This window comes from Rathayibacter sp. AC182 (genome assembly GCF_979253875.1).
The window spans coordinates 1221103-1276776 of sequence record NZ_CEEDEK010000005.1 but is presented as its reverse complement, the minus strand read 5'-3'; the positions used below and the strand labels follow the sequence as shown (position 1 = coordinate 1276776).

Genomic DNA, 55674 nt, shown 5'->3' with positions numbered 1-55674 from the left:
CGCGAGCGGGAGCAGGTGGGAGGCGTAGTCCGGACTCACGATCAGCAGGGTCACGACGCTCCCCAGCACGAGATCCGAGCGCAGCGGCCGCTCCTGGTCGGCCGTCGCGTGCGCGTAGACGCCCGAGAGGGCACGCGCCATGGCCTCGATCGTGTACCGCTCGGCGACCATCGCGCGGCCGCGCTCGGAGGCGTCCTCGGCCAGCGGACCGCCCGCCAGATCGAGGGCGTCCGCGGCGGCACGGCCCAGTGCGGCGCAGTCGGCGGTGTCGATCAGGAAGCCGGTGACGCCGTCCTCGACGTAGGTGACCGGACCGCCGGTCGCGGGAGCGACGACGACGAGGCCCGCGGCGAGCGCCTCGAGCAGGGCGATGCCGAACTCCTCCTTCACACTGGCGCAGACGTACGCGCCTCCCGGGGCGGCGAGACCCGGCCTGCCGTGCCGGACCGCGCCCAGCCACCGGGCGACCGTGCCGTTGGGCCGGTGACCGGCGAGCAGGAGACCCGCCGAGGAGCCGCCCGCGGCGCCGATGCGGTCGAGCTGCTCGCGCTCGTCCGGGCTGGGGTGGGCGAGATCGCCGCCCACCAGCACGAGGTTGGCGCGCCGGCGCAGCGACGGATCGCCGGCCCACGCCTCGGCCAGGGCGGCCATGCCCTTGACCCGGTGCAGGCGACCGACGCTGAGCAGCAGGGCAGGCCGCGCCGCTCCTCCGGGAGCTCGCGGAGGAGCTCGTCGAGGGCCGAGAGGTCGTCGCCCGCGTCGAGCGCGACGGGCTCGCCCGCGGCGGCACTCCGCGCGGCCCGCTCGCCCCGCTCGACCAGGCGCACGTCGATCCCCTCGGGGACGATCGTGTGCCGCTCCGGGTGCGCGGTGATGTCGATGCCGATCAGCTCGCGCATGCTCCGCTCCAGCTCCGCCCGCGGGAACAGGACGGTGTGGGCGGCATCGGCGGCGAGTCGCTGCACGAGGCGCACGCGGAACCAGAAGTGGTCCGCGGCGTCGCGGTCGCCGAAGTCGGCCCGCGACAGAGCGCCGGAGGCGTCCAGGCCCGCGATGAGCGCGTGCGGATCCGGGGCGACGGTGAACACGACGGGGATCTCGAGCTCGCGGGCGACCGCGGCGGCGGCCAGCGACCCCACGTCGGCCATCCGCAGGTGCAGCACGTCGACCCGTCCCGCGGCGCGCAGGATCCGGCGGATCCCCCGCTCGGCCGCGACCCGGCGCGGCCAGGCCTCGGGCATGGGCACCGCGGGTCCCGCGAAGGGCACGGGCGCGAAGCCGTGGCCGGAGGAGGGCAGCTCGGCGAGAGCGCGCTCCGCCTCGGCCGGTGTCCCGCGCGAGAGCGTGAGGACGCGCTCGATGCCGTCCTCGCCCTCGAGCGCGTCGCCGAGCCGGACCAGCAGCGTCGCGATGCCGCCGTTGTCCCCGGCGCCCACTCGCGTGAGCGTGCCGTCGATGTCGGCGTGCACGAAGAGCTGCGCGATGGTCGGTCCCGCGTCAGAGACCGGAGCCGGAGCGTGGTCGAGGAGCGCGGTGCGCGCGATCGAGCCCAGCGCGCCGTCCAGTGCGGTCAGGCGCGACAGCAGCAGCTCGGCGTCGTCGGAGCGGCGCTCCTCGAGCGCGTCGATGGCCGCGGCCCGGGCGTCGAAGCCCTCGGCCTCGTCGGCGGCCACTTCGAGCAGGGTCCGCTCGGCGATTGCACCGGGCACGAGGCCCAGGGTCTCGACGACGCGCGAGCGGGCGCCCGGATCGCGCTCGCCGATCAGCACGCCCTCCAGGGCGAGCGAGATCGGATCGGGCGTCGAGGGCGCCCACAGCAGCAGGGTGCGCTGGGCGAGCATGCCGGCGAAACCGCCCGCGCCGATCATCCGGAGCAGAGGGCCGACGGCGCTGGGGCGGGGGAGGCGTCCGCCGAACGCCCATGCCGCGTGCTCGCGGACGAAGGGCCGCTCATCGGCGAGCAGGCGCAGCAGCGCCAGATCGGCCTCCTCGTCGAAGACCTGGGCGAGCGAGTGCACCGCGGCGATGGCCGTCAGCTGGTCGGAGGGGTCGAGAGCGGCGCGGGTCAGCAGTCGCACCGCGCGACCGCCTCCATCGCTGACCGCGGCGATGGTGAGCTCGTCGGCGGCCCGGATCGCCTCGAGCAGGGTGGCGCGCCGCGCACGGCATCGAGAACGGTCTGGGTGGCCACGGTTCACCTGGTCTCGTCGGGGCGGATGGGGCGGCACATCCGCACCGCTCGTCCTTCGGAGCCCTCGGGCTCGACGGATCGCGGTGTCGGCGGACCGAGTACGAGCATGGCCCGGTCGAAGCTGGGATGTCACCACTTGCGGAGCACCCCGGACTGTGCGCACTGTCAGGGGGTACCGCCTCCGATCTCGATCCTCCACGCGCGCGGGCGGGCGCTCGCGCGGCGCGGAGCAGCCGTCAGGAGCGCCCGAGCCACTCCAGCAGCCGGTCGACGGGCCACGTCGTGACGATCCGCTCCTCGGGCACGCCGAGCCGCTCGGCGCGCTCGGCCCCGTAGTCCAGCAGGCCGAGCTGGCCCGGAGCGTGGGCGTCGCTGTCGATCGAGAAGAGGCAGCCCGCGTCCAGAGCCAGGGCGATCAGCTCGTCCGGCGGATCCTCCCGCTCGGGCCGGGAGTTGATCTCGACGGCCGTCCCGTGATCGGCGCACGCGCGGAAGACGGCGACGGCGTCGAACTCCGACGGCGGACGAGTGCCCCGCTCCCCGCCGACGAGCCTGCCGGTGACGTGCCCGAGCACGTCCGTCCGCGGATCGGACGCCGCCGCGACCAGGCGCGCCGTCATCTCGCGCCGCGGGGTCCGCAGCTTCGAGTGCGCGCTCGCCACGACGACGTCCAGGCGGTCGAGCAGCTCCGGCGTCTGATCGAGCGAGCCGTCCTCGAGCACGTCGACCTCGATCCCGCTCAGCAGACGGAGCGGCCCGGTGTCGAGGGTCGCGAGGTGGGCCGAGCTGCTCCTCGAGGCGCTCTGCGCTGAGGCCGTGCGCGACGCGCAGACGAGGGGAGTGATCGGTCAGCGCCAGGTACTCGTGCCCGAGCGCGCGGGCCGCGTCCGCCATCGCGAGGATCGGAGTCGCGCCGTCCGACCACTCGCTGTGGCTGTGCAGATCGCCCCGCAGTCTGCCGCGCAGGGCGCTCGTCGGCAGCGGGTCGCTCCCGCGCAGGTCGGCGAGGTAGTCCGGCACCCGGCCCTCCCGCGCCTGGCTGATCACGGCGAAGGTCGTGTCCCCGATCCCGGCCGCGCGGCGGACGGCACCGAGATCCTCGCGCTCGGCCTCCGTCATGCCCTCGAGCACTGCGATCGCCGTGCGGAACGCCTTGGCGCGGTACTTCGAGGCGCGCTCCCGCTCGAGCAGTGTCGCGATCTCGTGCAGTGCGTCGAGGGGATCCATGTCCCCGGTCTAGCAGACGCGGTCGCCCGTGCGGGGGATCACCCTCGGCGCTCGACCAGCGCCCGCAGCGCGTCCTGCACGAACCGTGCGCCCGCGACCCCGCCGTAGGCCGCGGCGAAGCGCTCGTCCTCGACGTACATCGCGCCGAGTCCGAGCAGGTACTCGTCACTCGGCCCGCCCGTCGCGTCCCGAGGCGTGCTCGGCACCTCGGCGAGCCATGCGCGGTGCCCGCTCGGCGAGTGCGAGCGCCTCCTCCCCCTCCGGATCCGCTCCGCTCGCCGCCGCGGCGGTCCACGCGCCGGCCAGGTCCGCCTGCCTCCGGCGCCACTGCTCCCGCTGCCTCGCTCATCGAGCGCCACCAGCGGTCGCCGTCGGCGTAGGCCGGCGCACCCCAGCGGCGCTCCACCTCCTCGCGGTGCTCCGCGTGGTCGAACCCGTCGAACATCTCCTCGGCCATGGGCCCTGTCCCCTCCTTCATCGTCCCGACGGTCCCGGCGACCGCTCGGATGCGGCGGTCCAGCCGCCGCCGCTCCTCCTGCAGCACGTTGAGGTGCCGCTCGAGGGCGGCCACCGGCTCGGTGTCGCGCCGCAGGATCCGCCCGATCTCGGAGAGCCCGAGACCGAGGTCGCGCAGCAGCAGGATCCGCTGCAGCGTCACGAGCGCGGCGGCGTCGTAGTAGCGGTACCCGTTCGCCCCCACGCGGCTCGGCGGCAGGAGCCCCTCGGCTCCGTAGTACCGCAGCGTCCGGCTGGTCGTTCCCGCCAGGCGCGCCACCTCGTGCACCGACCACTCCCGATCCACCGCACGCTCCCTCCTCCGCCCGCCGACCGGATCCGGCGGCGGTGGGAGCGACGGTACGGGTTGACGCGGCGTCAGAGTCAAGACGGCCGGAACTGCGGACTCGCTGAGCGGGCTTGCCCCGCCGACGAGTCGAGATATATCGTGACTTCCACCACTCGCGATATATCGCGTTACAAGCAAGGGCTCCTCACCGGGGCCGGAAGAAGGAGGAGCTCATGTCGCTCGAGAAATGGCTCGTGCAGGCGGGCGAGTCGAAGGTCATCGACCTCGACGTCGTCCGCTCGGTCAAGATCGCCCTCGTGGGCGGCCAGATCGACGTCATCGCGCACGACGAGCCGACGGCCCGCGTCGAGGTGCACAGCGTCGGCGGCCGTGCGCTCAAGGTCTCGATGGAGGGCGACCGCCTCGAGATCGACCACGTGCAGCCGCGCTGGGACTCGATCGTCGAGGTCGTGAAGGGACTGGGCCGTCGCGGCGACCGCGCCGACATCAGCCTGCTCGTCCCCCGCGGCGTGGCTCCAAGTTCGACACCGTCTCGGCCGACGGGCTCGTCTCGGGCCTGCACAGCGACGCCCGCATCTCGACCGTCGGCGGCGACGTCGTGGTCGACGGACTGCACGGCGACATCGACGTGAACACCGTCCACGGCGAGCTCTCTGTGCGCAACCGCACCGGACGCGTCACGGCGCACACCGTCTCGGGCGACGTCACCGCGGCCGGAGAGCTCACGCGCTTCTCGGTCGACGGGGTCTCGGGAAGCGTCTTCGTCGACGCCGAGGGCACGCCCGACCAGATCCAGGCCAACACCGTCAGCGGCGACCTCACCGTCCGCGTCGACGAGGGCCTGGGCGCCGCCTACCGCATCAACACCGTCTCGGGCACTCTCCAGCTCGACGGCTCGGTCGTGCGCGGCACCTTCGGCCGCGGCTACACCTCGACCACCGGCTCGCTCGACTCGAAGTGGGTCGACATCGCCGCCAACTCGGTCACGGGAGACGTGACCGTCGTGCGCCGCAGCCCCGTCACCGCCTCCGCTCCGAGCGGCGGAGAGCGCGGCTGGGGCTCGCCCGACGCCGGCACCTCGACCGACGACCAGCGCCCCGTCGACGGAGTGCGCCCGCGTGAGCCCCGTCTTCGCGCACGGACGCCTGCGCCTCTACCTGCTCAGCCTCCTCGCCGAAGGCCCCCAAGCACGGCTACGAGCTGATCCAGGCTCTGAGCGACCGCTTCGGCGGCACCTACGCGCGCCGAGCGCCGGCACGGTGTACCCGCGCCTCGCGAAGCTCGAGGAGGAGGGCCTCGTGACGAAGGAGGCCGACGGCCGCAAGACCGTCTACTCCATCACCGACGACGGCCGCGCCGAGCTCGCGAACCGGGCGACGGACCTGGGCGACATCGAGGACGAGCTGACGGACTCGGTCCGCCGTCTCGCCGACGAGGTCCGCCTGGGCGTCGCGGAGGCGATGAAGAGCCTCCGCGCCGACCTCGCCAGCGCCGCCCGCGACGCGCGGGGCGACCGGGGCGACCGCGGTGAGTCCCGCACTCCCGAGCACTCGTCGGAGCAGCCGCCGCGCACGCAGGACGAGGTCGGCCGCCGAGCCCGCCCGCGAGCCGATGCCCGCCCCGACCGATGCGCGCACGGCGTCGCGTCTCGCGCTCCGCGACGCGGAGGTGCTGCTCACCGAGTTCCGCGACGAGCTGCGCGCCGAGCTGCGGACGGCCGCCTCGCGCGGCGACGTCACTCCCGAGAGCGTCGACGCCCTGCGCACCGCGCCCGAGCAGCGCGCACCGCGGTCCGCTCGACCCTGGACTGACCCGCACCACCACCGCTGATGGCGGGGATCCCTCCTGGGTCCCCGCCATCAGCGCGTCCGCTACCGAGTCCTCCCAGACCCGCCCGCACACCCTCGAGAACACCCCTCGAGGACGCCACCCCGGTCTGCGCTACGCCGCGCGGGGCGCACCGAGCGGGCATCCCGCACAAAGGTTTCCCGCCACCACCCTTGCGCTCCCCTCGATCCGGACTATATTTCCTATGGGATCTTTTGTGCGTCCAGGGCCGGGCGCAACGAGTGCGAGGGAGCACGGATGACCGACGTCACGACCGGCGCAGCAGACGCCGAAGCCCCGACCGGAGCCCAGACCTGGGACGCCGTCGACTGGGACCCCGACACCTGGACCGCCGAGACCTGGCCCATCGCCACCTGCCTCCACGGCATCCCCCCGGTCTCGCGCGACGGAGTCGCCCTGCACGACGCGGCCCCCGAGGTGTGGGACGACCTGTTCGCCCAGGTCGAGGGCGTCGGATTCACGCTCGCCGAGCTGGCCGACAGCCACGTCCGCCCCGCCGACCTCGAGCCCTCGCGCCGCGACGAGTTCCTCGACATCGCGCGCTCGCACGGCGTCGGCATCCCCTCCGTGCACCTGCAGCGCCAGAGCGTGATCATGCCGGGGCCGCGAGGAGGAGAACCTCGCCTACGCGCACCGCACCATCGACGCCGCGGCCGAGTGGGGCATGAAGGTCTTCCCGACCGGGCTGCACCAGCCCTTCAGCGAGGCGCTGAAGCGCGCGCTGTGGTTCTGGACCGCCGAGGGACCGAAGGACCCCGACGACCCGGACGTCTGGAACGCCGCGGTCAGCCGCATCCGCGAGCTCGGGAAGCACGCCGCCGACGTCGGACTGCCGCTCGCCCTCGAGCTCTACGAGGACACCTACCTCGGCACCGCCGACAAGCGCCGTGTGCTTCGTCGAGGACGTGGGACTGGACAACGTGGGCCTCAACCCCGACGTCGCCAACCTCATCCGCCTGCACCGCCCGGTCGAGGACTGGCGCGAGCTCTTCGCCAAGACCCTCCCCTACGCCAACTACATGCACGTCAAGAACTACACGCGCGACGAGTCGGCCGACGGCAGCTGGGCGACCTCGGTCCCCTCGAGCATGGAGGCAGGGCTCATCAACTACCGGCAGGTGATGCGCGACGCCGTCGAGGGCGGATTCCGCGGGATCCTCCTCGCCGAGCACTACGGCGGCGACAGCCTCGGCATGTGCTCCACCAACCAGACCTACCTCCGCACCCTGCTCCCGCGGGCAGCCCGGACCTCGAAGTAAGGACGCAGCACCATGACCGCATCGCAGAATCGCCGTCGTCGGCTCCGGCTACATGGGCGGGGGCATGGCCCAGGTGCTCGCCCTCTCGGGCGCCACCGTCGTCATCGCCGACATCTCGGAGGAGATCGCCCGCAGCAACTACGAGCGCCTGCTCACCGAGACCGCGCAGTTCGTCGCCGACGGCGCTCTTCCCCGAGGACGCCGTGGAGCGCATCCGCGAGAACCTCTCCCCGCCGCCTCGATCGAGGAGGCCGTCGCCGACGCCGACTTCATCGAAGAGGCGGTGCCCGAGAAGATCGAGATCAAGCACGAGACCCTGCGGCGGATCAGCGCGGCCGCACGTCCGGACGCGGTCATCGGATCCAACACCTCCACGATCCTGATCGGCTCGCTCGCCGAGGCGGTCACCGGCCCCGAGCGCTTCCTCGGCGTGCACTTCTCGAACCCGGCGCCGTTCATCCCCGGTGTCGAGCTGATCCCGCACGCCGCGACTTCCGAGAGCGCGATCGCCCTCGCCGAGGAGATCGTCGCGGCGACCGGCAAGGAGACGGCGCGGGTGAAGGACTCGACCGGCTTCGTGCTCAACCGCCTGCAGTACGCGCTGTTCCACGAGGCGACGCAGATCGTCGAGGAGGGCATCGCGACCCCCGAGGACATCGACACGATCGTGCGGACCACCTTCGGCTTCCGGCTGCCCGTGTTCGGCCCGTTCGCGATCGCCGACATGGCCGGGCTCGACGTCTACGCCTTCTGCTACGCGTCGCTGCAGACCCGCTGGCCCGAGCGCTTCGCGACCCCGGAGTCGCTCGCGCAACTGGTCGAGGCCGGCAAGTTCGGCACGAAGTCGGGCGCCGGCTACCTCGACGCGCCCGCCGAGCGGACCGCCGAGCTCATCGCCTACCTGCAACCGCGCCTACGTCGCGATCAAGAAGCTGATGGACGAGCTGGGCCCCGCCCCGATCGCCTGACCCGCGACGCGGCGCTGATCCGCGCGATCGCCCTCCGCGGGCCGTCGCGCACCCGCCGGCGCGCACGCGCCACCGCGCGCACCACCCCCGACAGAGTCGTCAGAAAGGCCACCGCATGCCCGCGTTCCCCGAATCCCGCACCGTCCGTCCTCACCGGCGCCGCCTCTCCCGCGGCATCGGCCGCTACACCGCCCACCACCTCGCCGAGCAGGGCTGGAACGTCGGCGTCATCGACCTCGCCGACGACGCCGCCCGCGAGGTCGCCGCCGAGATCGCCGAGCAGCACGGCGTGCAGGCGGCCGGCGCCGGCGCCGACGTCTCGAAGGACGCGCAGGTCCGCGCCGCCTTCGACTCCCTCGAGGCCGCCCTGCCCCCGGTCGTCGCCCTCGTGAACCTGGCGGGAGTCGCCTCGCCCGTCTCCTACCTCGACGTCACCCCCGAGGAGTGGCAGCGCGTGATCGACATCAACCTGAACGGCGTGCATTTCAGCACGCGTCGCGCCGTCGAGTCGATGACGGCGCGCGGAGTCGGCCGCGTCGTCAACCTCCTCCGTCTCGGCCCAGCGCGGCGGCGGCACCTTCAGCAAGACCGCCTACTCGGCCGCCAAGGCCGGCGTCATCGGCTTCACCCGGAGCGTCGCCCGCGAGCTCGGCCACCAGGGGATCACGGTCAACGCGATCTCGCCCGGCCCGATCGACACCGACATCATGGGCGGCACCCTCACCGAGGAGCGCAAGAGCGGCCATGGCGGCCGACGGCGTGCTCCCCGCATCGGGACCCCGCGCGACATCGCCGCGGCCGTCTCCTACCTCATCAGCGAGGACGCCGGATTCGTGACGGGTCAGACCCTGAACGTCGACGGCGGCCTCTACATGCACTGATCGGAGCCCTCATGAACAAGACCTTCGGCACCTGGTCGATCGGCCGCGTGCTCTTCCTCGCCGTCGGCGTCCTGCTGGTCGGCGTCGGCGCCGCCCAGATCCTGCCCGCCCTCGGCGGCTGACCTCCCCGTCCTCGCGGCGGCTCCGGCCGTCCGGCGCGGCAGCGCCTCCCCTCGCACCGGTCATCTCAAAGGAGAGTGCCTTGTCCAACCCTCGCCGTCCGCGGCCGTCGGATCCACGCGGGATCCCGCGCTGAAGTCCGCGATCACCAAGGCGGGCCGGCATCTCATGCCGATGCTCGTCATCCTCTACTTCGTCGCGTTCCTCGACCGCACCAACGTCGGATTCGCGGAGGAGGCGCTCCGCGTCGACCGCGGCATCTCGGACGGCGCGTTCGCCCTCGGCGCCGGCATCTTCTTCATCGGCTACGCGATCTTCGAGATCCCGAGCAACCTGCTCCTCAAGCGCTTCGGCGCCCGCTTCTGGCTCGCCCGCATCGCGGTGACCTGGGGCATCGTCGCGGCGCTGTTCGCCTTCACGACGAACGACACGATGTTCATCATCCTGCGCTTCCTCCTCGGCGTGACCGAGGCGGGCCTGTTCCCGGGCGTCATCATGTTCCTGTCGGAGTGGTTCCCGAACAAGGTGCGCGTGCAGATGTTCTCGATCTTCTACCTGGCGCAGCCGTTCTCGCAGATGCTCGGCGCCCCGCTCAGCGGCGGCCTGATCAGCATCGGCAACCAGATCACCCCCTGGGAGGGCTGGCAGGTGATGTTCTTCGCCGAGGGCATGCTCGCGGTGATCGCCGGATTCGCGGCGCTGAAGTTCCTGACGAACCATCCGCAGAAGGCGAAGTGGCTGACCCAGGAGGAGAAGGACTCGCTGACGGCCGCGATGGAGCGCGAGGACACCGTGCGGCAGGCCGACGGCCTGACCGGCATCTGGCGCGCCATGGGCAGCTGGAAGGTCTGGTACTTCACGATCATCTACTTCTGCCTGCAGATCGCGGTCTACGGCACCACCTTCTACCTCCCGCAGCAGGTCGCGAACCTGATCGGGCAGGACGTCGGCTTCCAGGTCGGACTCGTGTCGGCCATCCCGTGGCTCGTGGGCCTCTTCGCCTGCTACTACGTGGGCCGGCACGCGAACACCATCCGCCGCCGCCGCTCCTGGGGCTCGCTGTTCTACATCTTCACCGGCCTGTCGATCTTCGGATCGGCGTGGGCGGAGCGAACGGCCAGCCGATCCTGGGCCTGCTGTTCATCACCCTCGCGGTGTCGAGCTTCCTCTCGGTCGGACCGATCACCTGGGCCTACCCGACCGCGTTCCTCACGGAGTGCGGCCGCGGCGGCGGGAATCGGCCTCATCAACTCGCTCGGAAACCTCGGCGGCTTCGTCGCGCCCCTCATGCGCAACGGCTTCAACGAGGCGATCCCGACCGAGAGCGGGGTGTGGGGAGTCGTCTCGCTGGGCGTCTTCGCGTTCCTGGCGGCCGCGATGATGTTCAGCACCAAGTTCTTCCGCGGCGCGAAGGCGGACGAGCTGCTCGAGACCACGAGCATCAACACCGGGCACTGAGCGCGGCGTCGAGGGGCTCGGTCGCTGCGGCGGCCGGGCCCTTCCCGTTCCTCGCAAATCATAATTAATTAACGTAATGGTTGACGGAGGCGTGCGCGCACGCGAGGGTGGCCGTGCGGTTGCTCATCGAGGAGCATCCGCAGAGAGGAAGACCCATGACTCGACGAAGAGCCCGCACTCGCCGCCTCCTCCCGGCCACAGCCCTCACCGCCGCACTGCTCACTCCCCTCCTCACCCCGTCGCCCGAGACCGCGCAGGCGTTCCCGGCGAAGCCGAAGGCCGCCGTTCTGCAGTATCTGCAGTCGATCACCGGGACGAGCATCGTCTCAGGGCAGCACAACAAGGAGCCCGCGAGTGCGCCGGCTCAGTACACCCAGCAGGTGAAGGACGTCACGGGGCAGTACCCGGGGCTCTGGGGCGGCGACCTGTTCTTCACCGCGTCCGACGCCGCGAACAGGCAGCGGGTGGTCGACCAGGCCGAAGACGGATGGGCGAACGGCTCCTCGTGACGCTGGCCTGGCACGTCTGCCCGCCGACCGGGCCGAGCACCTGCGCCTTCGACGGGGTGTGAAGAGCCTGATCACCGACGCGCAGTTCCAGCAGATCGTCACCGGGGGCACCGCGCTGAACACCACGTGGCGGCAGCGGATGAGCGAGGTCGTGCCGTACCTCCGCCAGCTCAAGGACGCCGGCGTCCCCGTTCTGTTCCGCCCGTTCCATGAGATGAACGAGACCTGGAACTGGTGGGGCGGACGCCCAGGAGCGAACGGCGGGGCGAAGATCTACCAGCAGATGCGCGACTACTTCGACTCCCAGGGCCTGACGAACCTGATCTGGGTGTGGAACGTCCAGGACAACCCGCAGGGCGGCTGGTCCACCTACTATCCGGGGGCCTCGTACGTCGACGTCGTCTCGCTCGATGTCTGGTACAAGAGCTTCCCGAGTGCTTCGGACTACCAGCAGATGCAGTCCATCGCCGGACCGAAGCCGATCGCCCTCGCCGAGATGGGGAAGGTCCCCGATGCGACGCTCCTGCAGGGTCAGCCGCGGTGGTCGTACTTCATGATCTGGTCGGAGCAGCTGCGCGGCGGCAACACCAGCGCCGCGATCCAGAGCGCCTACTTCCATCCGCGCGTGCTCAACCAGGGCGAGCTGACGCTGCCCTGAGGAGCGGCGGTGCCGGGGATCCGCTCCCCGGCACCGTCGAGACGGCTCCGCTCATCTCGGCGTAACGCTCCTCGCGCAGAGAGCAGCTGCTCGTGGGTCCCCTCCTCGATCACGCGCCCGCCGTCGAGGACGACGATCCGATCGGCCGTTCTGACCGTGCTCAGCCGATGCGCCACGATCAGAGTCGTCCGGCCTTCCCGGAGACGCTCGAGGGCCTCGCGCACCTCGGCTTCCGCTCGCGGATCGAGCGCGGCGGTCGCCTCGTCGAGGATCAGCAGTCGCGGATCGCGGATGAGCGCGCGAGCGATCGCGAGTCGCTGCCTCTGCCCTCCGGAGAGTTGCCCACCCCGCTCACCCACGGTGGTGTTCCAGCCGTCGGGGAGCGAGAGGACGAAGTCGGCGTTCGCGGCATGCGAGTGCCGCCACGAGCTGCTCGTCGCTCGTGTCCGGAGAGCCGTACAGGATGTTGTCGCGGATGCTCCCGCGGAACAGGACCGATTCCTGCGGCACCACCGAGACGAAGCGCCGCACACTGCGCATGTCGAGCTCGCCGACGTCGCGACCATCGAGCAGCACCTGCCCGCGGGTCGGCCGCAGGAAGCCGAGAACGAGCCTGGTCAGGGTCGACTTGCCCGATCCGGACGCGCCGACGAAGGCGACCGTCTGTCCCGGCGCGATGTGCAGGGTCACCTCCGAGAGGACCTCCTCCTCCCGGTACGAGAACGAGACGGACTCGAAGTCGATCGCGCCATCGAGCGCCTCGACGACAGCGCCTCCCTCGTTCCTCTCGACATCAGGATCGGTGAGGACCTCGGCGATGGAGCGTCGCGACGCCAGTCCCGCGGGTGATCAGCGGCGCGGTCTGGAACGCGCCCGGTGATCGCGCCGGTGAGCAGGGCGAAGTACGAGCTCAGCAGCACTACCTCGCCGACCGAGATCGGGAGAGCGCCCGTCATCGTCACCAGCGCGGCGCCGAACAGGATCCGAGCGTGATCACCTGATAGCTGCTCCACGACAGTGCGCCGAAGCGGCCGTTGAGGCGGTCGAGCCGCAAGCCGGCGCGCTCGACGCGATGCGCCGCCTCGACCACTCTCCGCGCCGAGACCTGCTCCAGCCCGTGGGCCCGGGTGACCTCCTGGAGAGACGACATCCGCCGACGGCCGACGACATGGTCTCGACGTCGAGGCGGAAGGTCTCGCTGCTCGCCGCGGTGCGGGAGCGGCGAGCCAGAGGATGAGCCCCGCAGCGAGCGGGAGGGTGAGCGCGAGGACCGGGAGGAACTGGGGCACTCGGAGCGCGGTCGCCACGCCGGCCCCGACGAGGATCACCACAGCGTTGAGCAGCGGCCCGAACGCCTGCTGGAGCATGAGCTCCAGGTTCTCCACATCGCGCACGATCTTGGTCTGCAGCACCGACGCGCTGCCCCGAGCGTGGTAGCCGAAGGACAACAGCTGGAGGCGCTCTGCGAGCGCCTCACGGAGACGTGCGCCCATGGAACGGACGGACGACGAGAAGAGCCGTACGAAGACGCCGTTCGCGGCCACGCTGACCACGATGGTGGCCGCCCCCGCGGCGGCCGGGAGCAGCAGCGCCTCGGGGGATCCCCGGCCACCAGTGGCGTCGACGACGGCCGCCGTCACCAGCGGCAGGATCCACAGCGGGCTGTCCTTGACGGCGAAGGCGATCGCGGCCGACACGAGTCGCCACCTCGGAGGGCCGTAGAGCGGAGCGCAGCGGATGGTCCGCGTCGATCGCGGTCCTGGTGCGGCGCTCGCTCCGATCGCGCGCTCACGGCAGGTCGGCCGAGGGGCGCGGGCCTGAGCCGAGGCGTCCCGCGGCGGCAGCGCGCCGGGCAGCGAGGGGGACCGCGCCCGCCGGCGAACAGGCGTCGCCGGAGGGCGCAGCGACGCCAGAGGTGAGCAGGGAAGCGCATCGGTTCTCCTCGAGAAGCGGCAGGGGGCTGAGCAGCGGGTCGAAGCGACGCCACCGCTCAGCCCCGGTGGGCGTCAGCTCAGTCGGCGACGAGCTGGTTCGCGGTCCGCAGCACGCTCGACGAGACCAGGGCGTCCGCGTCCAGCGGCGACTGCGCTCTGACCCGGAACGTCACGGCCTCGCCCGGCAGCAGGGTGACGAGCTGGTCGTCGACCGTCGCGGCCTGGTCGAGCTTGTCGACGAGGAGGGTGAGGTCGCGCACGAGGTTCTCGGCCGTGACCGTCACCTCCGCGACGCCGTCGAGCTGCCGCACCGACGTCGTGACCACGGCCGCCTCGAGCGCAGAGGCGCGGTACTCGGCGAAGAACCAGAAGGCGCGTTCCCCGGCGAGGTCGACCACGAGGAGCTCGGAGGTGGCGTCACCCGCCGCGCCGATGCCGACCGCGAGCGTCGCGGTCGAGCGCGCAGCCAGAGCCACCTCGTGCCGCTCCTCCGCCAGCACTCGTCCTCGAAGCTCATGCGGCGGACGATGCACTCCCCCGACCACTCGAGAGCACTGTCGTTCACCGCGACCACCGCGAGGCCCTCGTCCCGGGGCTGCACGGTGAGCAGGCGGTCCTCGTAGACGTGCTTGAGCGCGTAGAGCAGCGGCTTGGCGACGCCGTAGCCGTCCACCGCCGCCCAGGAGGTGACGGGCCAGCAGTCGTTCAGCTGCCAGACGATCGAGCCCATGCAGCGCGGGCTCTCGGAGCGCTGGTGCTCGATCGCCAGGGTGACCGCGAGCGCCTGATTCAGGGACATGGCCCAGTGCCAGTCCTCGGTGTCGTCCGGCAGCGGCAGGTGCGCGACGAGTCCGTCCGTGAGCTTGTCGTTGCCGTCGGTCGCCTTCTGGTGGTGGATCATCCCGGGCGACTCCGGGGTCAGCGGAGAATCCGAGATCGAGCGCTGGATCGTGGACCAGCTCGCCGGCCCCTGCCAGCCGAACTCGGCGACGAATCGGGCGTGCACGTCGCGGTACGCGGGGTAGTCCACGCGGTTCCACAGCTCCCAGAGGTGCACGGAGCCGTGATCGACGTCGTTCGCGAAGATCTGCGGGTCACCGGACCACGGCTGCCCGGGGTGTAGGCGCGCTCGGGGTCGAGCTCCGCGACCAGGCGCGGCAGGAGGTCGAGGTAGTACCCGAGCCCCCAGGTGCGGCCCTGGAGACGCTTCTCCCAGCCCCACTCCTCGAAGCCCCAGATGTTCTCGTTGTTGCCGTTCCAGAGCGCGAGGCTCGGGTGCGGCATGATGCGGGTCACGTTGTCGCGCACCTCGGCCTCGACCTCGCTGCGCAGCGGCTCCTCCTCGGCGTAGGCGGCGCAGGCGAAGAGGAAGTCCTGCCAGACGAGGATCCCGCGCTCGTCGCAGAGCTCGTAGAAGTCGTCGGACTCGAAGTAGCCGCCGCCCCAGATGCGCAGCAGGTTCATGTTGGCGAACTCAGCCTGGTCCATCCGTCGGGCGAGACGGGCGCGGTCGACGCGGGTGGCGAAGGCGTCGTCGGGGATCCAGTTCGCACCGCGGATCCAGACGGGCTCGCCGTTCACGACGAAGCGGAACGAGGTCCCCTCCGCGTCCTGGTCGAGCTGGACGTCGATGGTGCGGAAGCCGATGCGGTGCGAGCGGGAGTCGATCGACTCGCCGTCGATGCTCAGGACGACCTCGAGGTCGAAGAGGGGCTGCTCGCCGAAGCCGCGCGGCCACCACACAGCGACGTCCTCGACCGAGAGCTCGAGCACCGCCGAGCTCTCGTCGGCGGGGACAGCGGTGGTCGCCGTCACTCCGGCGACGGTGGCGTCCAGCTCGACCTCGACGTCGGAGGTGCGGTCGAGGTCGATGTGCACGGCCACTCGGCCCGTGCTTCCGTCGACGGTGACGACGGGTCGCACGGAAGCGAGCCGCGCGGTGGTCCAGGCCGCCAGGGTGAGCGGCTTCCAGATACCGACGGAGGCGGCGTCCAGGCCCCAGTCCCAGCCGAAGTTGCAGGCGGCCTTGCGGAGCGCGTTGAAGGGGTGGGAGTAGGTGTGCGGACGGTAGCCGATCTCGAGGCTGGCCCGGTCCGCCTCCGCGACGGGAGACGCGAAGCGCACGACGAGTTCGTTCGCGCCTTCGTGCAGCACGCCGTCGACGCGCACGCGGTAGGTGCGGTGCTGGTTGCGGGTGCTCGCGATCTCGTGACCGTTGAGGGACACGGTGGCGACGGTGTCGAGGCCTTCGAAGACGAGCTCGTGCACGTCGTGGTCGTCGGGCGTCCAGTCGAAGGAGGTGGAGTACTCCCAGTCGGTCTCGCCGATCCAGGTCACCTTCTTCTCGTTCTGGTCGAGGTACGGGTCGGGGATGAGCCCGGCCGCGAGCAGGTCGGTGTGGACGAGGCCGGGGACGACCGCGGGGACGACGGCCGAGACCAGCTCGGCGGGAATCGGCCCGCGGGTCGCGCGGACGCTCCAGCCGTCGTGCAGCGGACGGCTGGTGGCCGCCGCGGTGCGAGGGGTGGTGTCGAGGGTGTGGGTCACTTCGTAGCTCCTGATGTCAGTCCGTTGTAGATGAAGCGCTGGAGGAAGAGGAACGCGATCAGCGTCGGGACGATCACGAGGATCGTGCCGGCGGCGATGACCTCCGCACTGCGCCCCGAAGGGCCCCATGAAGCGGAAGAGGGAGGTCGAGATCACGCCGAGATCGCGCGAGGGCATGTAGAGGAAGGGGATGTAGAACTCGTTGTAGACCGCGATGCCCTTGATGATCACGACGGTCGCGATCGCGGGCTTGAGCAGCGGCAGGATGATCCGCCAGTACACGGTGAAGCGGCTCGCGCCGTCGAGCATCGCGGCCTCGTCGAGGGAGACGGGGATCGACTGCACGAACTGCAGGAAGATGTAGATCGCGACGATGTCGGTGCCGGTGAAGAGCAGGATCGCCGACCAGCGGGTGTTGAAGAGGTCGAGCGCGTTGATCACCTGGAAGGTCGCGACCTGCGTCGTGACTCCCGGCACGAGGGTCGCCAGCAGGAAGAGCCCGGTCACGAGGCGCCGTCCGCGGAAGCGGAAGCGGTCGATCGCGTACGCCGCCATCGTCCCGATGAAGACGGTGCCGGCGATCGACACCACCAGGAGTGATCCCGGTGTCGAGGAAGCCCGCGACCGATCCCGCCCTGGGTGAAGGCGATCGCGAAGTTCTCGAAGTTGAACCAGTTGCTCGGGGGCACGGAGGGGCCGGTGCTGCGGTATTCCGCCGACGTCTTGAACGCGAGCATGAAGATGGTGACGATCGGGAGCAGCGCGAACACGCAGGCGATCACGAGCGAGCCGTACTTGCCGAGGCCGGCGAGGGTGGAGCGGGATCGGCCGCGTCGACGCCGAGCCGGCGCGGGCGAGGTGATCGCGGGCCGCTGTCCTCGACGGGCAGACCGGTGACGTCGGCCTGTCGCGGCTGAGTGTCGGTCATTCCTGGCCGCCTTTCTCGTCGGGGAAGACGCGGCGCTGGACCGCGGTGATGATGAGGACGATCGCGAGCAGGACGACGGCCATGGCCGAGGCGAGGCCGACCTTCGAGTAGCGGAAGGCGGTGTCGACGGTCTGGATGACAAAGGTCTCGGACCTGTTGGCGCCGCCGGTCATGATGTACGGCATCTCGAACGCCGACAGGGCTCCGGCGATCGCGAGGATGAACGAGAGCTCGAGGATGCGCCGGATGCTCGGCACGATGATGAAGCGGAACTTGTCGAAGGCGGTCGCGCCGTCGATGTCGGGCGGCCTCGTACTGCTCTTCGGGCACCGACTGGATGGCGCCGAGGAACAGCACGAAGTTCAGTCCCATGTACCGCCAGACCGAGGTGGCGGCGAGGGAGACGTTCACCACCGAGGGGTCGCCGAGCCACTGCGGAGTGTCCTGCACCCGAGAGCGCCGAGGACCGCGTCGAGGGTGCCGTCGGGTCGGAAGAAGTAGAGGAACATCAGCCCGATGGCGACGCCGTTGATCAGGTAGGGGAAGAAGATGACGCCCTTGAAGAAGTTGCGGAACCGGGTGTTGAAGCTCAGCAGCGTCGCGAAGAACAGTGCGAGTCCGAGCTGCGCGACGGCGCCCGCGAGGTAGAAGAGGCTGACGAAGAAGACGCGGAAGATCTCGGGCCGGGTGAAGATCTCGACGTAGTCTCGAGGCCGACGAAGGTCTTGTCCGGGTCGAGGCTGTCCCAGTCGGTGACGCTGTACCAGAACATGTTCGCGACCGGGATGTAGGTCAGAACGACGAGGAAGGCGAGCGGCACCGCCAGGAAGAGCCACGGAGTGATCCGGCGCCTCGGTGAGCCGCTGCCCGCGTCGGGTGCGGATCCTTCTTGCTCGCTCCGACCTCGAGAGGCGGAGCATCGGTGATCGCCATGTCGATCTCGGCATCTCTCGGATGCGGTCGAGGGTGGCACCCGCCGTGGTCGGCGGGCCACCCCCGGGGTCTTACTCCGCGACGACGGCGCGGGCGGTGGCCCAGCGCTCGTTGAGGTCGGCGAAGAGGGCCCTTGTCGCCGTCGCCGGCGCCACGTGCGGCGTCGATGAGTTCTGGCGGTAGGCGTTGCCGAAGAGGTCGATCTCGGCCTCGTTGGCGATGTCGTTGATGACCGCCTCCTTGCCGACCGGGTCGGGGGCGAGCTCGAGGTACTGCACGCCGAGTGCGTCGAAGTCGGCGAGGGTGTCGAGCGGGTCGGTGATGACCGGGTTGATCGCGCCCTGGCTCGCCGCGTAGCCGGACTCGTTCGTGAACCAGTCGATCCAGGCGCGAGCGGTGGCCTTGTTCTCGGAGTTCTTGTTGATCGCGAGGAACTTGTCCGAGGCGGTCACCGAGGAAGACACCGTCCTGTGCCCAGGGCATCGGCCAGAAGCCGATGGTGTCGCGCGGCTTGCCGGCCTTCTCGGCAGCGTCCTGCATCTGCGAGACGGCCCAGGAGCCGAGCACCATCGAGCCGATGTCGCCGCTGGCGAGCAGGTCCTTCGACTCCTCCCAGTTGGTGGTGGTCGGGTCGTCCTCGCTGAGGCCGGCGGCGACCGTGTCGTAGAGCAGACCGTCGATGTTGTACTGGTCGTTGCCCTCGGTCCACGGAGCGTCGTCGGCGATCATCTCGGTGCGCACGTCCTCGCCCTGCACCGTGCCGAGGTTGCCCTCGATGGTGGCGAGGGCCATCCGTCCTTGTAGTTCGTGTAGTACGGAGTGACGCCGTTCGCCTTGATCTTCTCGAGAGCGGCGAGGTACTCCTCCTCCGTCGTCGGCGGCGCCGTGACACCGGCGGCGGTCCACACGTCGCGGTTGAAGACGTAGCCCATGGCGGAGCTGAAGGTCGAGATGCCGTAGGCGGTGCCGTCGAACGAACCCTCATTGGTGAAGCGGTACTGCGACGACAGCTCCTCGGTGCTGCCGAGCGGCTCGAAGTAGTTCGCGTAGTCGTCCTGGTGACGTTCGAGCTCGATGAGCAGTACGTCGCCGTAGTCCTTCGAGTTCAGGCGGATCTTGGTGTCGCCCTCGTAGTCGGTCAGCGCCTCGAACTTCACGGTCGTGCCGGGGTACTTTCCTCGAACGCCTTCGCGTAGTCGGCGAAGGTCGTGTCGACGATGTCGGTGCGGTTGGTGAGGACGGTGATCTCGCCCGAGGGCTCTCCCGGAGTCGTTGCCCGCGCCGGCGGAGCATCCGGAGAGGGCAGGGATGCCGAGATGGCGACGGCGGCGATGCCGATCAGCGCCGTTCGGCGGGTGGGGTGGTATCGGTGCACGGTTGCTCTCCTTGGGGCCGTCGCCGCCATCGGCGACGGGGTGGTGCTGGTGAGGAAGGGAGGAGGTGGGCTAGTGGCGGCCGTGCCACCACTGCCAGACGGCGGGCAGGTACCGCTTGACCAGCCACTCCAGCCACGAAGGCACCGAGGGAGTGGACGGCCCCCAGGTGCGGGCGTCAGTCGGCGTGGGGTCGCAGTCGGCGTCGGTGACGCGGTCGGCGTCGGCGTTGCGGTCGGCGTCCCGGTCGGGGTCGGCGTCGGCGTCGGCTGGGCGTCACCCGGCGGGTACTGCCTGCACGTCGTCGACGGTGAGGGCGCCGGTTCCGCTTCCGTTGATGTAGAGGGCGTACTGGCTGACCGACGTCAGGTCGAGGTCCGCCTCCGGGGCCCACGCCGGCGGGGCGAAGTCCTCGAACGGGATCCGATGGTCGCGGTCCGTCGGCGTCGGGCGTGACCGAGGCCTCCGCAGTAGGCGCCGTTCGCGACGAACTGCACCGCGAGGGATCGTCCGCGTCGGTGTCGACCTGGAAAGAGAGACCGGTGCGGCCCCACCAGTCCTGGGCGGTGTCGAAGGTCTTCACGACCTCGGCGTATCCGCGGTGGCGAGGTCGTAGTCGAGTGCGGCAGTGGAGCCGGTGACGGCGTCCGGTACGAGCGTCGGTGTGATGGTGCCGCCGCCCGTGTTGCGGACGTAGGCGGCCTGCAGGGCCGCGTCGTCGGCGTAGCTCTCGAAGTCGTCGATGATGACGGGTTCGTGGGCAGGGCGGCCGCCTCGAACGAGCGGACCTCGGAGGTGGTAGCGCCGACCTCGTTCACCGCCGTGACCTGCCAGTAGTAGCGGGTGCCGGGGGTCAGGTCGGTCGCCGGGCGGTAGATAGTCGCGGACAGCCCGGTGGTTGAGACGAGCGGATCCGAGAGGTCGCTCGAGGTCGACAGTTCGAATCGGTAGTACGCGGCGTCGACGGCGGGCTGCCACGTGAAGGTCGGTGTCGCCCGGATCGCGGTGGCGTCGTCCTCGGGGTTCCGAGCGCAGCGGCGCCGGGAGCTCCGGGCTCTGCCGCGTTCGGCGAGAAGAGGCGCGACGGAGCCGATCTGGGGCGTCCACACCTCGCCCGGAGCCTGAGGCCAGGAGATCCGAGGCGATCGACGCCCGAGAGAGCCGCGGGCGCTGTACGTAGGCCTTCCAGTTTCCGGTTCCGCCGCGTGCGTCCACGGTGAGGGACGTCCAGGTGGTCCCGTCCGCGGAGCCCTCGATCATCAACGGCGCGACCGGCTGGTCGGGCCAGTAGTAGGCGGTGATGTCGGCGCCGCTGATGTCGTCGAGGGAGTAGGTCAGGCTCGCCGGGTCGGCGCTGTCGCGCTTCACGCGGAGCCGTCACCGCCGAACAGCGCGGGGTTCCCGCTGTCGAAGGAGAGGCTGCCGTCGCGCAGGTCGTCTTCGAGAAGTCGTCCAGCGGGTCGAATAGAGCCACCTTCGCGCGGCGCTCGTGATCGTGGCGCGCTCGACGGAGCCGGCACCCGTCCAGCCTGAGTCGCACAGCGCTGCCTGCGAGGTCGGCGGCGGTGATCGTCGTGCGTCCGTCGAGTTCGGTGGCCGTGGTCCGTACGGGCGTCCAGGTCGATCCGTCCGCGGTGGTCTCGACGAGTGGCGTCCACGTCGGAGACGAGGAAGGAGGCCTCGCTGATTCCGTCGCGCTGCCACGTGATGCTGGCGGCGCGTCGGCGGCCGCCGGGACGACTCCACCGTCCACGGTGGCGGTGATCCGGGCGCCCTCGTGTGCGGACGTGAGCGACCAGCTCTGCAGCGGGTCGACGAGCACGGCTCCTCCGGTCGGTGCGGCAAGGACGTCGGACGCGGGTCCGCGCTCGTCGCCCGCACCCACCGGGATGACGCGGTGGGCGCCGGCCGGTGATTCGAGATCGGTGACGGGCGAGGCGGAGGCGGACACGGTCCCCTCCGTCAGATCGGTCCACTCTCCGTCCTCGACGGAGCGCTGGACCACGTAGCCCTCAGCCTCCGGCGGTGCCGCGCCAGGAGACGACGTTGATGCCGTAGTTCTGATCGATGGCTGTGATCAGCGGCGAACCGAGCTCGAGCTCCCCGGCGTGCTGCCGGTCTCTACGCCGTACGCCTCGGATGGCGGCGACGCTCTCCTTCTCGAGCGAGTCGCCCGGGTAGTGGAGCGTGAAGCCATCGTCGTGCGGCACGAATCCGCCGCGGTCGTTGTTGCCGAAGAGCGACCAGAAGAACATCCCCGAGACGTTCTCGTCCGCTGCAACGGCTCCGAGGAGCTCCTGGCTGGCAGCGGTCGAAGCGTACTCACCGGCGATGTAGACCTTGCCTGCGCCGGCGACGGTCGCGGCGTCCGCCGAAACGCGCTCCGCGGTCGGCGGGTAGTAGTGGACGTCGACGATGTCGAGGTCCTCGGCCGCGAGGGTGTCGGGGTCGATGTCGAAGCGACGGCCTGCAGCGACGAGCTGCTCGGGCGCCTGCTCCTTGATGTGGGCGACCTGCTCGTCGATCCAGTCGAGGGTCATCCCCTCGAGCTCGTTGCCGAGCTCCCAGGCCATGATCGTGGGGTCGTCGACGAACGGGATCCCCAGTGATCGAGTTGGTGTGCCCGAGGATGTGGTCGACGTAGTCCTGGTAGCTGTCGATCGCGGCGGGGTCGGCGTAGAAGTCGGCCGGCTCCAAGCCGAGCGGTGTCGGAAGTCGCGGTGACCGCCGTGGTAGTACTGCCACTCGTCGGTCAGCGGCAGCACGAGCCGGATGCCGAGCGTGCCCGCGTAGGCGACGGCGAAATCGATCGTGCGGAACGCCTCCTCGTTGTACTCGCCGAGGCGGGGCATCAGCGCGAGGGGGTTCTGATCGTTCTGGCCCGTCGAGGTCATCATGTGCGATCGGACGACGGTGACACCCATCTGCGCGGCGGTATCGAGTGCGTCCTTGATCCGGAAGTACGTCGGGTAGTCCACTTCGACGTTCTCGTCGAGGCCGAGCCAGTAGATGTTGGTGCCGCTCGCGCGGAAGCGCTCCCCGTCGAGCATCAGCGAGCTGCCCTCGCGCTGGACGAAATCGGTGTTCTCACTGGTCCAGTCGAGCGGCGGGTCGGCAGAGGCGGGGGCAGCGACGACGAGAGTCGACGCGGTCACAGCGATGAGAGCGGCACCGGCGAGGCAGGTACGCACAGGCGTCCTCAGGGAGGCGGGCAGGGCTGATCGGGTCATGTGTTCTCCAGGGCTCCTTCGACCGGGCGGGACGCACCGGCGGCAAGGGGCGCTCTTTCGCGGTGCCCCCACAGACTCGTCGACGCAGCGGGGCCCTCGTCAATACAAAAGTAAATAATTTATGGAACGATCGACGAGTGCTTCCTCCCGCTTGCTCCCGCCGCCGGCCCGAGCTAAGTCGTCGGAGCCCCCGTGGAACCGCGAGGGACGATGACCACGGCCGGGCTGCTGATCGGGTCGCCCCCTCGCCCGGCGATCTCCTCGAGCAGCTCGCGACCGGCCAGCATCCCGATCACCTGCACGTCGTGCGAGACCGCGGACAGCGGCGGCTCGCTCAGCTGGCACTGCGCGGAGTCGTCCCACGCGAGGAGGGACAGCTCGCTGGGGACCTGCCTCCCGCCGTCGCGGGCCTCGTCGAGCCCGCCGAGCGCCATCAGGTCGCTGTCGAAGATGACTGCAGTGGGCTTCTCGGCGCCCTCCAGCAGCGACCGCAGGGCGCGGGCGCCCGAGGCCCTCGAGTAGTCGCCGGAGGCATGCGTCACGGCGATTCCCCTCCGCCCGCACTCGTGCTCGAACGTCTCCCGTCGGATCCGCGTGTGGAGGAGCTCCGCCGGGCCGGCGACGTGAGCGATCCGCCGATGCCCGAGGCCCTCGAGGAACTCCACGGCGCTGCGCATCGCGTTGTCGTCGTCCGTCCACACGGCCCGGAAGCCGTCCGCCGCGCTGGGGGGGCCGACGACGACGGCCGGCAGCCCCAGGCTCCGGACGTACTCGGGCCGGCGATCGTCGACCTCGAGGTCGACCACGATGACCGCGCTCACCTCGCCGTCCTCGCTCCAGCGCCGGTAGGTCTCGAACTCGGCCGCCTCGTCGGGCAGGACGTTCAGGAGCACCGAGTACCCCGCGGGCCGCACCGTCCGCTCCACTCCGGCGATGAACTCGTGGAAGTAGGGCTCCGCACCCATGATCTCGGTCGCACGGACGAGCGCGAGGCCGATCGGTCGGGGAAGTGCCGTCCGAGTCATCGACGTAGTCCTCTCTGCACAGACCCTCAGCGTAGGGCGCTCCGTCACGGCTCCCCTTCTTCGCGGAAGCCGGCCGTCGGCCGTCCCGTACGCTGTCGAACGTGATGAGAGGAGCCCCCCATGGCTCGTCGTGAAGCGACTCCCGCCGCACCCGGCAGCCGTGCCCTCGTGGTCGACCTCATCCGCTCGTCCGGTCCGATCAGCCGGGTCGAGCTGACGGCCGCGACCGGCCTCACGCAGCCGGCGATCTCGATGATCGTCCGCAAGCTGCTCACGGACGGGATCATCCGGCAGACCGGCTCGACCTCGACGGGCGGCAAGCCCCGTCAGCTCCTCGAGATCAACGCCCGTGCCCGGATCGGCATCGGCGTGCAGCTCGGCTTCGAGTCGATCACGCTCGTGGCCACCGACACCGGAGGCGGCGTCATCGCGCGCCAGCAGATCGATGGAGCCGCGCTCGCCTCACCAGAGGAGGTCACCGAGCGCATCGTGGGCGCCTACGAGGACTTCGTGCGTGGGACCGCGATCGACCGGCGCTCGATCGCTGGGGTCGCCGCTGTGGCGCCCGGTCCGATCGACCAGCAGGCCGGCCGCGTCCTGGGCCCTCCGACACTGCACCACTGGCGGGACTTCCCGCTCCGGCGAGCACTCGGCGCCGGCATCGGCGCTCCGATCCTCCTCGACAACGATGCCGCGGCGGCCGGCATCGGCGAGTACTGGAGCCGCGGCGTCTCGCGACACCGCACGTTCGGCACCATCTACGTCGGCACCGGCATCGGCGCGGGAGTCGTCCTCGACGGGGCTCTCCTCCGCGGCGCGAGCTCCAATGCGGTCGAGGTCGGCCACATCTCGATCGTCCCCGGCGGTCGCGAGTGCTTCTGCGGCAATCGCGGCTGCCTCGAGCGCTACGCGGCCCCCGCCGTCATCGTCGAGGGCGCCCGCGACGATCCCGAGTCGTTCATCGACCTCGAGCTGGCGTTCCGGCCGGAGGAGCAGGGTCGCGACCTCGACGTGCTGAGCCTCGCCGCCATCAACGGTCACCCCGCAGCGCTCGCGCTCATCGGGAAGGCCGCCGACCACCTCGCGGAGGGCGCTCTCACCCTCGTCAACCTCTTCGACCTGGACGAGCTCGTGCTCACCGGGCCGGGGGTCGCCATCGCCGGCTCGATCTACACCCGGGCGATCCGCTCGAAGCTCGACGAGCGCCGCTTCGCTCGTCGCGCCCACCCCCTCGACGTCTCGCTCTCGAGCAACCCCCGCGACGCCGCCGCCGTCGGCGCCTCGTCGCTCGTGCTGCAGAGCACGCTCTCCCAGGGCACGGGCCGATCCTGCAGCGGCACGAGGACGACCGTGCCGGAGCGTGATACTCCCGCCGGCCGCGTCCGCGGACTGACGGCACGGACTCCCGACGGGGACGCTCACGCCTTCCTCGGCGTCCCGTTCGCCCGGGCGACCCGCCGCTTCCGCCCTGCCGCTCCCGTCGCACGGTGGGGCGGGGTGCGGGCCGCGACCCGGATCGGGCCGTCGGCGCCGCAGAGCGCACAGGGCTCCGGCGACCCGCTCGGCGACGAGGACGCCTGCCTCACCCTGAACATCTGGGCACCGTCGAGGCGGGACGGCGCGGCGCCCGGTGCTCGTCTGGATCCACGGCGGGCTGCACGTGGCGGGATCGAACTCCGACCCCCTGTGCGACGGTGCTCGCCTCGCCACCCGCACGGGCACCGTCGTCGTCGCAGTCAACCACAGACTCGGCGCCCTCGGATTCCTCACCCTCGACCACCTCCTCGGCGAGGAGTACCGCGACTCGGGGAACGCCGCACTCCACGACGTGATCGCCGCGCTCGAGTGGGTGCGGGAGAACATCGGCGCGTTCGGAGGCGATCCTCGGCTGTGACCCTCGCGGGCCAATCGGCCGGCGCGACGACGGTCGCGATGCTCCTCGCCGCCGATGCCGCCGCGGGGCTCTTCCACCGGGCGATCCTGCACAGCGCCGATCCCGAGCGGATCGGCGACCGGGACTACGGCGAAGCCGTCACGGACGATCTCCTCGGCCTCCTCGACCTCCACGCAGCACCCCGCCGACTCCTCGACCTGCCGGTACCGCTGATCCTCGAGGCTGCAGAACCGGCTCCTCGCCCAGCGGTCCCTCGCGCAGCCCGACGACCGTCGCGGTGTTCCGCGCCGCTCTCGACGGGCGTCTGCTGACCCGCCCGCCCGTAGCCGCCCTCCGACAGGGTGCCTCGACGAACGTCGACCTCATCGTGGGCACGAACGTCAACGATGCGTCCGGCGCTGTCGACCTCGAGGCCGGTGACGACGAGGCGTGGCGTCGCCGACCGGACGAGCGGCTGCAGGCGCTGCTCCCCCGGCTGCAGGGCGATCGCTCCTCCGCCTACCGCGACGCGCTCGCCCTCGTCCTCGGTCGTCCCCCGTCGGATGCGGAGGCGCTCGAAGCATGCCTGGCCGACGAGATCTACCGGCAGCCGAGCCACCGGCTCCTCGATGCGCGCGCGGGCGCAGAGGCGTCGACGCGCGCGTTCCTGTTCGCCCATCGCGTCGATGATGGCGCGGTGCGGCGCACTCGCTCGAGCTTCCGTTCCTCTTCCGGAACCTCGACAGGGCCGATGCCGCCCTCCTCGAGGAGGAGGACGGGGACGCGCTCGCGCTGAGCGATGCGATCACCGACCGATGGGCAGCCTTCATCGCGGGACGGGCGCCGGACGGCTGGCCCGAGTACTCGGCGGCCCGCCGGTCCACACTCGTCCTGGCGCATCCTCCCGTCGTCGAGAGCGCTCCTCGAGAAGCCGTCCGTCGACTCGTGGCGCAGGCGCGCCCGTGACCCCGTGAGGAGCGCGAGCGGATCCTGATGCGCAGCGGCGCCGAGCAGGACCGACCGGCGGATCGGGATCCCGGCCGGGCCCGACCCGCGTCAGTCGTCGAGCCGCGCCCGCACCCGCGGATCCGGGGAGAACCGGCCGCGCGGGATCCGCGAGCGCACCAGCATGCCGACTCCGATCAGCGTCGCCGCGGCGCCGAGCACGATGCCGCTCACCGCGTCGATCCGGCCCTGCGACTCGGCGTTCACGAGGCTGAGCAGCGCCGTCTGCGCGAGCACGAGCAGCACGAGGGCCGCCGCGATGTTGGCCAGGCGCGCCGCCTCGAGCAGGAGCGCCCGCTGCCGCCGGGCGGTGATCGTGCCGACGATCGCGAAGACCAGCTCGGTCAGGGCGATGACGGCGAGGGCGAGCGCGATCGGCTGCGGGAACGCCGCCTCCGGGGAGTCGTCGACGAACTCCCAGGCCGACGCCGCCGTAGGAGAGCCGTCCCGGCGATCAGGCGCCCGATCACGCGGTAGAGCCGGCGCTGCACGGGGAAGTCGGCGCGCACGCCGATCGCGCGCTTGGAGCGGTGCGCGCGGAAGACGAGCACGCGCGACCGGCGACGGCCGCGGTGACGAGCACGTTCGCGAAGAGGAAGACCGACGGCGAGGCGGCCGTCAGGGCGATCTTGCCGAGCACGACGAGGACGCTGACGGGCACGCCGAGTCCGACGAGCAGCACTCCGCGCTCGTAGGTGTCGGCGAGGGTCCTCGCGGAGCCGGTCGGCCGGGCTCGGCACGACGATCGCCGTCGTCTCGGGCAGCACCTCGGGCCCCGTCATGCCGCTCCTCCCCCCGCCCGCGCGCGCAGGACACCCCATTCTCCGCCCTCGTCGGCGCGTTCCGACCCGCGGAGCGGCGCGACGGAGCCGCGCGTCGGCGCCGCGATCCGCCACGAACAGTCGTCCGCACCCCCGGGACCCCGCCGTTCGCGACGGACCGACGCCTCCGCGCCCCGACCGAGCGGCAGAGGCCGCGATCCGTCGCAGACGGTCCCCGGCGCCCCCGGAACCCCGCCGTTCGCGACGGATCGACGCGGCACCGGCGCCGCGAAACGCCCGCCCGGCGCTCAGCGCACCGAGTCCCGTCGCGAGCGCTCGCGCACCCGCTCGATGTGCGACCGCATCGCCGCGGCCGCCGCCTCCGGCCCCTCGGCGAACGCGTCGACGATCGCGCGGTGCTCGACGACCGCGTCGTCGGCGTCGCTCACCCCGGTCTGCACCGTCTGGCGCATGCGGTGCACGCGGGTCGAGATGGCCTCGGACATGTCGATGAGGAACGGGTTGTGCGTGCCCTCGAAGATGAGGTGGTGGAAGTTCCAGTCCACCTCGAAGTACTCGCGCAGCAGGTCGACGGGCAGGTCGCCGGTCGACGACGCGGCCCGCACCACCGCCGTCATCGCCTCGTGCTCGGCGAGCGCGCGCTCGAGGCGCGGCACCGAGTGCGGCCTCGTGCGCCGAGGCGAGTGCCGCGGCTCCGCCCTCGAGCACCACCCGGGCGTCGAAGAGCGCGTCGAGCTGGTCGTCGGCGAGCGGAGGAGCGACGCGGTAGCCCTTGTTGGCCACCCGGGTCACCAGGCCGGTCCGCTCGAGCTGCACGAGCGCCTCGCGCACGGGGGTCGGCGAGACGCCGAGCTCGCGGGCGACCGCGTCGATGGAGAGCCGCATGCCGGGCTCGACGCCGGGGCCGAGCAGCACGTCGAGGACGCGGTCGTAGACGTGGTCGCGCAGTCCCCGCCGCTCGATCGACTCCGAGCCGGTGAGTCGGAACACGGGGTCGGTCATGAGGCCCTCGCGGGGTGAGTGCTGCAGGAGGGGCGACGGCTGCCGGGGCCCGGGAGAAGCACGCATCCGCGGCCCGGCAGCCGCCCGATCACTCCCCGCCGGACGTCCCGCGCTCGTACTCGCGGATCTCGTCGACCTTCGCCGCCGAGGCGCTCGAGGTGTCGAAGACGTAGCCCAGCCACTCCTTCACGTTCCGGCGCGCGAGCTCCAGTCCCACGACGCGCTGGCCCATGCAGAGCACCTGCGCGTCGTTCGAGCACGCTGCGCTCCACCGAGTAGGAGTCCTGGGCGGTCACCGCGCGGATGCCCGGCACCTTGTTCGCGGCGATCGCGACTCGAGGCCCGTGCCGCAGATGAGCAGGGCGCGGTCGGCGTCGCCGCGCGCCACGATCTCGGCGGCGGTGGTCGCGACGGTCGGGTACGCCGTGTGCCCGTCGGCGTCCACTCCACGTCGACCACCGAGACGACGCGGTCGTCGGCCTCCGAGGTCGCGCTTCAGGGCCTCCTTGTAGTCGTAGCCGGCGTCGTCCGAGCCGATCACGAGTCTCCAGGTGGTGCTCACGGGGTCTCCTCCTCCATCGGGGTGGCGAGCCGTCGTCCGACGGTCTCGACGATCAGGGCCAGCGACACCGCTCCGGGGTCGGGGTGCCGAGGGACTTGCTGCCGTGCGAGCGCGCGCGGCCGAGGCCGGGCATCAGCTCGCTCGTCGCATCGGCCGCGGTGCGCGCGGCGACGGCCGCGGCCGCCCAGGCTCACGGAGCGGCGAGCCGGCCGCGACCCGCTCGGCGAGCGTCTCGGCGAACGGCACGAGCGCGTCGACCATGGTCTTGTCGCCGGGCGCCGCCTTGCCGTAGGCGCGCACGGCGTCGGAGGCGGCGGTCGCGCCCGCGCTCACCTCGGCAGCGCTGACGGGCCGGTCGTCGCCCAGCGCGTCGCCGAGGCTGCGCAGGATCACGCCCCAGAGCGCTCCCGAGGTGCCTCCCGCACGGTCCGACCAGGCGTCGCCGGCGCGTCGCGAGCAGCGAGCCGGCTCCGGCGCCCCGAGCCAGCACGGACCTCGGCCTCCTCGGCCGCCGCGCGGGCTCCGCGCTGCATGCCGATGCCGTGGTGCCAGTCGCCGTCGCCCGCGATCGAGTCGAGGCGCCCGAGCTCGTCGGCGTTCTCGTCGATGACCGTGCGGATCGCGCCGAGCGCGTCGGCCGCACGGGCCGCCGCCTCGCGCGACTCATCGCTCGCCTCGCCGAGCGCGGCCTCGGCGACGTCCTCGTCCGAGGCCGTGACGGCGGTCAGCGAGCCGGAGTCGACCGCGCCCGTGCGGTACGGGGGTGTCGGCCGGAGCCGACCACAGGGTCCTCGACTCGTCGTCGATCCAGAGCAGCGTCAGCGAGACGCCGGCCATGTCGAAGCTCGTGCAGAACTCGCCCACCTGCGGATCGACGAGGACCGCCCCGCGCGCCTCGAGCAGATCGGCGACGGTGCTGAACACGACGAACAGCTCCTCGCTCTTCACCGAGCCCAGGCCGTTGAGGATCGGCACGACGGGCGCCCTCGACGGCGACCTCCTCCGGATCTCGGCGTCGTCGAGCAGGTGCGCGACGAGCAGCTCGGCGAGCCCGGCCGCGCTGGGCACGTCGACCTCGTCGATCCCGGGCTCGCCGTGGATGCCGAGGCCGACGGCCATCCGCCCCTCGGGCACCGAGAACAGCGGCTCGTCGGCGCCCGGCAGCGTGCAGCCGCTGAAGGCGACACCCAGCGAGCGGGTGCGCGCGTTCGCGGCGGCGGCGACCCGCTCGACTCCGTCGAGGTCGTAGCCCGCGGCGGCCGCTGCTCCGGCGACCTTGAAGACGGTGAGGTCGCCGGCGATGCCCCGGCGTCGGTGCGCCTCGGCGGGAGGCGCTGAAGACGTCGTCCGTGACCGTGATGGTCCGGCAGTCGATGCCGTCGGCGCGCACCGCGTCCTGCGCCGCGTGCAGAAGTGCGGCACGTCGCTCCGCGTAGCTGCCGTAGCTGAGCAGCACTCTCGCGGCCCTGCTCGCTGGCGCGGATGACGGATTCGACCCGGTGCGCGGAGGGCGAGGCGAACAGGTTGCCCATCGCCGCTCCGTGCGCGAGACCGGGCCCCACCAGCCCGGCGAAGGCCGGGTAGTGGCCCGAGCCGCCGCCGATCACCACGGCGACCTCGGGCGCTCGGCGGAGCGGGTCGAGCAGCGAGACGCCGCCGTGCACCTTCCGCACCCAGCGGCCGTTGGCGCGGACGAAGCCGTCCACCATGTCGTCGGCGAAATCCGCCGGTTCGTTCCAGAGACGGGCCGCGTGCGCGTCGGCTCCTCATCATCGAGTTCTCCGGCCCGGAGGCCTGACAGACTCGATCCTATAGGATTTTTCCCCGACGAGACCAGGCAGTCGGTTACTCGCGCCCCACCGCGAGCGCTTCCTCCTCGACGTCGAGGAACGCGAGCGCGCTGACCACCGCCGGCTCCCGGTGCCGCCCCTCGGCGCGGGCCCGCAGCACCGCCTCCCGCTCGGCCGCGATCATCACCCGCCGCAACCGGTTGTACGAGTGCGTCAGCGCTCCGAGTCCTCGGCGGCCGGAGGGTTCTCGAGCGCGTCCGCGAGGAAGGTGGCGCCGCGCCGCAGCCGGTCGAGCACCCGCTCCTCCACCCCGTCCTGCGGCTTCTCGTCCAGCCGCGCGAGACCGGCGGTCTGCGCCTCCGCGAGCAGCATCTGCTTCTCGACGTGCTCCTGCATGTCGTTGGGCGGCGGCAGCTTCAGCACCCGGATCAGGCTCGGCAGCGCGAGACCCTCCACGATGCCCGCCACCACCACGAACGCGAGGAACTGCGGGAACTCCCGGCCAGCGGCGTCTCCTCGGGCAGGAGGAACGCGGCGGCCAGCAGCGTGACCACGCCGCGGATGCCCGCGAACGAGACCCCGATCGCCGTCGGCCAGGTCCGCCCGCGCTGCTGCAGCCGCGACGGACCGCGCCGGTAGAGCACGGTCGTCATGACCATCCAGCAGCACCCGGCTTGCCGATCAGCGCCCCGAGCAGGGCCGCGCTGATGCCCACGGTCTGCCAGAGGCCGATCCCGGAGAGTTCGGCGGTCGCCTCGACGACCGACGCGAGTGCTCAGCCCGATGAAGAGGAACGCCGCGTTCTCGAGCAGGAACTGGATCGTCCGCCAGTTCGGCGACTCCGCGATCCGCGCCTGCGCCGAGCTGGATCACCGGCGCCCGGAAGCCGAGGTACAGCCCCGCCACCGCGTGACCGCGCGAGCGCCTGGAGCCGTGCAGCAGCTGCGCGGGGATGAAGGCGAGGTGCGGGTCACGAGCGAGCAGGCTCGTGTCGAGCACCGAGGACCGCACCTGCTTGCGCACCGCCCCCAGCACCACGGCGACGACGATGCCGACTCCGCCGACGACCACGGCGAGCACGAAGTCGAGCGCGACCCCGCCCGGCGTGACCGTGCTCCACCAGGGCCAGGATCGACGCGTTCAGCGCCACGACGAGCGCGGTCGCGTCGTTGAGCAGGCTCGCGCCCTCGAGCACCGTGAGCATGCGCCGCGGCAGTCGGAGCCGCCCGGCGATCGCGGTCACGACGCCACCGCGTTCGTCGGAGCGACGATGGCGCCGAACGCGAGGGCCGCCGCGATCGAGATCGCCGGCACCACCGCCAGGCCACCGATCCGACCACGAGCATCGTGAAGACGACGAGGACCGACCGAGAGCAGGAGGATGCTGTCGCCGCGGGCGCGGCACGTCGAGCACCGAGGTCCGGATCGCCGCCGCGTAGAGCAGCGGCGGCAGGATCCCGAACAGCACCACGTCGGGCTCGACGACCACCTCGGGGATCCCGGGCACGAAACGAGGCCAGCGCGCCGACCGCGACGAGCGCGACCGGCGCCGACCAGTTCACCCGGCCCGAGAAGGCCGGTGACCAGGCCGGTGACGACGACGAGCGAGACGATCCAGACGATCGCGACGACCGGTTCCTCCACGGGGCCCTCTCCGCAGGCGCGTGCGGCGCGCCTCCGGGCACCATCATGGCGCTCGCGGCGGCCGCGTGGAGAGGGTCGCCCAGGCGGGTCAGCGGCGGGAGTCGTGCACGTCGCGCGCCTTCATCACCCGGGCCGAGTCGACGGGGTTCATGCCGAGCACGATCTTGCCGCGGGAGTGCCGCTTCTCCGAGGTCGTCGAACGCGTCCTGCACGAGGCCGTACGGGTAGAAGCCGGACACGAGCACGCGCAGCTTCTGCGCGGCGACGAGTCTCGACCAGCTCGCCGAGGATCTCGGTGTCCTGCGCCGCCGTCTCGGCATCGGGCCGAGACCGCTCGGAGCTCGATCTCCTTGCGGTCGTCGCTCGAGTCGGTACCGAAGCCGCCCTCGATGCCCAGCGACGCGGCGAGCCCGTCGTTGCCGCCGAAGTTGTCCAGGAACGCCGTGACGCCGCCCGGAGCGACCTCGCGGATGCGATCGGCGATGCCGTCGCCGTAGACGATCGGCTTCACTCCGATCTGGCGGAGGTAGTCGAAGTTGCGCCGCGCCGCAGGTGCCGATGACAGTCGCCCCGCGCAGCTTCGCGAGTTGGATCTCGGAGACTGCCGACCCCGCCCGCCGCGGCCGAGACGACCACCGTGTCGCCCGCTGCGACGTGCACCGCCTCGAGCGCGCGCCAGGCGGTCACTCCGGCGAGGAACAGCGCGCCGCCGACCTCCCAGCTGACCGAGGCGGGCTTGGGCACGAGGTTCTCCCGCGGCACGACCACGTGCGTGGCGTGCAGCCGACGAGGGCGTGGCCGACCACGTCGCTCTTGAGCTTGAGGTCCGTGACCCCCTCGCCGAGACCGACGACGACGCCGGCCAGATCGGTGCCCTGGCGCATGGGGAAGACGGCGGAGTGATCGGAGTCGAAGCGCCCCTCGCGGATGAACGCCTCCATGTGGTTCACGCCGGCCGAGAGCACCTCGACGAGCACCTCGCCCTCCCCGGGACCGGCCGGGGGGACCTCGGCCACCCGAGCACCTCGACCCCGCCGAAGCGGGAGTACTGGACCACACGGGCGGAGTCGGAGCGCAGACGGTTCATGGGCTCATCCTGTTCCTCCTCGGGCGAGAACCGGTGACCCCCGAACGGGGACGTGCGCCTCGCGGACAGCCGATCGGGCCGGACTAGAGGCAGAGGGACCCCGGATCGTGAGGGCACGAATGATTCGTGCGGCGACGAGTGGCAGGATGAACGGGTGGAACCGGACCCGCTCGCCCTGCAGAACCAGGTGTGCTTCTCGCTCGCCGTCGCTGCGCGCACCGCGATCGGCCTCTACCGCCCGGTGCTGGAGCCGATGGGCCTGACCCACCCGCAGTACCTCGTGATGCTCGCGCTGTGGGAGAGCAGTCCGCGCTCGCTCGGCGACCTCGGCGAGGCGCTGCACCTCGAGCCCGCGACCCTCAGCCCGCTCGTCAAGCGCCTCGGGACGAGCGGCCACGTCACGCGCACCCGCAGCAGCGAGGACGAGCGCCGCCTCGACGTCGCGCTCACCCCTCAGGGGCCGCACTCCCGCGAGCAGGCCCTGCAGGTGCCCCCGCAGATCGTCGAGCGCCTGGACCTTCCGCTCGAGGACCTCGTCGCGATCCGCGACAGCCTGACCCACCTCATCGGCGCCGCGTCCCGCACGCCGGCCGCCCGGCTGATCGAGTAGCCCACCCAGCGGGCGTATCGAGATCCCCGCCCTCCAGGAGTTGGTGGGTCTCGATACGCCGCGGTCCGCGGCTACTCGACCAGCAATGCCTTCCTGCTGGTCGATTAGCCCGCGCAGCGGGCGTATCGAGATCCCCACCCCTCAGGGAACGCGTGCCCCGACACGCGCCTCCGGCTGCTGCCCGACCAGCGAGAAGGCACCCGGGAACGGCCGAGGGCCGAGTGGGCGTGCACGGCACGGCCACTCGGCCCCTCGGTCGTTCTCAGAAGTACTGGCTCAGTTCGCGACTCGCAGCACGATCGCCGTGCTCGTGCCGATGTTGCCGGCCTTGTCCTGCGCCTTCGCGGTCACGTTGTACGCGCCGTTCGGGTATGCGGCCGAGCTCGTCGAGAGCGCCCACGAGCCGTCGGGCTGCTTCACTCCGTTGCCGAGCTTGGTGCCGCTCGCGTAGAACACGACCGCCGTCACGCCGACGTTGTCGTTCGCGGTGGCGACCAGGCGGATGGAGCCCGAGACGGTGGTGTTCGTGGCCGGCGAGGTGATCGTCGCGGTCGGCTTCTGCGTGTCCGGGGCCGTGGTCGGAACCGGGGTCGGAGACGCAGTCGCGGTCGGCGTGGCCGTGGGCGTCGCGGTGGGCGTCGCCGTCGGAGTCGCGGTGGGCGTGGCCGTCGGAGTCGCAGTCGGCGTGGCCGTCGGCGTCGCGGTGGGAGTCGGGGTCGGCTCCGGAGCGGCGGTCGTCGGCAGGGTGCTGATCGCGTAGCCGAAGTACTTGCCCGTGGTGGGGCGGGTCGGGTCGCCGGCGAAGGTGCGGCCGCGCTCGGCGCCCGCCTTGGCCTGGGCGATGACCTGGGCGCGGACCTGCGCCGGGGTCTTGCCGACGCACGATCCACCGGCGCTCAGGCAGTCGAGGACGACGCCGCTGACGGCCGCGGCCGACATGCTGGTGCCGGACTGGACGTAGGCGTAGCCGCCGCCGAGCTTGGTGGTGTACGGGCACATGCCGGGAGCGGCGATGGTGTGCGCCTGGTCGGCGGCCGAGACGGCGAAGTTGCTGTTGATGGCGACCGAGTCGTCCTTGGTGGTCACGTTCGCGCACGGCACGGCGGCGAGGGAGCCGGGCTTGCCGTCGTAGTTCGCGATGTTCGTGGCGGTCAGGACCTCGTCGTAGGCGGCGGGGACGGCGCCGGCGAGGTTCTTCGGGGTGGAGGCGTTGCCCGCCGAGCTGACGACGGTGATGCCCTTGCCCACGAGCTCGCAGACCATCTGGTGCATCACGTCGTTGTTCGTGCGGCCGCAGTTGCTGTCGTCGGCGCCGACAGCGGCGAGCGACATGTTGACGACCTTGATGTTGTTGGCGGCGGCGTTCTTCGACACCCAGTCGAGGCCGCAGACGATGCCCTCGGTGGTGCCCTTGTTATTCTCGTCGAGGACGCGGACCGAGTAGATCGGAGCGCCGGGGGCGACGCCCACCGTGCCCAGGCCGTCGTCGTAGGCGGCCATGTAGCCGGAGACCGCGGTGCCGTGCCCGTTCTTGTCGGACGCGTCTCCCGAGCCGAAGCAGTTGATCTGCTCCTTCAGGTTGTAGTCGGCGTTCGGGTTCACACCGGAGTCGATGACCGCGACGGCGGGACCGTTGTAGTTCGTGACGCCGTCGCCGGCGAGCACCGGGGCCTTGTCGGCCTCCGCGGTGAGCACGTGCGACGGGATGACCTGCGCCTGGCCCTCGACCACGACGTCGGCCGGAGCGACCGAGACGACGCGGGAGTCGGCGACGAGCGCGGCCTGCTGGCGGGCGGTGAGCGTCGCGGTGAATCCGGCGGTGCCTCCCTGGTACGTCACGTAGTCGGCGACGCCGAGCGAGCGGACGACCTGCTGCGAGACGGCGGTCGAGTCCACGGTGACCGCGTAGCTGACCGGCGGTGCCGGCGGCCTGGGCGGGAGCGGACCCGGCGACGGCGAGGCCGGCGACCACGGCGAGCGCCGTGGCGAGGGCTCCGAAGCGGCGGAGGAGGGACCCGGCCGGCGGCGCGGACGCCGTGGCGGAGGAGGGGGAGGTCAAGGAGATCCGTCGATTCTGTCGGCGGCGGGGCCGACGGGTCATGAGAGGGGTGCGAGATCGCGGGGCGCGGGCATCCACCGCGGCTGCGAGGCCGGGGAGGCGGCGGCTGGGGAGGCCGCGTCGAGCTGTGGCGGGCCCGTGGCCCGCCCACTCCCTCATCGGAGTGGCCCACCCATGACTCCAACAGAGTTCTCGGTTTTGCACAGCATCGCACGTGTACCCAGTACGGGGTAATTTCGCGCAGAAGCCCTGGGTCTGAGGAGGGTTTCAGACTAGGGAAGCCTGGGCGGGGGGCCCTGACCGACGATTGTCGAGGAAACCCCCGGTCACAGCCCGGGATCAGCGCGCTCACGGCTGCGGTTCCGGAGTCTTGACTGGTCCCGCTCACGGAGTAGTGTCGTCGCTCGTGACAAAACAGGGCCCCGGGTCCGACGCGGGGGAATCGCCCACCGACGCCGGTGAACTGCGCACCGCGAAGCACTTCTTCATCGGGGAGCCCCTCCCGAGCGACAAGCCTCGAGGGCCAGCTGCTCAAGAAGCGCCTCGCGCTCCCCATCTTCGCGAGCGACCCGCTCTCCTCCGTGGCCTACGCGCCGCAGGAGCTGCTGATGATCCTGCTCCTGGGCGGACTCTCGTTCCTCACCTTCGCGCCCTGGGTCGCCGCCTGCGTCATCGTGCTGCTGCTGGTCGTCGTGCTGAGCTACCGCCAGCTGATCCGCGCGTACCCTCGGGCGGCGGCGACTACGAGGTCGCGCGCACCAACCTCGGCGAGACCGCGGGCCTCACGGTCGCCTCCGCGCTCCTGGTCGACTACGTGCTCACCGTCGCCGTGTCGGTCGCCTCCGGAGTCGACAACATCATCTCCGCCGTCCCCGAGCTCGCCCCCCTGCGGGTCGAGCTCGCGATCCTCTTCGTGGTGCTGCTGGCCGCCGTGAACCTCCGCGGCGTCTCGGAGTCGAGCAGGGCGTTCGCGATCCCGACCTATCCTCTTCGTCGCGAGCGTCTTCGTGATGGTCGTCGTCGGACTCGTCCGCACCCTGCTGGGCGACGCCCCGGTCGCGGAGTCGGCGGGGTACACCGTGCGCGCCGAGGAGCTCACCCAGGCCGCGGTCGTCCTCCTCCTGCTGCGCTCCTTCGCGAGCGGATGCGCGGCACTCACCGGCGTCGAGGCGATCTCGAACGGCGTGCCCGCGTTCCGGGCGCCCAAGGTGAAGAACGCGCAGCGCACACTCGTGGCGATGGGCTCGATCGCGATCGTCCTCTTCGTCGGACTCACCGCTCTGGCCCTGGTCTCGGACGTGCACTACGCCGAGGACGCCTGCCACCTCGTCGGCTTCGCCGGGTGCGAGACCACCCGCAGCGCTCCGTCATCGCGCAGGTGGCGGCCGCGACCTTCGGCAACGGCTCGATCCTCTTCTTCGTCATCCAGGCGGCGACCGCCGCCGTCCTGCTGCTCGCGGCCAACACCGCGTTCAACGGGTTCCCGCTGCTGGGCTCCGTGCTCGCCCGCGACGGCTTCGCCCCGAAGTCGCTCAACACCCGCGGCGACCGCCTCATCTACTCCAACGGCGTGATCATCCTCGCCTTCGTCGCAGCGGTGATCCTGCTCGTCTACCAGGCCTCGCTGACCAGCCTGGTGCAGCTGTACATCATCGGCGTCTTCGTCTCGTTCACCCTCGGGCAGACCGGCATGGTGAAGCACTGGATCCGGCTGATCCGCGCCGGTGAGGGCTCGCGCACCGTCTACACGAGCCTCGGCATCAACCTCTTCGGAGCGACGCTGACCTTCGTCGTCCTCGTCATCGTCACGATCACCAAGTTCACCCACGGCGCCTGGCTCGTCTACCTGGTCATGCCGATCCTCGGGTTCCTGATGGCGGGCGTGTACCGCTACTACCGCGACGTCGAGAAGGAGATCGAGGTCGACCCGACCACGACCTTCGGCGCCAACGGCGACCACGCGATCGTCCTCGTGGGCCGGATGAACAAGCCGACCCTGAAGGCGCTGGACTACGCGATCGCCGCCCGCCACGAGACCCTCGAGGCGGTCCACTCCTCCATCGACGACGCCCAGACCGCGCAGCTCAAGGCCGACTGGGAGCGGATGGACATCCAGGTGCCGCTGCGCTGCGTCGCATCGCCTTACCGCGACATCTCGTACCCGCTGATCAAGTACATCAAGGCGCACCGCCTCGAGCACGGCTCCGAGATCACCACCGTCTACATGCCGCAGTACATCGTCGGCCACTGGTGGGAGTCGTTCCTCCACAACCACAAGTCGCGCCGGATCCGCCAGAAGCTCCTGCTGGTGCACGGCGTCACCGTGGCGCTGGTGCCCTGGCTCCTCGATTCCTCCGAGCTGATCTACGGCCGCCGCTCGCGGCCGATCCCGGGCCAGGCGCGCCGCGGCGAGCCCGTGCGCCCGGTGACCCGTCGGCCGATCCCGCCGGCCTCGGTGCTGCCCAAGGGTGCCGCCGGCGAGGGGCGCCGCGCAGCACGTCCCGCTCGGCCGCCTCCGTGCGCACGAAGAAGGGCGGCAAGCGCCGCTGATCCGGTGCAGAACATCGGCTGAGAGGGGTGGCTGACGGCTGTCAGCCCTCGGCCGCCCCCTCTGACCGATGTTCTGCAGGCACTCGCCGCCGCGATCCCCGCGAAGTCGGGCGCGACTCCCCGGAGACGGACGCGACTCCCCGGAAACAGGTAGAGGGCCCGCGGCCTGCAGCCGCGAGCCCCCGATTTCCCCTTGTGCCTTCCCCCGAAGGCGGCCCGCCCCAACGGGCCGTGATCGACGCTATCGGCGGGCTATGGACCCGCGCATCCTCCTCACGACGGATCCCTGCCCGCCGCGGGGAGGGGTGCCGGGAGCACGAGGCGCCAGAGGAGGGCGATGGAGAGGAGGGCGGCGCTGGTGCCGAGGACCGCGAGGATCGCCGCGTCGACCACGTAGGGGCGGTAGTCCGGCTCGAACGGATCCAGGCCCGTGCCGGCCAGCACGACGCCCGCGGGCACGACGGCCGCGACCAGCACCACGGTCCATGCTGCGACGCGCACCGGTCCGCGGCCGTCCGAGGGCACGGGGTGCGGGCGCCGGGTGACGTACCAGACGACCGCGCCGATCCCCAGGCCCAGCAGCCCGAGCACTCCGCTCGCGTACTGCGCCCACTTGTAGCCGGGGAACGGGCCGAAGGACTGCTGCAGCGCGGGCACGGCGGCCACGAACGGACCGCCGAGGTGCGTGAAACCGTCCCACAGCACGTGGGTGGCCGCGCCGATGACGATGCCCGCCGCAGCGAGGAGCGACGCGGTGATCCAGGCCCGCGTGCCACGCGGTCGCGGCCGTCGGGGACGCAGCCGCACCCGCACGATCCACGGAGCGAGATCGCGCCAGGCGGGCTCGAGCAGCAGCGCCCAGAGCAGCAGCCCGAGGGCGCCGAGCGCCAGGTCGACCGACACGATGCCCGCGAGGGAGTGAGTCGCCTGCCGCGCCGCCGTCCACGGCAGGTAGAGGCCGATGTCGGGCATCACCGCTCCGGCGGCGACGGCGCTCGCGGGGATCCGGCCGTTCGAGAAGGCCAGAGCGACGACGGCGTGGCTCGGCGTGAACGGCATGCCTCACGCGTATCCCGCGCCCGCCCCGTCCCGCCCGGCCGGGACGCTCCGCGACCGCTGCGCGACGCGGATCCGCCGATCGCCCCGGGCCGCCCGCCCGGAGACCTCCGAGGAGGGCGACCGTAGAATCGCACGGACGTCCGGCCCGCCGGACTCAGGTGACGACGGATCGGAGCGGGTGTGCGGAAGGCGTTCGCGATCCTCCGACTCGCGCTCGCGGGTCTGGGCGTCGTGGGCCTGATCGCCGACTTCCTCTACACGCTGGGCTTCCGCGCGTTCCAGATCGACAACTTCTTCGCCTACTTCACCACGCAGTCGAACATGGCCGGGGTCGTGCTCCTGGGCCTCTCGGGCCTCGTCGCGCTGGCCCGCCCCCGCGAGCCGCGCTGGCTCAGCACGGTCCGCGCGCTGGTGCTGACCTACATGGTCGTGTCGGGCATCGTGTTCGGACTGATCGCCGTCGAGGCGGGCAACCGCGGAGTGCGCGTCGACGTGCCGTGGTCGAGCGCGCTGCTGCACTTCGTGATCCCGACGCTCGCCCTGCTCGACTGGATCCTGGGACCCGGGCGCCGTCCGGTGCCGTGGCGCGGGGCGCTGACGGTGCTCGGCTTCCCGATCGTCTGGGGGTGATCACGCTCGTGCGCGGCGCCCTGATCGGCTGGTACCCCTACTTCTTCCTCGACCCCGACCAGGTCGACGGGCCGGTGATGTACGTCGTCTACGACGTGATCGTGCTCGGGCTCATCTCGGGCATCGCGGCGTTCGTGATCGCGCTCAGCCGGGTGCGGCCGCTCGGCGCCGCGCAGACGGCGGAGTGGCGGGGCGGGTTCTCGAGGCTGCGCGAGCTGCTCAGTCGGGGACGACGGCGAACGGCTCCAGGGCCGTCACCGCGACCGTGAGCAGCTCCTCGTCGCTGAGCGACTGGAGCGACAGGGCCTGATCCGCGCCGACGAGCCCGATCAGCACGGCCTCGCCCGTGACCGGCTGCAGGTTCACCCACTCGGTGATGCCCGCCTCCGAGCCGATCAGCGACCAGCGCACGGCCGATACGGCGTCGGAGGTCGGCGTCCCAGAAGGACTCGTCGAAGCGCAGCCAGAGCGACTCCACGACTCCGGAGCCGATCGCCGCGATCGCGGTGCGGTGCGCGAACGGCAGCGGCGGATCGAACACGATCGCGTCGGTCTTGAGCACGCCGATCGGCACGGTGACCAGGACCCGGTCCGCCGAGAACGACTCCCCGTCGCGAGGCGGACGCTCGCGCCCTCCTCGTCGTAGCCGATGCCGCTGACGACGGCGCGCAGCGAGACCTCGACGTCCTCGAGCAGCGTCTCGACGAGCGGAGCCAGTCCGTCGGTGATCACCGCGTCCTCGCGCTCGGAGTCGTCGTCGAGCTCCTCCGCGGTGGTCGCGGCCGACGCGTCGCCGAGCCCGTACCAGGAGGAGAGCTCGGCCGCCGCCGCGCCCGTCGTGAGCGCCGCACCGCCGGCGAGGTGGGCCGCGACCCGCTCGGGCTCGCCGTCACCGCTGCCGGGCTCGGCCTCGGCGGGGTCGGCAGCACCGGATTCCGCGAACGCGACGGCGAGCGGCACGTCCTCGGACTGCTCGGCGCCCCACTCCAGCGCCCTGGTCAGCGCGTCGGCGCCGGTCGTGCCCGCGTCGACGACGGAGCCGTCCGCCGCGATCGAGCGGATCGTCGCCAGGTCGATCGGCGACGTCGTGACGCCGGCGTCGAGCACGCTCTCGCGCAGGGCGGGGCCCGCTCCGGCGAGCGCCCACGCTCCGCTGTCGACCGCCACGGGCCAGCCGTCCGGCTGCGAGGTGGCGATGCGACCGCCGGTGCGCTCGCGCGCCTCGACCAGGGTGACGTCGTAGCCGGCGTCGACGAGGCGGCGGGCGGCGACGGCTCCGGCGAGGCCGGCGCCGATGATCGCGATGCGCTCGCCGTCGGCCGCGATCGCGGCGATCTCGCCGGCCGCCCGCACGCCCGAGTTCCACGCCCCCTGCAGGGTGCCCGGCGCGGAGGAGTCGGTCGCCTCGCCCGCGAAGAACACCCGGTCGAGCACGTTCTGCGCGAGATCCTCGCGATGCTCGGGGGTCGCTCCGACGGGCAGGTAGGAGGTGCTGCCGAGCGCGTACGGGTCGGTGCCCCAGGCGGAGCGCACGAAGGCGGAGGGCGTCGGCACGGCGGTGGTGCTCGGCGTCGGCACCGGGGCCTCCGTCACGGAGCGGGTCGGCGTCGGACGCGGCGGAGTGCAGCCCGCGAGGACCAGGAGGCCGACCCCGTGGCGGCTCCCGAGAGGAAGGTGCGGCGTCCGATCGTCATCCCCGACATCCTACGTTCTCGCCTCCGGGCGCGGCCCTCGGCTGCTGCGCCGCCCCTGCCCGGAGGCGGGCGTCCGCCGCAAGGCCCGGCGGACGCCCCGCCGCGAGTGGTAGACCTGGACCCATGAGCAACGACATCCGCGAACTCGCCGAGGGCGAGAGCTACCTCGCCTTCTTCCAGGGCGGCCCCTTCGACGGGCAGACCGAGACCCGCGTCAGCACCGACGGCGGCTACGAGAAGGAGGTCGACGTCTACGCGGCCGTGGACGGCCAGGAGACGCACCTCGTCTACACCGCCGTCGCCGCGAAGGAGGTCGGCGAGTCGGTCCACGTGACCTTCACGCTCGACGCCCCCGACTCCGACCCGATCGAGGACCACGAGGACCGCGGCGGCGGATTCCAGTAGTCGCGACATTCCAGGGACGCCGTCCCGGCCTGGCCGGGGCGGCGTCCCTCGTTCTCTGTGACGAAGCATGACGTCCCCCCTGCGGGTGTCATGGCGGCACGTCTACGATCGCCGCTGGAGCGGCCGAGCAGCGGGCGCCGGACGGAGACGACGATGCCCGCGACCACGACCCCACGATCGGCGAGCAGTCCGCCGAGTTCACCACCGGATTCACCGCCGCCATCGGCGACGACCTCGCGGCCGTCTTCGCGGGCGAGCAGGCCGACCTCGTGTCGGCGGGCGTCCCCGACCACGCCGTGTCCGCGGGCGACGAGCTGCCGGACGCGACGGTCCTCACCGTCGACGGCGAGCCGGTCGCGCTCTCCTCCGCGCTCGGCGCCGGAGCCGCCGTGCTGGTGTTCTACCGCGGCGCCTGGTGCCCGTACTGCAACCTCACGCTGCGCCACTACGACGCCACCCTCGCCCCGGCGCTGCGCGAGCGCGGAGTCGCCTTCGTCGCGATCAGCCCGCAGAGCGCCGACGGCTCCCGCTCGACGGGCGACGGCGAGCTCGGCTTCACCGTCCTCTCGGACCCGGGCAACGCCCTCGCCGGGCGCCTGGGCATCGTGACCGCGCCCAGCGACGCCGCGATCGAGGCGCACACCTCCCTCGGCTTCGCGGTGAAGGACTCGAACGCGGACGAGACCCCCGCGATCCCCTTCCCCACCGTGCTCGTCGTCGATGCGGGGCGCGTCGTGCGCTTCGCCGACGTGCACGTCGACTACACGACGCGCACCGAGACGGCCGAGATCCTCGCGGCGGTCGACGACCTGGCCTGACCCTGCCGGAGCGGGAGGGGGCTGTCAAGCCTCCCTCCCGCCCGGGCGTCCTCCCCATCCGGCTCCCTACTCTTCTTCGAAGCACCATCGACGCCGAGGGTCGGCGCCGGAAGGAGAACTCACCGATGACCGAGATCACCGCGCACCACGGACTCTTCAAGGACACGAACCTCCACGTCGACGACACGGGCGGATCGGGACGCCCGGTCGTCCTGATCCACGGCTGGCCCCTCTCGGGCGAGTCCTGGTCGGAGCAGGTCCCGGCGCTCACCGCGGCCGGCTACCGCGTCGTCAGCTACGACCGCCGCGGCTTCGGACGCAGCGACAAGCCGCTCACCGGCTACACCTACGACACCCTCACCGAGGACCTGCACGCGCTGCTCACCGAGCTCGACCTGCAGGACGTCACGCTCGTCGGCTTCTCGATGGGCGGCGGCGAGGTCGCCCGCTACTTCTCGAAGTACGGCACCGAGCGCCTGCGCAGCGTCGTGTTCGCGTCGGCCGTGCCGCCGTACCTGATGAAGGGCTCGGACAACCCGGACGGCCCGCTCGAGAAGTCCCAGGCCGCCGAGATGACGGCCGGTCTCACGAAGGACCAGGACGCGTTCTACGACGACTTCACGACCCAGTTCTTCTCGGCGGAGGGCACGCTCGTCGTGACGGAGCAGCAGCGCCAGGACGCGCTCGCGCTCGCGAAGCAGTCGTCGAAGGTCGCCGCGCTCGCCTGCATGACGGCGTTCGCGACCACGGACTTCCGCGAGGACCTGCCGCTCGTCACCGTCCCGACGCTCGTCATCCACGGCGACAGCGACGCGACCGTGCCGTTCGAGGGCTCGGGCGCGCACGCACGCGGCGATCCCCGGCTCCGAGCTGCACGTCGTCGAGGGCGGCCCCCACGGCGTCAACGTCAGCCACGCGGAGGAGTGGAACGCCCGCGTCCTCGAGTTCCTCGCGAAGTAGGCGGCGGCACCTCCTCCCCCTCGCTGATCGAGTAGGCCGCAGGCCGTCCTCGAGATCCCGCCACTCCTTGAGACGCGGGTCTCGATACGCCCCTGCGGGGCTGCTCGACCAGCGAGGCGGGGCCGATCCCCCTCTCCTGCTGATCGAGTAGGCCGCAGGCCGTCTCGAGATCCGCCCGCCCCCGGGGCTCAGCCCTTCTCGGCGCCCTCCGTCGTGTTCATGATCCGCTTCTGGAAGACGAAGAACAGCACCGCCACCGGGATCGACATCAGCACCGCCGCCGCCAACTGCAGCGGGTACTGGTTGCCCGTGCCCAGCTGCCCCGAGACGAGCGAGGCGACTCCGGTCGTCAGCGTGTTCAGCTCCGGCGACTGCCGCGAGACCACGAAGTGCGAGAACTCGTTCCACGAGCCCTGGAACGACAGGATGAACAGCGTCACGATCGCCGGCCGCGCCATCGGCACCACGATGGAGCGGAAGGTGCGGAACACGCCGGCCCCGTCGATCCGCGCGGCCTCCTCGATCGACAGCGGGATCGAGTCGAAGAACTGCTTCATGATGAAGATGCCCGCCGCGTCCACGATCAGCGGCACGATCATCCCGGCGTAGCTGTCGTACAGACCGAGCTGCTTGAGGATCAGGAACCGCGGGATCAGCAGCACGACCGCCGGCACGCTCATCACTCCGATGAACAGCGCGAACAGGAAGCCCCGCCCGCGGAAGTTCAGCCGCGACAGCGCGTAGCCCGCGAGCGAGTCGAAGAAGACGCGTCCGACGGTGACGAACACCGTCACGATGACCGAGTTCAGCGTCCACAGCGGCAGCGGCACATCGGTGAAGAGCCGCTCGTACGAGGCGAAGGACCAGGTCGCCGGGAGCAGCGACAGAGGGTTCGAGGTCGCGTCGGCGTCGGTCTTGAACGACGACGCGACCGAGATCAGGAACGGGTAGATGTACACGAGCGCCAGCGCGATCAGCAGCAGGTAGCCGCCGATCAGCGAGGCACGGCCGCGGGCCCCGAGGTGCACGCGGCGGCGCGGGAGCGGCGCGGCCGGCGTCTCCTCGGCGGTGCGGGTGCCGGAGTCGATCAGGGTGCTCATCGCACACCTCCCGTGGTGAGGGTCGTGGCGGCGTCGGCCCGGGCGGCACGGCGGCGGGTGCGCGGCTCGCCCTTGTCGCGCAGCAGCGCCCGCTGCAGCAGCGTGAGCACGACGATGATGAAGAACAGGATGAACGCGGATCGCCGCGCCCTGGCCCCAGCGGAGGTCCGTGAACGAGGACTCGTACGCGAGGAACGCGGGCGTGAGCAGCGTCTTGCCGGGCGAGCCCCCTCCGGTCAGGTAGATCTGGTCGAAGACCTGCCACGTGCCGATGAGGCCGAGGGTCAGCACCGTGAAGAGCGTCGGCTTGAGCATCGGCAGGGTGACCGAGAAGAACTTGCGCAGCGGCCCCGCCCCGTCCATCAGTGCGGCCTCGTCGATCTCGGCTCCGATGTTCTGCAGCGCCGCGAGGAACAGCAGCATGAAGGTGCCCGAGGTGGTGAAGATCGCCATCGTGATCAGCACGCACATCGCGACGGAGGGGCCCGACAGCCAGTCCCACCAGGTGAGGCCGAGCGGAGCAGCGGCGGCCAGCGGACCGGAGCCGTCGACGCCGACGGCGCCCAGCGCGCTGTGCAGGATCCCGGAGGGGTCCGCCATCCAGGTCGGACCGTCGGCGCCGAACCAGCCGAGCACCGCGTTCACGACGCCCGAAGCGCTGAAGAGGAACAGGAAGATCACGGTGATCGCGATCGAGGACGTGACGGAGGGGAAGTAGAAGGCGGTGCGGAAGAAGCCGCGCCCGCGGAGGATCCGCCGGTTCACCTGCACCGCGAGGAACAGCGCGAGGGCCGTCTGGAGCGGCACGACGAGCAGCACGTAGTAAAGGTTGTTGCGGATCGCAGTGCCGAAGTCCTTCTGCGCCAGGCCGGGCTCGGTGAGCACCGCCTGGTAGTTCTCTCCGCCGACGAACTGCGCGGTCGGTCCCAGCGGGGAGCCGAGGCCGTTCCAGTTGCTGACGCTGACCCACAGGGCGAGGCCGATGGGCAGCACGAGGAAGACGCCGATGACGAGGATCGCGGGGAGGGTGAAGAGCCAGCCGTAGCGGGCCTCGTGCCCGCGGATGCCGGAGCGGCGCCTGCGGGCGGGTGCGGGGGCGGTCATCGATGCGTCTCCTTCGACGTGTCGGGGGCGGTCTTCGTGAGGACCGCCGTGCCTCGGGGAGGAGGGGCCGGGGCGGGGAGCCCCGGCCCTCCTCGCGCGGCTACTTCGCGTTCGCGGTGTCGAGCGCGTCCTGCAGGTTCGTCTGCAGGTCGGCGAGGATCGCCTCCGGGTCGCCCGACGCCAGGCCCTCGAGGGCCGAGTTGAAGTCGGTGATCACGGTGGCAGCGCCCGCGAAGGCGACGGGGCTCACGGCGTAGTCGTTGCCGGTCACGAACGCGGCGTTCTCGGGGTACTTCGTCGCGTACTCCGCAGCACCCGACTCGGTCGAGGGGATCACGCCGAACGCGTCCGAGAAGGCGAGCTGCTGCTCGTCCGCGGTCAGGGACTCGACGAGCGACTGCGCCTGCTCCGCCGTCTCGCTGCCGACCGGGATGCCCCAGCAGTTGCTGAACGTGAAGGTCGACTTCCCGCCGGGGCCCGCGGGGAGCTCGGCGACGGTGTAGTTCACGTCCGGGTAGTCGGCCTCGAGCGCGCCGTTGATCCACGGACCCTCGACGACCATCGCCGCGGCGCCCTTGCCGAAGGCCTCACCGGCCCAGCCGGAGTCGAGGTCGGCGGGGAACTTCAGCGTCCCGTCGGTCAGCAGCTTCTTCACCTCGGTGAGTCCGGCCACGTTCTCGGGGGTGTCCGCGGTGACGGTCTCGCCGTCCTCGGACAGCAGCGAGCCGCCGGCCTGGTTCATGAAGGTGCCGATGCGCGCGTACTCGGCGCCGAAGGAGAGTCCGGTCACTCCGTTCGCGGTGAGCTTCGCCGCAGCCGACTTCGAGGCCCGCCCAGTCGGTCGGGATGTCGGCGTCGGTGAGACCGGCGGCCGCCCAGAGGTCGGTGTTGATGACGAGACCCAGCGTCGAGAAGTCTTTCGGCTCGCAGTAGAACTGGTCGTCGTAGGTGAACGCCTCGCGCAGCGCCGGGTAGAACGCGTCGGCGTTGCCGGCGTCCTGGGCGTAGGGCTCGAGGTAGCGGTTGCTCGCGTAGGTCTGGAACTGGTCCCAGCTCATGTAGAAGAGGTCGGGCGGGTTGCCGCCCGAGAAGCCCTGGCCGAGCTGCTGGGTCAGATCGCTCGCGGCGACGACCTCGACGGTGGTGCCGTTCTCCTCGCCCCAGGCGTTCACGGCGTCGGTGACCGCGGTCGTCTCGGCGTCGCCGGACGATCCGATCATCACCGTGAGTCCGGCGTCGGACGACGAGTCGGAGGAGGAGCCGCCGCTCGAGCAGGCGGCGAGCGTGACCGCGAGGCCGCTCGCGAGGATCGCGGCACCCCAGCGTGCCGCGGTGGAGGTGGTTGTCATGGCCTGACCTTTCGTGATCGGGAGGCGCACCGGGAGGTGCTCGGGGCTGTGGGAGTCAGAGGTGGAGGGGGTCCGCACGACGAGGTGCGGCTCGATGAGGCGGTGGGCCTCTCCGGCGGCGAGCTCGCGGTGCACGATGTCGTCGCCGTGCTCGCCGAGGAGCAGCTCGAAGGCGCCGGCGGCGACCGCACCGAGGTCCTGCTCGACGCTCGAGAGGCCGACGGCGGCCGCGACCGGGGTGTTGTCGAAGCCGACGATCGAGAGGTCCAGGCGCCCGACGGCGACGGCGGCCATCGAGGCGCCGAGCGCGAGGGAGTCCGACACGCAGACCAGACCGTCGACCGCGGGGTTCGCCTCGAGGAACGCGATCGCGGCGGACCGCGCCTGCTGCACGTCGTCCTCCGCCTCGGCCTGCAGCAGCGCGACTCCGGGAACCGCTCCCCCATCACCCGCTCCCAGCCGCTGCGGCGGTCGTCGCCGGTCGCGGATCCGCTCGGCCAGCCGAAGAACGCGAGCGTCTCGCATCCCTCGTCGGCGAGGTGGCGGCTGGCCTGCTCGACCCCGGAGGCGCCGTCGACGTCGACCCAGAGGTGCTGCGGATCGCCCTGATCGTCCAGTCCCAGGGGCGCCCGAAAGGTGACGAAGGGCACGCCCTGCTGGCGGAGCCACGCGGTGCGCGGGTCGCCGTAGAAGGTCGAGGTGAGGACGAAGGCGTCCACGTCGGCCCCGTCGCGGAGCCGTCCGATCTGCGCGATCTCGTCCTCGGGGGTGCTCGCCGTGTAGAGCAGGATCCGCATGCCGCGGGCGTCCGCCTGCTCGGTGACCGCGTGGAGGAACCGGTCGAGCAGGCTGCCCGAGATGCCGTCGAGCACCCGGTCCATCCGGACCCCGATGGTGCCCGACTTGCGGGTGCGCAGGCGGCGGGCGGAGGCGTGCGGCCGGTACTTGAGATCGGCGATCGCCTTCTCGACGCGCTCGCGGGTGGCCGGACGCACGATCGACGGGCTGTTGAGCACGTTCGAGACGGTCTGGCGTGAGACGCCGGCAGCGCGGGCGACGTCCTCGACGGTCGGCAGTGCCATGCGTCCTCCTCGACGGGTCCCGGTGCTTTGATCGTTCAAATCGTGCGCGGACCGCTGATTTGATCGATCCAATCTGAGTGCTACATTACCTCCGACCGCGGTGCTGTCAACCGGCAGCCACCGACGGACCGATCCCCCGGGCGCCGCACGACGCGCCCCGCACCGACGATTCAGTGAGGAGTCGACCGTGACGACCGAGCGCGACGACCGCAGCAGCACGCCCCTCCAGCCCCTCCTCCACGAGGCCGTCGTCCTCCTCCGCGCGCCCTCGCAGCTGTGGTGCGACGAGGCCGGAGAGGTCGGCGGGCAGCCGATCCACGGGCTGTACCACGGCGACGTCCGGGTCCTCGCTGGCGCGGCCCTCCTCGTCGGCGGACTCCCCCTCGAGCCGATCTCGGCGGGTCGCGACGGCGCCTCCTCCGCCCGCTTCACCGGCCTCGCCCGGCGCCTCGACGACGCCGCGGCCGACCCGCGCTTCCGCGTGGTCCGCTCGCGCACGGTCGCCGCCGGGTCGCTCCGCGAGAGCATCCGGCTCGAGTCGGCTCTGCCCGACGCCGTCGCCACCCGTCTCGAGCTCGCGCTCGAGCCCGACTTCTCGCTCGTGCACGTGGTGAAGGCCGGGCTGCGCGGCGATGCCGACGTCCGCACCGAGGCGGGCGACGGCTCCGTCGTCTGGACCTCGGGCAGCACCCGCGCCGACGTGCGCGCCCCGGGCGCCTCGATCGCGGCGGGATCGACCACGACCCTCGCGTGGGACGTCGTGGTCCCCGCCCACGGCGCCGTGGAGGTGGAGTGGAGCATCGCGATGGAGGACTCGGCCGCCGTCGTCGCTGGGGCCCCCGGACCCGCGGAGTGGAGCGGCACGACGGTCGACGCGGGCGACTCGCGGCTCGCCTCCTGGTGCCGGGTCGCCCTCGACGACCTCGACGCGCTGCGGATGGTCACCGTCGACCGCCCCGACGAGCCGTTCCTCGCCGCCGGAGCGCCCTGGTTCTTCACCCTCTTCGGCCGCGACTCGATCTGGGCGGCGCGGATGCTGCTCCCGCTCGGCACCGGCATCGCCGGGTCGACCCTGCGCGTGCTCGCGGGGCTCCAGGGCACCGAGCACGTGGCCGGCACCGCCGAGCAGCCCGGCAAGATCATGCACGAGCTGCGCTCGACGACCCTCGAGATCCCGGGAGAGGGCGTCTCGCTCCCGCCGCTCTACTTCGGCACCGTCGACGCCACGGCGCTCTGGGTCTGCCTGCTGCACGACGCCTGGCGCTGGGGGCTCCCCGACTCCGAGGTCGAGGCGCTGCTGCCCGCTCTCGAGGCGGCGCTGCGCTGGCTCCGCGACTCCGGTGACTCCGACGGCGACGGCCTGCTCGAGTACGTCGACACCACCGGTCACGGCCTGGCCAACCAGGGCTGGAAGGACTCGGGGGACTCGATCCAGTGGCGCGACGGCTCCCTCGCCGAGGGTCCGATCGCGCTCTGCGAGGTGCAGGCCTACGCCTACGAGGCGGCCATCGGAGGCGCGGCGCTGCTCGACCGGTTCGGCCGCGACGGCTCCGACTGGCGCGAGTGGGCCGCCGCGCTCAAGACCCGCTTCGCCGAGTCGTTCTGGATCGACACGGCCGACGGCGGCTGCCCCGCCATCGCCCTGGATGCGCAGAAGCGCCCCGTCGACACCGTCACGAGCAACATCGGCCACCTGCTGGGCACCGGCATCCTGGCCCCCGACCGCGCCGCGCGCGTGGCCGAGCTGCTCGTCTCGCCGGAGCTCTCGTCCGGCTACGGCCTGCGCACGATGTCGACCGACTCCGACGGCTACTGGCCGCTCTCGTACCACGGAGGCACCGTCTGGGCGCACGACACCGCCATCGCCGTGACGGGGCTCGCCCGCGACGGCTTCGGCGCCGAGGCGACGACGCTCGCGCGCGGCCTCCTCGCCGCCGCCGAGGGCTTCGGCTACCGGATGCCCGAGCTGCACTCCGGCGACTCCGCCGACGTATCGCCCGCACCCGTGCCCTACCCCGCGGCCTGCCGCCCGCAGGCCTGGTCGGCGGCATCGGCCGTCGCCGTGCTGTCGGCCGCGCTCGGCCTCGCTCCGGGCGGGGAGACGCTGGTCGTCGCTCCGCTCTCGCCGGCACTCGCGGGACCGATCCGGGTCGACGGGATCCGCCACCGCGGCTCCCTCGTGCCGGTCGACTGGGACAGGCGCGCCTCTGAGGGAGACGGCTGGCGACCGGGTCGCGGCTGCGCGACGGGGTCGCACCGGGCAGCCGTCAGGGCAGTCGCGCCACCACCGCGCGCGCGATCGTGCGCCCCGAGCGGTTCGCCCCGATCGTCGAGGCGGTCGGGCCGTAGCCCGCGAAGAACACCCGCGGATCGGTGAGGGACGCCCCGTCGGCCACCGCCACTCCGCCCTCGCGCTCGCGCAGGCCGAGCAGCGCGAGATGGCGCAGCTCGGGGCGGAACCCCGTCGCCCAGATGATCGCGTCGGCGCGGGTGAAGCTCCCGTCGGGCCAGCGCACCCCGTCCTCCTCGATCGAGCGGAACACGCCGCGCTCGCGGAGCACCCCGCGCTCGATGCCGGCCACGACGCGTCGGGTGCGCTGCACGCCCGTGCCGCCGACGATGCTCGGGAGGGCGCGGCCCTCGCGGGCGGCCCGGTCCTGCTCGCGCACCGCCTCGACCGCCGACTCGAGGGCGAGCTGCTCGCCGTCGCGGTAGTCGACCGGGCGGCGCGTCGCCCAGGTGACGGTGCGGGCGACGCGCTCGAGCTCGAGCAGGAAGCCGATCGCCGACGTGCCGCCGCCCACCACGACGACCTGCTTCCCCGCGAAGTCCTCGGCGCGCACGTACTCGGTGGTGTCGATCTGCACGCCCTGGAACCGGTCGCGGCCGGGGTAGTAGGGCACGAAGGGCGAGCCCCACGTGCCGGTCGCGTTCACGACGATCCGAGCGTGCTCGACCCCGCGGTCGGTCTCGATCACGAGAGCGGAGGAGCGGTCGCCCGGCGTCGCACTCGTGACGCTGCGCACCGCCTCCCGGCCGGCGCACGGCCAGCTCGTAGGCGTCCTCGTAGCGCGCGTAGTACTCGCGGACCACGTCGCGGGCGGGGCGGCGACGGTCGGCAGTGGCGAAGGAGAAGCCGATGCGGTCCATCCCGGGCAGGTCGTGCACGCGGTGCGCCGACCCCAGCCGCAGGGCCTCCCAGCGGAACTGCCAGGCACCTCCCGGCCACGGTCCCCGGTCGAGCACGGCGACGTCGCGACCGGGCTCGAGGCCGAGTCTGCGCAGAGTAGTAGGCGACCGCGAGGCCCGCCTGACCGGCGCCGATGACGACGACCGGGCGCGGATCGGGGGTGGTGTCCACGCCGCTCCCCACGTCCTCGAGGGGCGGTCGCTGCCGGGATGCCGGAGCCCCGGAGTGGCGTGTGCCCCGTCTGCTAAACTACCGGGTAGATTTCACTGTTCTCAGTTCGGGCTCTTCTCCATCCGCTCGGACCGATCACAACCTGTTCTGTCAATCACACATCCAGCCGGCTTCATCGCCCGTCTGGCCTGTCATCGTGAGGGGGTCACCCATGGGGCGCGGCCGTCAGAAGGCGAAGAACACCAAGATCGCCCGGGAGCTGAAGTCGTTCAGCCCGGCGGTCGATTACAGTGCGCTCGAGCGCGAGCTCAGCCACCCGGACGAGCCGGACTACTCGAAGTGGATCGACGCCGAGGACGACGGCGACGACACCGACTTCGTCGAGGAGCAGCACCAGAAGCGTGCGTGACGCGCAGTCGTCGTCGGGGTCGTCCGGTTCGGACGGCCCCGATCTGCGTTCGGGCACCGAGCCGCCGATCGGCGAGGGCACCGCGTCCGCGGCCCGCGTCGAGCAGCTGTCGACCCGCATCGCCTACGAGACACCGTGGATCCGCGTGCGCGAGGACGAGGTGCTCTGGCCGGGCGGGAGCACGGGCGTCTACTCGGTCGTCGAGCGCGACGACTACGCCCTCGTGCTGCCGCGCGAGGGCGAGGGCTTCTGGCTCGTCGAGCAGTTCCGCTACCCGATCGGGCGCCGGGCGTGGGAGTTCCCGGCCGGCGGCTGGCCGCACGGCTCCCCGGCGGCGACCCGCTCGCCCTCGCCGCCGCCGAGCTGCGGGAGGAGACCGGGCTGCGCGCGGGACGCCTCCGGCACCTGGGGCGCCTGAGCGAGGCCTACGGCTTCGTGTCGCAGGCGGTCGACGTGTTCCTCGCGGAGGAGCTCGAGCACGGCGAGCACGCGCGCGAGGCGACCGAGTCCGACATGGAGCAGCGGTGGTTCTCCGACCACGAGGTCGCGGAGCTCGTCCGTTCGGGCGGAATCGTCGAGACGGCCGCCGTCGCGGCGCTCGGGCTGTTCTGGATGGACCGCGGGCTCGTCCCGTGATCCGCGCGATGTCGGTGGTCACCGGCATGCTCGGCGGATGACTCCGCCGCCCCCGCCGCGGACCCCCGCCGTGCCGCTCCCCGTGTGGCGGTCCGAGCGCCGCGGCCGCGACCTCGACGAGGCCCGCGCCTTCTACGAGCAGGGGTACAACGGCTCCGGCTTCCGCGCCGAGCGCTCCACGACGCCGTTCGCCTACCGCTACGCGACGACCGGCGAGGGCCCGGTGAGCCTGCACTCCGCGTCGTTCCTCGGCCACGTGCGCGGATCCGTCGAGCCCGCGGGCATCTACGTGGTGCTCTGGCTGACCCAGGGCCGCGCCGTCGTCGATCTGGGGCGCGACGACAACCGGCTCGTCGTCGGGCGGCCCGCCGTGTTCCCGACGGGCCGCCCCTTCGGCTTCGAGGCGCACGAGTACCGGGACGCGCTCGTCCACTTCGAGGCCGCCTACCTCGAGCGCGCGGCCGCCGAGCTGCACGGCACCGAGCCGGGGCCGATCCTGTTCGCCCCCGTCGCGAGCGATCCGGCGCCCTGGTGGGCTGCGGTGCGCGGGCTGCGCGACACCCTGGCCGTCGCCGACGCGCCCACCACGCTGCAGCGCGATTCCGCCTCGCGCTTCGCGGCGCAGGCCGTGCTGCGCACCTTCGTCCACCGCGTCGTGCCGCTCCCCGTCACTCCGCCGACCGTGAGCGCCCGGCGCCTGCGCCGAGCGGTCGAGTTCCTCCATGCGAACGCCGACCTCCCGCTCGGAATCGCGGACATCGCCGAGGCCGCCGGGCTCTCGACCCGCGGACTCCAGCTGGCCTTCCAGCGCTCCTTCGCCACCACTCCGCGCCACTACCTCCGCGGCGTGCGCCTCGAACGCGCGCGTGACGAGTTGAAGCGCCGCTGCTCCCGGCGAGCTCGTCGTCGGCGACGTCGCCGCCCGCTGGGGCTTCGTGAACGCCGGGCGCTTCGCCCAGCACTACGCCCGCCGCTTCGGCGAGCTCCACGCGCCAGACGCTGCGACGCTGATCCCCTGCTGCTGCCGGTGGGCGGTGAGCGGCCGAACGAGGTGCGCGCAGGCGGCGACCTGTGATCTGCTGAGCGCGCACGCTTGAACTCTTCGGAACTTCTTCCGCCTGCCAGCGATCCATCGCGTCGCCGCCCCCCTCTTGAAGGAGTCTCATGGAGCACCACGACATCCAGCAGCCGCCTGCCCGACCGTTGACGCGCCGGTCGATGACCGGATTGGCGTGGAGTGCCCCGGTCATCGCTCTCTCCGTCGCCACCCCTGCTTCCGCCGCGAGTGCGCCCGCCTCGATGCCCGGTCTGCGATTCGTCCAGTCGGAGATCCACGCGGCTCCTGGCGCCACCTTCTCCATCCAGCTCACCTATCGTGGCGCTGCGGGCCAGGTGACCGACGACTTCCTCATGCTCAGCACCGGCCCGACCAGCACAAACGGCTACGCAGGTCCGGATGATCCCGGCCCTGGCCTTGGACTGGGCCTCGCCAGCGCGTACAGCACTCCCGGGGTGCTCGATACCACGGCATACGCCCCGACCGATGCCACGGGTCTCGCCACTTTCACCGGCACGCTCGCCCCCTGGGCCAGACCCGGCGACGTCTACGACCTCAATTCCTACGAGCCCGGGTTCGGTGGCGAACGCATCGACGGTTACGTCTGGGTCACCTGACCCTCCACAGGACAGGGCTTCCTGAGCAGCCACGATTCTCCAGTCCGGCTTCAGCGTCCTCCCCGCTCGAATGACCCGGGACATGATCACGACACGGAGCGGTGCGAGAACGACGACACCGGACGAAGCTGCTCACATTCGGTTGATACCTCGAAAACTCGCGATATCTCTCGACGCCCCGGAGGCGTCCGGCAGAACCACCCCCTACCGAAACAGCTGACTGAAACCTCCGATTTGCCCCGACCAGGCAATCTCGGATCACGATGGACGAAACGCACCTGAGCGGGCATGTACAAGATGACCGCACTTCTCAGGGGGCATCATGACCGACCAGCTCGACAACCGACTCGACTCCGCAGGACGCCGACCGACCGACGACGTGCGCGTGAGGATCGCTCTTCACGCTCTCGTTGAGGATCGTGCGGCATCCGCACGGATGCGGCCGCGCCGGCGCCTCGGCCCGCCGTCGCCTCGGCCCCGCCGTCGCCATCGGCCTGGCCCTTGGAGTGCTGGGGACGGGAGCCGCAGCAGCTTC

56 protein-coding genes and 16 pseudogenes (1 of these 72 only partly in view) are annotated in these 55674 nt (G+C 71.7%); 25 read left to right on the top strand and 47 right to left on the bottom strand.

Annotation, left to right across the window (positions count from 1 at the left end; translation table 11 throughout):
* The 5 genes and pseudogenes from AC0CII_RS17855 to AC0CII_RS17835 form a co-directional block, all read right to left on the bottom strand.
* Nucleotides 1-651: the 5' portion of a glycosyltransferase gene (locus AC0CII_RS17855; protein ID WP_465230217.1), read on the bottom strand. The gene continues 627 nt to the left of window position 1, outside the view; 651 of the gene's 1278 nt are visible here — the first part of the coding sequence; its start codon is at nucleotides 649-651; its stop codon lies off the left edge, out of view.
* Between the two features lie 233 nt (nucleotides 652-884).
* Nucleotides 885-1841, bottom strand: a pseudogene (locus AC0CII_RS17850) (glycosyltransferase family 4 protein); the annotation flags it as partial.
* Between the two features lie 586 nt (nucleotides 1842-2427).
* Nucleotides 2428-3418 (bottom strand): annotated as a pseudogene (locus AC0CII_RS17845) (PHP domain-containing protein).
* A gap of 38 nt (nucleotides 3419-3456) precedes the next feature.
* Complete coding sequence (locus AC0CII_RS17840) at nucleotides 3457-3624, bottom strand: TipAS antibiotic-recognition domain-containing protein (protein ID WP_465230216.1); 168 nt, start codon at nucleotides 3622-3624, stop codon at nucleotides 3457-3459.
* A gap of 437 nt (nucleotides 3625-4061) precedes the next feature.
* Nucleotides 4062-4193 (bottom strand): annotated as a pseudogene (locus AC0CII_RS17835) (MerR family DNA-binding transcriptional regulator); the annotation flags it as partial.
* A gap of 242 nt (nucleotides 4194-4435) precedes the next feature.
* On the opposite strand from AC0CII_RS17835, the gene AC0CII_RS17830 reads away from it, so the two are divergent.
* The 10 genes and pseudogenes from AC0CII_RS17830 (at nucleotide 4436) to AC0CII_RS17785 (ending at nucleotide 11924) form a co-directional block, all read left to right on the top strand.
* On the top strand, nucleotides 4436-4855 hold the full coding sequence (locus AC0CII_RS17830; RefSeq protein ID WP_465230215.1) for a hypothetical protein: 420 nt from the start codon (nucleotides 4436-4438) through the stop codon (nucleotides 4853-4855).
* Entirely contained in the window at nucleotides 4822-5427 is a 606-nt protein-coding gene (locus tag AC0CII_RS17825; protein ID WP_465230214.1) for a DUF4097 family beta strand repeat-containing protein, read from the top strand. The genes AC0CII_RS17830 and AC0CII_RS17825 overlap by 34 nt, the downstream gene beginning before the upstream one ends.
* Nucleotides 5342-6034 carry a PadR family transcriptional regulator gene (locus tag AC0CII_RS17820; RefSeq protein WP_465230213.1) on the top strand — a complete coding sequence of 231 codons (693 nt, stop codon included), beginning with the start codon at nucleotides 5342-5344 and terminating at the stop codon, nucleotides 6032-6034. The genes AC0CII_RS17825 and AC0CII_RS17820 overlap by 86 nt, the downstream gene beginning before the upstream one ends.
* 274 nt (nucleotides 6035-6308) lie before the next feature.
* Nucleotides 6309-7193, top strand: coding sequence for a hypothetical protein (locus AC0CII_RS17815; RefSeq protein WP_465230212.1), 885 nt, complete (start codon nucleotides 6309-6311; stop codon nucleotides 7191-7193).
* A complete protein-coding gene (locus AC0CII_RS17810) occupies nucleotides 7190-7330 on the top strand; it encodes a hypothetical protein (protein WP_465230211.1) in 141 nt (46 codons plus the stop codon). The genes AC0CII_RS17815 and AC0CII_RS17810 overlap by 4 nt, the downstream gene beginning before the upstream one ends.
* Nucleotides 7331-7382: 52 nt before the next feature.
* Nucleotides 7383-8135, top strand: a pseudogene (locus AC0CII_RS17805) (3-hydroxyacyl-CoA dehydrogenase family protein); the annotation flags it as partial.
* Nucleotides 8136-8413: 278 nt separating this feature from the next.
* A pseudogene (locus AC0CII_RS17800) lies at nucleotides 8414-9179 on the top strand (SDR family NAD(P)-dependent oxidoreductase).
* A gap of 288 nt (nucleotides 9180-9467) precedes the next feature.
* Entirely contained in the window at nucleotides 9468-10757 is a 1290-nt protein-coding gene (locus AC0CII_RS17795) for an MFS transporter (protein ID WP_465230210.1), read from the top strand.
* Between the two features lie 155 nt (nucleotides 10758-10912).
* Entirely contained in the window at nucleotides 10913-11266 is a 354-nt protein-coding gene (locus tag AC0CII_RS17790; RefSeq protein ID WP_465230209.1) for a hypothetical protein, read from the top strand.
* 58 nt (nucleotides 11267-11324) lie between these two features.
* Complete coding sequence (locus AC0CII_RS17785; RefSeq protein ID WP_465230208.1) at nucleotides 11325-11924, top strand: glycoside hydrolase family 26 protein; 600 nt, start codon at nucleotides 11325-11327, stop codon at nucleotides 11922-11924.
* Here the strand turns inward: AC0CII_RS17785 and AC0CII_RS17780 are convergent.
* From AC0CII_RS17780 to AC0CII_RS17695, 18 genes and pseudogenes are all read right to left on the bottom strand, one after another.
* Nucleotides 11876-12490: an ATP-binding cassette domain-containing protein gene (locus AC0CII_RS17780; protein WP_465230207.1), complete on the bottom strand. Its 615-nt coding sequence runs from the start codon at nucleotides 12488-12490 to the stop codon at nucleotides 11876-11878. The genes AC0CII_RS17785 and AC0CII_RS17780 overlap by 49 nt on opposite strands.
* A pseudogene (locus AC0CII_RS17775) lies at nucleotides 12429-12614 on the bottom strand (ATP-binding cassette domain-containing protein); the annotation flags it as partial. The gene AC0CII_RS17780 and the pseudogene AC0CII_RS17775, both read right to left, overlap by 62 nt.
* Nucleotides 12611-13621 (bottom strand): ABC transporter transmembrane domain-containing protein, encoded by a 1011-nt coding sequence (locus AC0CII_RS17770; RefSeq protein ID WP_465230206.1) that lies wholly within the window; start codon nucleotides 13619-13621, stop codon nucleotides 12611-12613. The gene AC0CII_RS17770 and the pseudogene AC0CII_RS17775, both read right to left, overlap by 4 nt.
* Nucleotides 13622-13935: 314 nt before the next feature.
* Nucleotides 13936-14169, bottom strand: a complete 234-nt coding sequence (locus AC0CII_RS17765; RefSeq protein WP_465230205.1) for a hypothetical protein — start codon at nucleotides 14167-14169, stop codon at nucleotides 13936-13938.
* Entirely contained in the window at nucleotides 14139-14888 is a 750-nt protein-coding gene (locus AC0CII_RS17760) for a hypothetical protein (RefSeq protein ID WP_465230204.1), read from the bottom strand. The genes AC0CII_RS17765 and AC0CII_RS17760 overlap by 31 nt, the downstream gene beginning before the upstream one ends.
* Complete coding sequence (locus AC0CII_RS17755; RefSeq protein ID WP_465230203.1) at nucleotides 14777-16996, bottom strand: glycosyl hydrolase 2 galactose-binding domain-containing protein; 2220 nt, start codon at nucleotides 16994-16996, stop codon at nucleotides 14777-14779. The genes AC0CII_RS17760 and AC0CII_RS17755 overlap by 112 nt, the downstream gene beginning before the upstream one ends.
* Nucleotides 16909-17175: a hypothetical protein gene (locus tag AC0CII_RS17750; protein ID WP_465230202.1), complete on the bottom strand. Its 267-nt coding sequence runs from the start codon at nucleotides 17173-17175 to the stop codon at nucleotides 16909-16911. Before AC0CII_RS17750 ends, AC0CII_RS17755 begins: the two co-directional genes overlap by 88 nt.
* 8 nt (nucleotides 17176-17183) lie before the next feature.
* Nucleotides 17184-17333, bottom strand: a complete 150-nt coding sequence (locus tag AC0CII_RS17745; protein WP_465230201.1) for a hypothetical protein — start codon at nucleotides 17331-17333, stop codon at nucleotides 17184-17186.
* On the bottom strand, nucleotides 17330-17590 hold the full coding sequence (locus AC0CII_RS17740; RefSeq protein WP_465230200.1) for a hypothetical protein: 261 nt from the start codon (nucleotides 17588-17590) through the stop codon (nucleotides 17330-17332). The genes AC0CII_RS17745 and AC0CII_RS17740 overlap by 4 nt, the downstream gene beginning before the upstream one ends.
* A gap of 150 nt (nucleotides 17591-17740) precedes the next feature.
* Entirely contained in the window at nucleotides 17741-18253 is a 513-nt protein-coding gene (locus tag AC0CII_RS17735; protein WP_465231128.1) for a hypothetical protein, read from the bottom strand.
* An 84-nt stretch (nucleotides 18254-18337) separates the two neighbouring features.
* Nucleotides 18338-18718, bottom strand: a complete 381-nt coding sequence (locus tag AC0CII_RS17730; RefSeq protein WP_465231127.1) for a hypothetical protein — start codon at nucleotides 18716-18718, stop codon at nucleotides 18338-18340.
* An 85-nt stretch (nucleotides 18719-18803) separates the two neighbouring features.
* A pseudogene (locus tag AC0CII_RS17725) lies at nucleotides 18804-18995 on the bottom strand (carbohydrate ABC transporter substrate-binding protein); the annotation flags it as partial.
* Nucleotides 18992-19423, bottom strand: a complete 432-nt coding sequence (locus AC0CII_RS17720; protein WP_465230199.1) for a hypothetical protein — start codon at nucleotides 19421-19423, stop codon at nucleotides 18992-18994. The pseudogene AC0CII_RS17725 and the gene AC0CII_RS17720, both read right to left, overlap by 4 nt.
* Nucleotides 19420-19641 carry a hypothetical protein gene (locus tag AC0CII_RS17715; protein ID WP_465230198.1) on the bottom strand — a complete coding sequence of 74 codons (222 nt, stop codon included), beginning with the start codon at nucleotides 19639-19641 and terminating at the stop codon, nucleotides 19420-19422. The genes AC0CII_RS17720 and AC0CII_RS17715 overlap by 4 nt, the downstream gene beginning before the upstream one ends.
* A 176-nt stretch (nucleotides 19642-19817) precedes the next feature.
* Nucleotides 19818-20222: a hypothetical protein gene (locus AC0CII_RS17710; RefSeq protein ID WP_465230197.1), complete on the bottom strand. Its 405-nt coding sequence runs from the start codon at nucleotides 20220-20222 to the stop codon at nucleotides 19818-19820.
* Complete coding sequence (locus AC0CII_RS17705) at nucleotides 20219-21007, bottom strand: hypothetical protein (RefSeq protein ID WP_465230196.1); 789 nt, start codon at nucleotides 21005-21007, stop codon at nucleotides 20219-20221. Before AC0CII_RS17705 ends, AC0CII_RS17710 begins: the two co-directional genes overlap by 4 nt.
* A gap of 644 nt (nucleotides 21008-21651) precedes the next feature.
* Complete coding sequence (locus tag AC0CII_RS17700) at nucleotides 21652-22794, bottom strand: cellulase family glycosylhydrolase (RefSeq protein WP_465230195.1); 1143 nt, start codon at nucleotides 22792-22794, stop codon at nucleotides 21652-21654.
* Nucleotides 22795-23042: 248 nt separating this feature from the next.
* The gene (locus tag AC0CII_RS17695) at nucleotides 23043-23894 is read right to left on the bottom strand and encodes a LacI family DNA-binding transcriptional regulator (RefSeq protein WP_465230194.1); all 852 of its coding nucleotides are present in this window, start codon (nucleotides 23892-23894) and stop codon (nucleotides 23043-23045) included.
* A gap of 120 nt (nucleotides 23895-24014) precedes the next feature.
* Between AC0CII_RS17695 and AC0CII_RS17690 the strand changes: the two genes are divergently transcribed.
* Both AC0CII_RS17690 and AC0CII_RS17685 read left to right on the top strand, forming a co-directional pair.
* Nucleotides 24015-26099: an ROK family protein gene (locus tag AC0CII_RS17690; protein ID WP_465230193.1), complete on the top strand. Its 2085-nt coding sequence runs from the start codon at nucleotides 24015-24017 to the stop codon at nucleotides 26097-26099.
* Nucleotides 26066-26563, top strand: a complete 498-nt coding sequence (locus AC0CII_RS17685; protein ID WP_465230192.1) for a hypothetical protein — start codon at nucleotides 26066-26068, stop codon at nucleotides 26561-26563. Before AC0CII_RS17690 ends, AC0CII_RS17685 begins: the two co-directional genes overlap by 34 nt.
* Before the next feature lie 260 nt (nucleotides 26564-26823).
* Here the strand turns inward: AC0CII_RS17685 and AC0CII_RS17680 are convergent, their stop codons facing one another.
* The 14 genes and pseudogenes from AC0CII_RS17680 to AC0CII_RS17615 all read right to left on the bottom strand — a co-directional run bounded on the left by AC0CII_RS17680 (nucleotide 26824) and on the right by AC0CII_RS17615 (nucleotide 33568).
* Nucleotides 26824-27018 carry a hypothetical protein gene (locus AC0CII_RS17680; protein ID WP_465230191.1) on the bottom strand — a complete coding sequence of 65 codons (195 nt, stop codon included), beginning with the start codon at nucleotides 27016-27018 and terminating at the stop codon, nucleotides 26824-26826.
* 98 nt (nucleotides 27019-27116) lie between these two features.
* The gene (locus AC0CII_RS17675) at nucleotides 27117-27554 is read right to left on the bottom strand and encodes a hypothetical protein (protein WP_465231126.1); all 438 of its coding nucleotides are present in this window, start codon (nucleotides 27552-27554) and stop codon (nucleotides 27117-27119) included.
* Between the two features lie 287 nt (nucleotides 27555-27841).
* The gene (locus AC0CII_RS17670; RefSeq protein ID WP_465230978.1) at nucleotides 27842-28210 is read right to left on the bottom strand and encodes an FCD domain-containing protein; all 369 of its coding nucleotides are present in this window, start codon (nucleotides 28208-28210) and stop codon (nucleotides 27842-27844) included.
* Between the two features lie 163 nt (nucleotides 28211-28373).
* A pseudogene (locus AC0CII_RS17665) lies at nucleotides 28374-28439 on the bottom strand (hypothetical protein); the annotation flags it as partial.
* A gap of 205 nt (nucleotides 28440-28644) precedes the next feature.
* A pseudogene (locus AC0CII_RS17660) lies at nucleotides 28645-29097 on the bottom strand (RpiB/LacA/LacB family sugar-phosphate isomerase).
* 17 nt (nucleotides 29098-29114) lie between these two features.
* Nucleotides 29115-30827: pseudogene (locus tag AC0CII_RS17655) on the bottom strand (dihydroxyacetone kinase family protein).
* Nucleotides 30828-30963: 136 nt separating this feature from the next.
* Nucleotides 30964-31095, bottom strand: coding sequence for a hypothetical protein (locus AC0CII_RS17650; protein ID WP_465230190.1), 132 nt, complete (start codon nucleotides 31093-31095; stop codon nucleotides 30964-30966).
* Nucleotides 31096-31121: 26 nt separating this feature from the next.
* Entirely contained in the window at nucleotides 31122-31364 is a 243-nt protein-coding gene (locus AC0CII_RS17645) for a hypothetical protein (protein WP_465230189.1), read from the bottom strand.
* Nucleotides 31337-31561: a hypothetical protein gene (locus AC0CII_RS17640; RefSeq protein ID WP_465230188.1), complete on the bottom strand. Its 225-nt coding sequence runs from the start codon at nucleotides 31559-31561 to the stop codon at nucleotides 31337-31339. Before AC0CII_RS17640 ends, AC0CII_RS17645 begins: the two co-directional genes overlap by 28 nt.
* A gap of 28 nt (nucleotides 31562-31589) precedes the next feature.
* Nucleotides 31590-31988 (bottom strand): hypothetical protein, encoded by a 399-nt coding sequence (locus tag AC0CII_RS17635; protein ID WP_465230187.1) that lies wholly within the window; start codon nucleotides 31986-31988, stop codon nucleotides 31590-31592.
* Nucleotides 31879-32151, bottom strand: a complete 273-nt coding sequence (locus AC0CII_RS17630) for a hypothetical protein (protein ID WP_465230186.1) — start codon at nucleotides 32149-32151, stop codon at nucleotides 31879-31881. The genes AC0CII_RS17635 and AC0CII_RS17630 overlap by 110 nt, the downstream gene beginning before the upstream one ends.
* On the bottom strand, nucleotides 32148-32552 hold the full coding sequence (locus tag AC0CII_RS17625) for a hypothetical protein (protein WP_465230185.1): 405 nt from the start codon (nucleotides 32550-32552) through the stop codon (nucleotides 32148-32150). The genes AC0CII_RS17630 and AC0CII_RS17625 overlap by 4 nt, the downstream gene beginning before the upstream one ends.
* Before the next feature lie 88 nt (nucleotides 32553-32640).
* Nucleotides 32641-33063, bottom strand: coding sequence for a hypothetical protein (locus AC0CII_RS17620; protein WP_465230184.1), 423 nt, complete (start codon nucleotides 33061-33063; stop codon nucleotides 32641-32643).
* A gap of 172 nt (nucleotides 33064-33235) precedes the next feature.
* On the bottom strand, nucleotides 33236-33568 hold the full coding sequence (locus tag AC0CII_RS17615; protein ID WP_465230183.1) for an alcohol dehydrogenase catalytic domain-containing protein: 333 nt from the start codon (nucleotides 33566-33568) through the stop codon (nucleotides 33236-33238).
* Nucleotides 33569-33793: 225 nt separating this feature from the next.
* Here AC0CII_RS17615 and AC0CII_RS17610 point away from each other — a divergent pair, with 225 nt between their 5' ends.
* Nucleotides 33794-34249 carry a MarR family winged helix-turn-helix transcriptional regulator gene (locus AC0CII_RS17610; protein ID WP_465230182.1) on the top strand — a complete coding sequence of 152 codons (456 nt, stop codon included), beginning with the start codon at nucleotides 33794-33796 and terminating at the stop codon, nucleotides 34247-34249.
* A gap of 276 nt (nucleotides 34250-34525) precedes the next feature.
* Here AC0CII_RS17610 and AC0CII_RS17605 read toward each other — a convergent pair whose 3' ends face one another.
* Nucleotides 34526-36145: a S8 family serine peptidase gene (locus tag AC0CII_RS17605; protein ID WP_465230181.1), complete on the bottom strand. Its 1620-nt coding sequence runs from the start codon at nucleotides 36143-36145 to the stop codon at nucleotides 34526-34528.
* A 626-nt stretch (nucleotides 36146-36771) separates the two neighbouring features.
* On the opposite strand from AC0CII_RS17605, the pseudogene AC0CII_RS17600 reads away from it, so the two are divergent.
* Nucleotides 36772-38880, top strand: a pseudogene (locus tag AC0CII_RS17600) (APC family permease).
* A gap of 251 nt (nucleotides 38881-39131) precedes the next feature.
* Here AC0CII_RS17600 and AC0CII_RS17595 read toward each other — a convergent pair.
* Entirely contained in the window at nucleotides 39132-39917 is a 786-nt protein-coding gene (locus AC0CII_RS17595) for a DUF4184 family protein (RefSeq protein WP_465230180.1), read from the bottom strand.
* 180 nt (nucleotides 39918-40097) lie between these two features.
* Here AC0CII_RS17595 and AC0CII_RS17590 point away from each other — a divergent pair, with 180 nt between their 5' ends.
* Complete coding sequence (locus AC0CII_RS17590) at nucleotides 40098-40547, top strand: Pr6Pr family membrane protein (RefSeq protein ID WP_465230179.1); 450 nt, start codon at nucleotides 40098-40100, stop codon at nucleotides 40545-40547.
* Complete coding sequence (locus AC0CII_RS17585) at nucleotides 40544-40816, top strand: Pr6Pr family membrane protein (RefSeq protein ID WP_465231125.1); 273 nt, start codon at nucleotides 40544-40546, stop codon at nucleotides 40814-40816. The genes AC0CII_RS17590 and AC0CII_RS17585 overlap by 4 nt, the downstream gene beginning before the upstream one ends.
* Nucleotides 40817-41034: 218 nt before the next feature.
* Here AC0CII_RS17585 and AC0CII_RS17580 read toward each other — a convergent pair.
* Nucleotides 41035-42101 (bottom strand): annotated as a pseudogene (locus AC0CII_RS17580) (FAD-dependent oxidoreductase); the annotation flags it as partial.
* Nucleotides 42102-42364: 263 nt separating this feature from the next.
* Between AC0CII_RS17580 and AC0CII_RS17575 the strand changes: the two are divergent.
* From AC0CII_RS17575 to AC0CII_RS17565, 3 genes and pseudogenes are all read left to right on the top strand, one after another.
* Nucleotides 42365-42646, top strand: coding sequence for a hypothetical protein (locus AC0CII_RS17575; protein ID WP_055789301.1), 282 nt, complete (start codon nucleotides 42365-42367; stop codon nucleotides 42644-42646).
* Nucleotides 42647-42915: 269 nt separating this feature from the next.
* Nucleotides 42916-43464, top strand: coding sequence for a peroxiredoxin-like family protein (locus AC0CII_RS17570; protein WP_465230178.1), 549 nt, complete (start codon nucleotides 42916-42918; stop codon nucleotides 43462-43464).
* A gap of 125 nt (nucleotides 43465-43589) precedes the next feature.
* Nucleotides 43590-44424: pseudogene (locus AC0CII_RS17565) on the top strand (alpha/beta fold hydrolase).
* Between the two features lie 188 nt (nucleotides 44425-44612).
* Here the strand turns inward: AC0CII_RS17565 and AC0CII_RS17560 are convergent.
* The 5 genes and pseudogenes from AC0CII_RS17560 to AC0CII_RS17540 all read right to left on the bottom strand — a co-directional run.
* Nucleotides 44613-45524: a carbohydrate ABC transporter permease gene (locus AC0CII_RS17560; RefSeq protein WP_465230977.1), complete on the bottom strand. Its 912-nt coding sequence runs from the start codon at nucleotides 45522-45524 to the stop codon at nucleotides 44613-44615.
* Between the two features lie 228 nt (nucleotides 45525-45752).
* Nucleotides 45753-46628: pseudogene (locus tag AC0CII_RS17555) on the bottom strand (carbohydrate ABC transporter permease); the annotation flags it as partial.
* A gap of 100 nt (nucleotides 46629-46728) precedes the next feature.
* Nucleotides 46729-47418, bottom strand: a complete 690-nt coding sequence (locus AC0CII_RS17550; RefSeq protein ID WP_465230177.1) for an extracellular solute-binding protein — start codon at nucleotides 47416-47418, stop codon at nucleotides 46729-46731.
* A gap of 100 nt (nucleotides 47419-47518) precedes the next feature.
* Nucleotides 47519-48502, bottom strand: a pseudogene (locus AC0CII_RS17545) (extracellular solute-binding protein); the annotation flags it as partial.
* Between the two features lie 470 nt (nucleotides 48503-48972).
* Nucleotides 48973-49059, bottom strand: a pseudogene (locus tag AC0CII_RS17540) (LacI family DNA-binding transcriptional regulator); the annotation flags it as partial.
* Between the two features lie 187 nt (nucleotides 49060-49246).
* Here AC0CII_RS17540 and AC0CII_RS17535 point away from each other — a divergent pair.
* Nucleotides 49247-51436, top strand: a complete 2190-nt coding sequence (locus AC0CII_RS17535; RefSeq protein WP_465230176.1) for a glycogen debranching N-terminal domain-containing protein — start codon at nucleotides 49247-49249, stop codon at nucleotides 51434-51436.
* Here the strand turns inward: AC0CII_RS17535 and AC0CII_RS17530 are convergent.
* Nucleotides 51327-52085 (bottom strand): NAD(P)-binding domain-containing protein, encoded by a 759-nt coding sequence (locus AC0CII_RS17530; RefSeq protein ID WP_465230175.1) that lies wholly within the window; start codon nucleotides 52083-52085, stop codon nucleotides 51327-51329. The genes AC0CII_RS17535 and AC0CII_RS17530 overlap by 110 nt on opposite strands.
* Nucleotides 52034-52420: a hypothetical protein gene (locus AC0CII_RS17525; RefSeq protein ID WP_465230174.1), complete on the bottom strand. Its 387-nt coding sequence runs from the start codon at nucleotides 52418-52420 to the stop codon at nucleotides 52034-52036. The genes AC0CII_RS17530 and AC0CII_RS17525 overlap by 52 nt, the downstream gene beginning before the upstream one ends.
* A 211-nt stretch (nucleotides 52421-52631) precedes the next feature.
* Between AC0CII_RS17525 and AC0CII_RS17520 the strand changes: the two genes are divergently transcribed.
* From AC0CII_RS17520 to AC0CII_RS17500, 5 genes are all read left to right on the top strand, one after another.
* Nucleotides 52632-52829: a DUF3073 domain-containing protein gene (locus AC0CII_RS17520; RefSeq protein ID WP_055789263.1), complete on the top strand. Its 198-nt coding sequence runs from the start codon at nucleotides 52632-52634 to the stop codon at nucleotides 52827-52829.
* Entirely contained in the window at nucleotides 52822-53247 is a 426-nt protein-coding gene (locus AC0CII_RS17515) for a hypothetical protein (protein ID WP_465230173.1), read from the top strand. The genes AC0CII_RS17520 and AC0CII_RS17515 overlap by 8 nt, the downstream gene beginning before the upstream one ends.
* 17 nt (nucleotides 53248-53264) lie before the next feature.
* Nucleotides 53265-53465, top strand: coding sequence for an NUDIX hydrolase (locus AC0CII_RS17510; RefSeq protein ID WP_465230172.1), 201 nt, complete (start codon nucleotides 53265-53267; stop codon nucleotides 53463-53465).
* A gap of 70 nt (nucleotides 53466-53535) precedes the next feature.
* Entirely contained in the window at nucleotides 53536-54540 is a 1005-nt protein-coding gene (locus tag AC0CII_RS17505; protein ID WP_465230171.1) for a helix-turn-helix domain-containing protein, read from the top strand.
* Nucleotides 54541-54629: 89 nt separating this feature from the next.
* A complete protein-coding gene (locus AC0CII_RS17500; protein ID WP_465226955.1) occupies nucleotides 54630-55139 on the top strand; it encodes a hypothetical protein in 510 nt (169 codons plus the stop codon).
* Nucleotides 55140-55674: the final 535 nt, after the last annotated feature.

What these genes read in the sequence shown, in the direction of transcription:
- AC0CII_RS17500 (WP_465226955.1), top strand. Translation starts at nt 54,630, where the DNA reads ATGGAGCACCACGACATCCAGCAGCCGCCTGCCCGACCGTTGACGCGC.
- AC0CII_RS17795 (WP_465230210.1), top strand. Translation starts at nt 9,468, where the DNA reads ATGCCGATGCTCGTCATCCTCTACTTCGTCGCGTTCCTCGACCGCACC.
- AC0CII_RS17745 (WP_465230201.1), bottom strand. Translation starts at nt 17,333, where the DNA reads ATGACCGACACTCAGCCGCGACAGGCCGACGTCACCGGTCTGCCCGTC.
- AC0CII_RS17675 (WP_465231126.1), bottom strand. Translation starts at nt 27,554, where the DNA reads ATGACGGGGCCCGAGGTGCTGCCCGAGACGACGGCGATCGTCGTGCCG.
- AC0CII_RS17815 (WP_465230212.1), top strand. Translation starts at nt 6,309, where the DNA reads ATGACCGACGTCACGACCGGCGCAGCAGACGCCGAAGCCCCGACCGGA.
- AC0CII_RS17830 (WP_465230215.1), top strand. Translation starts at nt 4,436, where the DNA reads ATGTCGCTCGAGAAATGGCTCGTGCAGGCGGGCGAGTCGAAGGTCATC.
- AC0CII_RS17735 (WP_465231128.1), bottom strand. Translation starts at nt 18,253, where the DNA reads ATGCTCCGCCTCTCGAGGTCGGAGCGAGCAAGAAGGATCCGCACCCGA.
- AC0CII_RS17790 (WP_465230209.1), top strand. Translation starts at nt 10,913, where the DNA reads ATGACTCGACGAAGAGCCCGCACTCGCCGCCTCCTCCCGGCCACAGCC.
- AC0CII_RS17640 (WP_465230188.1), bottom strand. Translation starts at nt 31,561, where the DNA reads ATGACGACCGTGCTCTACCGGCGCGGTCCGTCGCGGCTGCAGCAGCGC.
- AC0CII_RS17595 (WP_465230180.1), bottom strand. Translation starts at nt 39,917, where the DNA reads ATGCCGTTCACGCCGAGCCACGCCGTCGTCGCTCTGGCCTTCTCGAAC.
- AC0CII_RS17575 (WP_055789301.1), top strand. Translation starts at nt 42,365, where the DNA reads ATGAGCAACGACATCCGCGAACTCGCCGAGGGCGAGAGCTACCTCGCC.
- AC0CII_RS17560 (WP_465230977.1), bottom strand. Translation starts at nt 45,524, where the DNA reads ATGAGCACCCTGATCGACTCCGGCACCCGCACCGCCGAGGAGACGCCG.
- AC0CII_RS17780 (WP_465230207.1), bottom strand. Translation starts at nt 12,490, where the DNA reads ATGGTCGCGACGTCGGCGAGCTCGACATGCGCAGTGTGCGGCGCTTCG.
- AC0CII_RS17520 (WP_055789263.1), top strand. Translation starts at nt 52,632, where the DNA reads ATGGGGCGCGGCCGTCAGAAGGCGAAGAACACCAAGATCGCCCGGGAG.
- AC0CII_RS17695 (WP_465230194.1), bottom strand. Translation starts at nt 23,894, where the DNA reads ATGACTCGGACGGCACTTCCCCGACCGATCGGCCTCGCGCTCGTCCGT.
- AC0CII_RS17690 (WP_465230193.1), top strand. Translation starts at nt 24,015, where the DNA reads ATGGCTCGTCGTGAAGCGACTCCCGCCGCACCCGGCAGCCGTGCCCTC.